The 52,523-nt window shown below is 61.3% G+C and carries 50 protein-coding genes; 18 read left to right on the top strand and 32 right to left on the bottom strand.

What is annotated here, in order from left to right; translation table 11 throughout:
- Positions 1 to 318 precede the first annotated feature (318 nt).
- Positions 319 to 621 (bottom strand): MerR family DNA-binding protein, encoded by a 303-nt coding sequence (locus R3F72_RS15585; RefSeq protein ID WP_332780141.1) that lies wholly within the window; start codon positions 619 to 621, stop codon positions 319 to 321.
- A 111-nt stretch (positions 622 to 732) separates the two neighbouring features.
- Between R3F72_RS15585 and R3F72_RS15590 the strand changes: the two genes are divergently transcribed.
- A complete protein-coding gene (locus R3F72_RS15590; protein ID WP_087720850.1) occupies positions 733 to 1,044 on the top strand; it encodes a BrnT family toxin in 312 nt (103 codons plus the stop codon).
- The gene (locus tag R3F72_RS15595) at positions 1,019 to 1,291 is read left to right on the top strand and encodes a BrnA antitoxin family protein (protein WP_087720848.1); all 273 of its coding nucleotides are present in this window, start codon (positions 1,019 to 1,021) and stop codon (positions 1,289 to 1,291) included. The genes R3F72_RS15590 and R3F72_RS15595 overlap by 26 nt, the downstream gene beginning before the upstream one ends.
- Before the next feature lie 27 nt (positions 1,292 to 1,318).
- Here the strand turns inward: R3F72_RS15595 and R3F72_RS15600 are convergent, their stop codons facing one another.
- The 3 genes from R3F72_RS15600 to pdxY form a co-directional block, all read right to left on the bottom strand.
- The gene (locus R3F72_RS15600; protein ID WP_087720846.1) at positions 1,319 to 1,720 is read right to left on the bottom strand and encodes a MerR family transcriptional regulator; all 402 of its coding nucleotides are present in this window, start codon (positions 1,718 to 1,720) and stop codon (positions 1,319 to 1,321) included.
- 172 nt (positions 1,721 to 1,892) lie between these two features.
- The gene (locus R3F72_RS15605; RefSeq protein WP_332780123.1) at positions 1,893 to 2,762 is read right to left on the bottom strand and encodes a DUF72 domain-containing protein; all 870 of its coding nucleotides are present in this window, start codon (positions 2,760 to 2,762) and stop codon (positions 1,893 to 1,895) included.
- Between the two features lie 167 nt (positions 2,763 to 2,929).
- Positions 2,930 to 3,802, bottom strand: coding sequence for a pyridoxal kinase PdxY (gene pdxY, locus R3F72_RS15610; RefSeq protein ID WP_332780124.1), 873 nt, complete (start codon positions 3,800 to 3,802; stop codon positions 2,930 to 2,932).
- 182 nt (positions 3,803 to 3,984) lie between these two features.
- Here pdxY and mltA point away from each other — a divergent pair, with 182 nt between their 5' ends.
- Positions 3,985 to 5,115, top strand: a complete 1,131-nt coding sequence (gene mltA, locus R3F72_RS15615) for a murein transglycosylase A (protein WP_087720840.1) — start codon at positions 3,985 to 3,987, stop codon at positions 5,113 to 5,115.
- Between the two features lie 145 nt (positions 5,116 to 5,260).
- On the opposite strand, the gene R3F72_RS15620 is transcribed toward mltA, so the two are convergent.
- The 3 genes from R3F72_RS15620 to R3F72_RS15630 form a co-directional block, all read right to left on the bottom strand.
- Positions 5,261 to 6,430 carry a DUF3618 domain-containing protein gene (locus R3F72_RS15620; protein ID WP_332780125.1) on the bottom strand — a complete coding sequence of 390 codons (1,170 nt, stop codon included), beginning with the start codon at positions 6,428 to 6,430 and terminating at the stop codon, positions 5,261 to 5,263.
- Positions 6,427 to 6,855 (bottom strand): phage holin family protein, encoded by a 429-nt coding sequence (locus tag R3F72_RS15625; protein ID WP_071230522.1) that lies wholly within the window; start codon positions 6,853 to 6,855, stop codon positions 6,427 to 6,429. The genes R3F72_RS15620 and R3F72_RS15625 overlap by 4 nt, the downstream gene beginning before the upstream one ends.
- A 261-nt stretch (positions 6,856 to 7,116) precedes the next feature.
- Complete coding sequence (locus R3F72_RS15630) at positions 7,117 to 7,692, bottom strand: hypothetical protein (RefSeq protein WP_303853928.1); 576 nt, start codon at positions 7,690 to 7,692, stop codon at positions 7,117 to 7,119.
- Between the two features lie 422 nt (positions 7,693 to 8,114).
- On the opposite strand from R3F72_RS15630, the gene R3F72_RS15635 reads away from it, so the two are divergent.
- A complete protein-coding gene (locus R3F72_RS15635) occupies positions 8,115 to 9,050 on the top strand; it encodes an oxidoreductase (protein ID WP_332780126.1) in 936 nt (311 codons plus the stop codon).
- A gap of 126 nt (positions 9,051 to 9,176) precedes the next feature.
- Here the strand turns inward: R3F72_RS15635 and glmS are convergent, their stop codons facing one another.
- Positions 9,177 to 11,066 carry a glutamine--fructose-6-phosphate transaminase (isomerizing) gene (gene glmS, locus R3F72_RS15640; protein ID WP_332780127.1) on the bottom strand — a complete coding sequence of 630 codons (1,890 nt, stop codon included), beginning with the start codon at positions 11,064 to 11,066 and terminating at the stop codon, positions 9,177 to 9,179.
- 29 nt (positions 11,067 to 11,095) lie between these two features.
- On the bottom strand, positions 11,096 to 11,872 hold the full coding sequence (locus tag R3F72_RS15645) for a DeoR/GlpR family DNA-binding transcription regulator (RefSeq protein ID WP_087720443.1): 777 nt from the start codon (positions 11,870 to 11,872) through the stop codon (positions 11,096 to 11,098).
- Positions 11,873 to 12,049: 177 nt separating this feature from the next.
- Here R3F72_RS15645 and argE point away from each other — a divergent pair, with 177 nt between their 5' ends.
- Positions 12,050 to 13,198 (top strand): acetylornithine deacetylase, encoded by a 1,149-nt coding sequence (gene argE / locus R3F72_RS15650; RefSeq protein ID WP_087720442.1) that lies wholly within the window; start codon positions 12,050 to 12,052, stop codon positions 13,196 to 13,198.
- A complete protein-coding gene (locus R3F72_RS15655) occupies positions 13,195 to 14,307 on the top strand; it encodes a DUF1615 domain-containing protein (RefSeq protein ID WP_303853934.1) in 1,113 nt (370 codons plus the stop codon). Before argE ends, R3F72_RS15655 begins: the two co-directional genes overlap by 4 nt.
- 480 nt (positions 14,308 to 14,787) lie before the next feature.
- Here R3F72_RS15655 and glmU read toward each other — a convergent pair whose 3' ends face one another.
- From glmU to erpA, 18 genes are all read right to left on the bottom strand, one after another.
- The gene (glmU, locus tag R3F72_RS15660) at positions 14,788 to 16,176 is read right to left on the bottom strand and encodes a bifunctional UDP-N-acetylglucosamine diphosphorylase/glucosamine-1-phosphate N-acetyltransferase GlmU (RefSeq protein ID WP_303853936.1); all 1,389 of its coding nucleotides are present in this window, start codon (positions 16,174 to 16,176) and stop codon (positions 14,788 to 14,790) included.
- 180 nt (positions 16,177 to 16,356) lie between these two features.
- The gene (locus R3F72_RS15665) at positions 16,357 to 16,782 is read right to left on the bottom strand and encodes a F0F1 ATP synthase subunit epsilon (protein ID WP_087720439.1); all 426 of its coding nucleotides are present in this window, start codon (positions 16,780 to 16,782) and stop codon (positions 16,357 to 16,359) included.
- Positions 16,783 to 16,809: 27 nt separating this feature from the next.
- Positions 16,810 to 18,183: a F0F1 ATP synthase subunit beta gene (atpD, locus tag R3F72_RS15670; RefSeq protein WP_087720438.1), complete on the bottom strand. Its 1,374-nt coding sequence runs from the start codon at positions 18,181 to 18,183 to the stop codon at positions 16,810 to 16,812.
- Positions 18,184 to 18,264: 81 nt separating this feature from the next.
- Positions 18,265 to 19,152 carry a F0F1 ATP synthase subunit gamma gene (gene atpG, locus R3F72_RS15675; protein ID WP_303853940.1) on the bottom strand — a complete coding sequence of 296 codons (888 nt, stop codon included), beginning with the start codon at positions 19,150 to 19,152 and terminating at the stop codon, positions 18,265 to 18,267.
- Positions 19,153 to 19,229: 77 nt separating this feature from the next.
- Complete coding sequence (gene atpA / locus R3F72_RS15680) at positions 19,230 to 20,774, bottom strand: F0F1 ATP synthase subunit alpha (RefSeq protein ID WP_087720436.1); 1,545 nt, start codon at positions 20,772 to 20,774, stop codon at positions 19,230 to 19,232.
- Between the two features lie 16 nt (positions 20,775 to 20,790).
- Positions 20,791 to 21,333: a F0F1 ATP synthase subunit delta gene (locus R3F72_RS15685; protein WP_087720435.1), complete on the bottom strand. Its 543-nt coding sequence runs from the start codon at positions 21,331 to 21,333 to the stop codon at positions 20,791 to 20,793.
- Positions 21,334 to 21,344: 11 nt separating this feature from the next.
- Entirely contained in the window at positions 21,345 to 21,815 is a 471-nt protein-coding gene (locus R3F72_RS15690; protein WP_087720434.1) for a F0F1 ATP synthase subunit B, read from the bottom strand.
- 70 nt (positions 21,816 to 21,885) lie between these two features.
- Complete coding sequence (atpE, locus tag R3F72_RS15695) at positions 21,886 to 22,134, bottom strand: F0F1 ATP synthase subunit C (RefSeq protein ID WP_011508579.1); 249 nt, start codon at positions 22,132 to 22,134, stop codon at positions 21,886 to 21,888.
- Between the two features lie 74 nt (positions 22,135 to 22,208).
- Positions 22,209 to 23,075, bottom strand: a complete 867-nt coding sequence (gene atpB / locus R3F72_RS15700) for a F0F1 ATP synthase subunit A (RefSeq protein WP_087720433.1) — start codon at positions 23,073 to 23,075, stop codon at positions 22,209 to 22,211.
- A gap of 3 nt (positions 23,076 to 23,078) precedes the next feature.
- On the bottom strand, positions 23,079 to 23,489 hold the full coding sequence (locus R3F72_RS15705) for a F0F1 ATP synthase subunit I (RefSeq protein ID WP_087720432.1): 411 nt from the start codon (positions 23,487 to 23,489) through the stop codon (positions 23,079 to 23,081).
- Positions 23,490 to 23,721: 232 nt separating this feature from the next.
- A complete protein-coding gene (locus R3F72_RS15710) occupies positions 23,722 to 24,633 on the bottom strand; it encodes a ParB/RepB/Spo0J family partition protein (RefSeq protein WP_332780128.1) in 912 nt (303 codons plus the stop codon).
- Between the two features lie 28 nt (positions 24,634 to 24,661).
- The gene (locus R3F72_RS15715) at positions 24,662 to 25,429 is read right to left on the bottom strand and encodes a ParA family protein (protein ID WP_332780129.1); all 768 of its coding nucleotides are present in this window, start codon (positions 25,427 to 25,429) and stop codon (positions 24,662 to 24,664) included.
- Between the two features lie 128 nt (positions 25,430 to 25,557).
- Complete coding sequence (rsmG, locus tag R3F72_RS15720; protein ID WP_332780130.1) at positions 25,558 to 26,205, bottom strand: 16S rRNA (guanine(527)-N(7))-methyltransferase RsmG; 648 nt, start codon at positions 26,203 to 26,205, stop codon at positions 25,558 to 25,560.
- Positions 26,202 to 28,097, bottom strand: coding sequence for a tRNA uridine-5-carboxymethylaminomethyl(34) synthesis enzyme MnmG (mnmG, locus tag R3F72_RS15725; protein ID WP_332780131.1), 1,896 nt, complete (start codon positions 28,095 to 28,097; stop codon positions 26,202 to 26,204). Before mnmG ends, rsmG begins: the two co-directional genes overlap by 4 nt.
- Positions 28,098 to 28,859: 762 nt before the next feature.
- Positions 28,860 to 29,651 carry an amino acid ABC transporter ATP-binding protein gene (locus tag R3F72_RS15730; protein ID WP_332780132.1) on the bottom strand — a complete coding sequence of 264 codons (792 nt, stop codon included), beginning with the start codon at positions 29,649 to 29,651 and terminating at the stop codon, positions 28,860 to 28,862.
- Complete coding sequence (locus R3F72_RS15735) at positions 29,648 to 30,316, bottom strand: amino acid ABC transporter permease (protein WP_071232466.1); 669 nt, start codon at positions 30,314 to 30,316, stop codon at positions 29,648 to 29,650. Before R3F72_RS15735 ends, R3F72_RS15730 begins: the two co-directional genes overlap by 4 nt.
- Before the next feature lie 155 nt (positions 30,317 to 30,471).
- Positions 30,472 to 31,245 (bottom strand): transporter substrate-binding domain-containing protein, encoded by a 774-nt coding sequence (locus R3F72_RS15740; RefSeq protein WP_332780133.1) that lies wholly within the window; start codon positions 31,243 to 31,245, stop codon positions 30,472 to 30,474.
- A gap of 164 nt (positions 31,246 to 31,409) precedes the next feature.
- Positions 31,410 to 31,763 carry an iron-sulfur cluster insertion protein ErpA gene (gene erpA / locus R3F72_RS15745; protein WP_087720425.1) on the bottom strand — a complete coding sequence of 118 codons (354 nt, stop codon included), beginning with the start codon at positions 31,761 to 31,763 and terminating at the stop codon, positions 31,410 to 31,412.
- Positions 31,764 to 32,015: 252 nt separating this feature from the next.
- On the opposite strand from erpA, the gene R3F72_RS15750 reads away from it, so the two are divergent.
- From R3F72_RS15750 to R3F72_RS15770, 5 genes are read left to right on the top strand one after another with little or no spacing between them, the layout of a single operon-like run.
- Entirely contained in the window at positions 32,016 to 33,782 is a 1,767-nt protein-coding gene (locus tag R3F72_RS15750; RefSeq protein ID WP_332780134.1) for a chloride channel protein, read from the top strand.
- Positions 33,783 to 33,814: 32 nt separating this feature from the next.
- On the top strand, positions 33,815 to 34,642 hold the full coding sequence (gene thiD, locus R3F72_RS15755) for a bifunctional hydroxymethylpyrimidine kinase/phosphomethylpyrimidine kinase (RefSeq protein ID WP_087720423.1): 828 nt from the start codon (positions 33,815 to 33,817) through the stop codon (positions 34,640 to 34,642).
- Positions 34,643 to 34,644: 2 nt separating this feature from the next.
- Complete coding sequence (thiE, locus tag R3F72_RS15760) at positions 34,645 to 35,355, top strand: thiamine phosphate synthase (protein WP_087720422.1); 711 nt, start codon at positions 34,645 to 34,647, stop codon at positions 35,353 to 35,355.
- Positions 35,356 to 35,376: 21 nt separating this feature from the next.
- The gene (gene hemL / locus R3F72_RS15765) at positions 35,377 to 36,666 is read left to right on the top strand and encodes a glutamate-1-semialdehyde 2,1-aminomutase (protein ID WP_087720421.1); all 1,290 of its coding nucleotides are present in this window, start codon (positions 35,377 to 35,379) and stop codon (positions 36,664 to 36,666) included.
- Between the two features lie 31 nt (positions 36,667 to 36,697).
- On the top strand, positions 36,698 to 38,260 hold the full coding sequence (locus tag R3F72_RS15770; protein WP_332780135.1) for a bifunctional aminoglycoside phosphotransferase/ATP-binding protein: 1,563 nt from the start codon (positions 36,698 to 36,700) through the stop codon (positions 38,258 to 38,260).
- Between the two features lie 76 nt (positions 38,261 to 38,336).
- Here the strand turns inward: R3F72_RS15770 and R3F72_RS15775 are convergent, their stop codons facing one another.
- Positions 38,337 to 39,014 carry a LuxR C-terminal-related transcriptional regulator gene (locus R3F72_RS15775; protein ID WP_332780136.1) on the bottom strand — a complete coding sequence of 226 codons (678 nt, stop codon included), beginning with the start codon at positions 39,012 to 39,014 and terminating at the stop codon, positions 38,337 to 38,339.
- Between the two features lie 444 nt (positions 39,015 to 39,458).
- Between R3F72_RS15775 and rdgB the strand changes: the two genes are divergently transcribed.
- The 4 genes from rdgB to R3F72_RS15795 all read left to right on the top strand — a co-directional run bounded on the left by rdgB (position 39,459) and on the right by R3F72_RS15795 (position 42,990).
- Complete coding sequence (rdgB, locus tag R3F72_RS15780; protein WP_442978358.1) at positions 39,459 to 40,085, top strand: RdgB/HAM1 family non-canonical purine NTP pyrophosphatase; 627 nt, start codon at positions 39,459 to 39,461, stop codon at positions 40,083 to 40,085.
- Positions 40,082 to 41,293, top strand: coding sequence for a radical SAM family heme chaperone HemW (gene hemW, locus R3F72_RS15785; protein WP_442978359.1), 1,212 nt, complete (start codon positions 40,082 to 40,084; stop codon positions 41,291 to 41,293). The genes rdgB and hemW overlap by 4 nt, the downstream gene beginning before the upstream one ends.
- A 77-nt stretch (positions 41,294 to 41,370) precedes the next feature.
- The gene (locus R3F72_RS15790) at positions 41,371 to 42,048 is read left to right on the top strand and encodes an OmpA family protein (RefSeq protein WP_303853987.1); all 678 of its coding nucleotides are present in this window, start codon (positions 41,371 to 41,373) and stop codon (positions 42,046 to 42,048) included.
- A gap of 87 nt (positions 42,049 to 42,135) precedes the next feature.
- Positions 42,136 to 42,990, top strand: coding sequence for a 23S rRNA (adenine(2030)-N(6))-methyltransferase RlmJ (locus R3F72_RS15795; protein ID WP_332780138.1), 855 nt, complete (start codon positions 42,136 to 42,138; stop codon positions 42,988 to 42,990).
- A gap of 161 nt (positions 42,991 to 43,151) precedes the next feature.
- On the opposite strand, the gene ggpS is transcribed toward R3F72_RS15795, so the two are convergent.
- The 3 genes from ggpS to R3F72_RS15810 all read right to left on the bottom strand — a co-directional run bounded on the left by ggpS (position 43,152) and on the right by R3F72_RS15810 (position 48,112).
- Complete coding sequence (ggpS, locus tag R3F72_RS15800; protein WP_332780139.1) at positions 43,152 to 45,434, bottom strand: glucosylglycerol-phosphate synthase; 2,283 nt, start codon at positions 45,432 to 45,434, stop codon at positions 43,152 to 43,154.
- A 93-nt stretch (positions 45,435 to 45,527) separates the two neighbouring features.
- The gene (locus tag R3F72_RS15805) at positions 45,528 to 46,907 is read right to left on the bottom strand and encodes an MFS transporter (RefSeq protein WP_332780142.1); all 1,380 of its coding nucleotides are present in this window, start codon (positions 46,905 to 46,907) and stop codon (positions 45,528 to 45,530) included.
- A 125-nt stretch (positions 46,908 to 47,032) separates the two neighbouring features.
- A complete protein-coding gene (locus tag R3F72_RS15810; RefSeq protein ID WP_087720934.1) occupies positions 47,033 to 48,112 on the bottom strand; it encodes a lipoate--protein ligase family protein in 1,080 nt (359 codons plus the stop codon).
- A 566-nt stretch (positions 48,113 to 48,678) separates the two neighbouring features.
- Here R3F72_RS15810 and R3F72_RS15815 point away from each other — a divergent pair.
- Positions 48,679 to 48,972, top strand: coding sequence for a type II toxin-antitoxin system RelE/ParE family toxin (locus R3F72_RS15815; RefSeq protein ID WP_044628576.1), 294 nt, complete (start codon positions 48,679 to 48,681; stop codon positions 48,970 to 48,972).
- Between the two features lie 14 nt (positions 48,973 to 48,986).
- A complete protein-coding gene (locus tag R3F72_RS15820) occupies positions 48,987 to 49,310 on the top strand; it encodes a HigA family addiction module antitoxin (RefSeq protein WP_054641672.1) in 324 nt (107 codons plus the stop codon).
- 43 nt (positions 49,311 to 49,353) lie between these two features.
- On the opposite strand, the gene R3F72_RS15825 is transcribed toward R3F72_RS15820, so the two are convergent.
- Positions 49,354 to 51,663, bottom strand: a complete 2,310-nt coding sequence (locus R3F72_RS15825; protein ID WP_442978360.1) for a TOTE conflict system archaeo-eukaryotic primase domain-containing protein — start codon at positions 51,661 to 51,663, stop codon at positions 49,354 to 49,356.
- Between the two features lie 446 nt (positions 51,664 to 52,109).
- On the opposite strand from R3F72_RS15825, the gene R3F72_RS15830 reads away from it, so the two are divergent.
- The gene (locus R3F72_RS15830) at positions 52,110 to 52,412 is read left to right on the top strand and encodes a hypothetical protein (protein WP_442978361.1); all 303 of its coding nucleotides are present in this window, start codon (positions 52,110 to 52,112) and stop codon (positions 52,410 to 52,412) included.
- The last annotated feature ends 111 nt before the right edge of the window (positions 52,413 to 52,523 follow it).

Here is a 52,523-nt window from a genome sequence, read left to right on the forward strand (position 1 = left end):
GCGGGGAAATTTCAGCGTTTTGGCATTACTCAACAGCTATTCGCGCTGAAGAAGCCGATCCTGATAAGCGATGCCACCAGTCAGTACCTTCAGACCGCTCAATCAGCACCCTCGTGAATGAGGCGGGCTAACGGTCAAACAGGCACGCTACCGCCCGCCATGCAGCATGATGCGGGTTCGCATCATCTCCGCGGGCAGTTTCTGAGCCTTTTTGACCAGGTAACCCATCTGTTGTGACGTCTCATTCACAGTAACCAACCGTTACATGGCAGGCAACGCCAACGAAAGCATCAGCCAGGCAGTTGTGCCTTAAAGGTTCTATCTCGTAGGGGTCGGCAGATGAAGGCTGTGTCGGGCCGGACGCGGTGCGCACCATGCTGAGAACCGCGTTTCCGCCGCCTTCAACTCTCCCAACGCGCCCTTGCACCGCTCTTCGACCTGGTCGAGTTCACGCTGCATGATGCGGATGTCTTCCAGTTGGCGTTCGAGGTTGGCGCGTTTGTCGGCGAGGATCTCGAGCAGGCGCTCAAGTTGGCGGACGCTGCCGTCATGGCGGGTGGCGTAGAGGCCGAGCACTTCACGGATCTCGATCAGCGAGAAACCCAGCCGTTTGCCGCGCAGGGCTAGCTTGAGGCGAACGCGGTCCTTCTCGTGGTAGACGCGGGTCTTTTTGCTGCTCCGTTAAAGGGAACGCCACTTGCGTGAGATGTATATTATGGCAATATACAAAATATGATCGATTTGGCGCAGATAACCGGTTTCGACTGGGACAAGGGCAATGCCCGCAAAAGTGCGGATAAGCACGGCGTGCGCCAATCCGAGGCCGAACAGGTGTTTTTTAATCAGCCACTGCTGCTGATCGAAGACATTAAGCACAGCCAGGATGAACCTCGATATCATGCCCTCGGCATCGCGGACGATCATCGGCAGCTACACATCACGTTCACCTTACGCGCGGCCGGTACGTTGATCCGAGTTATCTCGGCCCGAGACATGCACCGTAAGGAGCGGAGGATTTATGAGCAAAACCAAGACGACGCCTGAATTCAAGAGTGAAGCGGAAGAGCGCGCGTTCTGGGAAAGCCATGACTCCACGGACTATGTGGACTGGAACCAGGCCAAGCGTGCCGCGCTCCCCAATCTGAAGCCATCGACCAAGACGATCTCGCTGAGGTTGCCGGAATCGTTGCTGGATCGCATCAAGATCGAAGCCAACAAGCGGGATATGCCGTATCAGTCGCTGATCAAGGCCTGGTTGGCTGACGATGTCGAGGAAAATCGACGGTCTTGATGGTGAGATTTCAGGTGTAAGCCGTGCTCAAGAGCGCTTTTCAGCCGCCTTCAACTCTCCCAGCGCACCCTTGCACCGCTCTTCGACCTGGTCGAGTTCGCGCTGCATGATGCGGATGTCTTCGAGCTGGCGTTCGAGGTTGGCGCGTTTGTCGGCGAGGATCTCGAGCAGGCGCTCAAGTTGGCGAACACTGCCGTCGTGGCGGGTGTCATAGAGATCGAGCACTTCACGGATTTCGATCAGCGAGAAGCCGAGACGCTTGCCGCGCAGGGCGAGCTTGAGGCGGACGCGGTCCTTCTCGTGGTAGACGCGGGTCTTGCCGCGCCGCTCGGGGGAGAGCAGGCCTTCCTGCTCGTAGAAGCGGATGGTGCGGGTGGTCACATCGAAGTGTTGCGCAAGTTCGCCAATGGCGTAAGTCTGGCCGGACACGGCATTATTCTCTTTTCTGATTTTCCCCACCCTAGCGCTATTTGACCTTTACGTGAAGATCAACTTTATTCGCGGTTTTTGGCGGTCGTGAAGATTGGCGACGGCGCGTGTCGAGATCCGGTTGGGAGCGAAACATACCGAACGGTTTATCAACAGCCTGTTTCAGATTTGGCTAAAACAGCGATTCCTGTCGCTCACCGGGAAACTCCGCCAACGGCGGCAATTCGATCCGTTCGGCGATCCGGTTGTAGAAGTTTCGTGCCAGTTCCGGCGCCTGTCGGTTATCCGGTGTATGCACAAAGAGAAAAGGGGTTTTCCCCTGTTTTATCCACAGGATGAGGCGTTCTATCCACGGTTCGAAACGGGCGTGATTAATGGCTTCGTCGAAGTGTCCGATAAAGCGAATAACGGGATTGACCGCCGTGCAGAGCACGTGTAATGGGACTTTGGGCTTTTCGCCCTGCGCCTTGGCGAGCCGGTTGTCAAGTCCTGGGGGTGTGGCAAAGAGGGCACGCACGTCGAGCATTACACGATTGGCGTCTTGACTTATCAACAAGCGGTTGAATGCCTGTTCCGGTGCCCCTTTGTGGAAAAAATCACTGTGCCGGACCTCGACTGCGCGGGGTATCTCCCGTGGCCAGTGAGTGAGCAATCGCTCCAGCGCGGGCAGCTCTGCCTGGCCGAAATCCCGCGGTAGCTGAATCATGATCGGGCCGAGCCGATTCTTCAGGGGCGAGAGCCGTTCGATGAAGCGTTCGAACTCCTCAATGATATCGCGCAGGCGCTTGGCGTGGGTCAACTGGCTGGGCAGCTTGAAGCAGAAGCGGAACGTTTCCGGCGCCTGTTCGGCCCAGGCGGCGACGGTTTCCGCCTTGGGAATGCCGCTGTAGAAGGTGGTGTTGCCCTCCACGGCGTTGAACACGCTGGCGTAGTCGCGCAGCTCCACATCGCCATGAGCGGGCAGCAGGGAGCCTTGCCAGTCGGCGTTGGCCCACATTGCCATGCCCAGGTAGAGCGACGGTGCAGACTCATCAATCAACATAGTTTTGCTTCCATGCAGTCATAGACTCCGAAAAGTCGGCGAGCGATGGTCAGACAAGGCAAAAATCGGCGAAAACGGACCGGGCTGGCGTACCAGTTTACGCGGTGCAAATGAGTACTTTGAGCCGATTTTTAACGCCGTATGACTGAGCACAGCCAGTTTTCGGTTTAGCGGAGGCGTTCGGCATGCAAGGTCACCGTCGGCGAAACAATATCCTGCTGCGCGGAGATCACGGCCAGTTCGCGGGTGCCGGCGCGGCGGGTGTGTTCGAACAGCATCTGCACGGCGGCGGCGGTCTGCTCCAGGGCGCGGGCGGGGCCTTCTTCGGTGAGGCCGGCGCGCAGGCTGTGGGCGAGAAACATGGCGGCAGTGAAGTCGCCGGCGCCGTTGGGCGGAATGGCGAAATCGACCTTGGGGGTGGCGATCCGCCAGCTGCCGCTGGGGGCGTCGACCAGCATGCCGATATGGCCCTCGTCGTCCCCGGCGACCTCCAGCGAGGTGATCAACACGACCTTGGGGCCCTTGGCGCGCAGGGCGGCGGCGGCATCGAGCGCGTCTTCCAGCGTGTCGATCTGGCGCCCGGCGAGGAAGGCGAGCTCGAACTGGTTGGGGGTGACGATATCGGCACGAGCGATGGCGTGGTCGCGCATCCATTCGGGAATGCCTTCGCGGACGAAGAAACCGCGGCCGATATCGCCCATCACCGGGTCGCAGCAGTAGAGCGCTTCCGGGTTGGCCTGCTTGACGCGGTCGACGCTATCCAGCACGGCGCGGCCGATGCCTTCGTCACCCATGTAGCCGGAAAGCACGGCATCGACGCCATCGAGCCCGACCAGCGATGCGACGCCGTCCAGCACGTTCCTGAGGTGATCGGGGCTGAAGACATCGCCGGTGAAGGCGCCGTAGCCGGTGTGGTTGGAGAACTGGACGGTGTTGATGGCGGTGACTTCCAGCCCCAGCCGCTGCAGCGGGAACACTGCGGCACGATTGCCGACGTAGCCATAGGCGACGTGGCTCTGAATGGAGATGACGTGGGTCATGGGACGATCCTGCGGCGAAGGCAAAGGGCACAGTGTAATGCGCCGGCGAGCGAACTTGCAGGGATTTGGCGGATCGAACCGCCGACTCGACGCCATCGAGCGGCGGCGATATGCTCGCTTCAGTTTTCACTCGACGGTTTGTCACTCTTTCCGACTGCATCGTGTTCAAGGATCGAATCTGCATGCTCTCCAGCGTTCCGCGCCCGTTCGCGTCATCACGCCACTTCCCTTCGCTGCTGGCCTGTCTCTTTTTCGCCGTGCTCGTGGCCGGCTGTTCCAGCGGCCCGGTGGTAACCACCGCCCCGAGCGGCAGCCCGGAGGCGCGAGTGGAACAGCCGGCGCGCAAGACCAACTGGCACAACCTGCCGGGCTGGAGCCGTGACCAGCCGATGGCGGCGTGGAGCGCATTCCGGGAGAGCTGCAAGCGGCTCGAGCGCAAGCCGGTGTGGGCGGGCGTATGCCGCGATTCGCAATCGGTGGATCCGCTCAACGCCCAGGCGATTCAGAACTTCTTCGAATCCCGCTTCGTGCCCTACCGGGTGACCAACAGCGACGGCAGCGCCACCGGGCTGATCACCGGCTACTACGAGCCGATCCTGCGCGGTTCCCGCGTGCGTGGCGGGCCGTACCAGACGCCGCTCTATCAGTATCCGAAGTACTGGAAGAAGCACACCCACGTCGGCCCCACCCGCGCCGAGCTGATGCGCAGCGGCGATCTCGACGGCACGGAGCTGGTGTGGGTCGACGATCCGGTGGAGGCGGCCTACCTGCAGATCCAGGGCTCCGGCCGCGTGGAGCTGACCGATGGCACCACCATGCGCGTGGCCTATGCCGGCACCAACAACCAGCCGTTCAAGTCTTTCGCCAGACGTCTGATCGACCGAGGCGAGATCACCCCGGCCCAGGCCACGCTGCCCGGCGTGCGTGACTGGGCGCGCCGGCATCCGGGCGAGGTCGAGGCGATGCTCAACGTCAACCCGCGCATGGTGTTCTTCCGCGAACTCAAGGGCGACGAGGCGCTGGCCGATACCAGCGGTCCGGTGGGGGCGCTGGGCGTGCCGCTGACCTCCGAGCGCAGCATCGCGGTCGATCCCGACGAGATTCCGCTGGGCGCGCCGGTGTTCCTCTCCACGACTCAGCCGCTCTCCAACCAGCCGCTACAACGCCTGATGGTGGCGCAGGACACCGGCAGCGCGGTAAAGGGCGCGGTCAGGGCGGACTTCTACTGGGGCCACGGCGATGCCGCCGGGGAAGCCGCCAGCCGGATGAAGCAGCGCGGCGAAATGTGGGTATTGATGCCGAAAACGGACTGAGCCCGGCGGGATTTGCCGGCCTCGAGATCGCAAAAAAACCGGGAGCCAACGGGCTCCCGGTTCTGGTTCTGCCAGCGAATTTGCGATTCACCGCCTCGATTCAGGCACGAAGGCGCACCCTATCGAGACGTGTCGAACTCGTGCATCAACGGTCGTTGCCGTCCGAACGCGGATCGTCGCTGTGCATTCCGCCGCCCTTGAGGGGCGTGGGGCGAGGATTCGAATCGGTGGCTTCTTTCGCGGAGCCGGGCGTCGTGGCCGTGGGCGGCACGGCGGTCTGCCCCTTGTCGATCTCCTCCGCGGTGACGCCGGGCATGCCGGTCGCCGCCGAACCCAGGGTGCCGCGGGATCCGGACGTCTCGTGCGAGCCCGCTTCATGAGAGTTCGATCCGGGCGAACCCGCTCCGTGCGAGGCCGCTCCGTGCGGGCCCGTTCCGCGTGAACCTGTTTCGTGTGAATCCGTCTCGTGCGAGCCCGTGCCACCCTGGCGCGAATCCTGGCCGGCGCCGCTCTGGTGCTCGGTCTTCTCGTGGATCTTGCCACGCGCTTCGTCGGCGTAACGCTCGCCCTCTCGCGAGGCGCGGTCGATGGCCTTGTCGCGCAGCCCGCCGAGGCGCTGATCCTCGGTACGGGTCGACGGGAGAATCCCGCCCAGCGCGGCGCCAATGGCGATGCCGATCGCACCGGCCATCACCGGATGATCCCTGACGAACTCCGCAGTCTGGTGACTGAAGCTCTGCGCGCGGTCGGAAGCGCCATGCATGGCGTTACGGGAGCCGTGGCCGAAGCGCGAGGCCTGGTCGTGCAGCCCGTGGGACATGGCGTGGGTTCGATCCTTCACGCTATCCGACATATGGCGCGCCTTTCCGCCAGCGCCAGCGGTGTGCCCCGAGGTGTGGGGCTGGGTATGGGCGTAAGACTGATCGGTGCCCTGGGTACCGTTCGGCATGCCGGATGTCAGGTCGTCGGCCGCCATCGCTTCGCCGGCCGTCGACGTCGCATAGGGATCGTAACGGCGGTTGGGCATGTTCAATGACGAGGCGTGCTGGCCGCCGTTGCGCTGGGACCAGAAGAGCCAGCCGAGCCCGATGCTGGTGACGAGAAACGGCGTCGGGTTGTTCTTGATCGTGCTGCTCAGGTTGGACGCGAACTCGTTGGCGCCGCCGTGGCGAACGTAGTCGAAGGCGCTGTTGACCAGCTTCTCGGGGGAGAAACGCTCTTCCATCTGCCCCAGCGTATCGTCGAGACGTTCACGATGCTGCTTGATGTCGGATTCGATCTCTTCGGGTTTGCGCTGTTCGTGTTGGTCGCTCATTTCAACTCCTCCTTGACCTGACCTTCATGCTTCTTCGCCATGTCCTGATCCTTCCTGAAACTGGCCATGGTGCGGTTGGGTGCCAGATTGGCGCTCTTCAGCTTCTTCTTGGCGCTCTGCAGCATGATGAAGCCGATGACGACCACGATGGCACCGACGATCAGCGCGGAAAGCCAGGGCCGTTGCAGGAAGGTATCCAGCCCGAACACGGCCGCGGCCAGCAGGACGAGAAAGCCGCTCAGCAATACGCCGCCCGCTACCGCCATCGAGGTGACGCTCGTCGTTACCTGCGACACCTTCTCCCGCATTTCCGCCTTGGCGAGTTCGACCTCATCGCGGACGAGCGCCGTCACTTCGTGCGTCAGGCTGGAAATCAGCGAGCCGAACGAGCCGCTTTCTCCCGAATTACGATTATCAGTATCCATACTTAGCCTCCCTGGCTTTTGAAGGAATCAAGGCGTGTCGAATTGATCTGCGTGCGCTCATTCAAGGAGCGCATCCAATGGATCACTTTCAATGAGCGCTTCCAAATGAAGCACTTCCAACAGCCGCTTCCTGCGAATCACGCTCGATGGTTATCCATCAGTGAAAACCGCTGGCGAGAAATATCGGCTGCCCGCCAACTTCAGGATTACTTTCGGTTGCGTTAAAAGACGCTGCAATGAGTCGAAGTATCCATTCGATAATCAATAAAGCCCTTTGTCGGCACGATCGCTCGAATGTCTCGAGTCGGTCGTGGAGGACATGCTCGCCGACGTGGTGTTTCCGCTGCCTTGCGGCGATGGCGTCTCGTCACGCTTCTGGGAGCTGTTCAGAAACCGCGCCAGCACGAACCCCGCCGCGACCGCGCCCCCCATGAAGAGTGCCGGCTGCTGGCGGCTGTAGTCCCGCACCTGCCCCATCAACCCGTTCATGTCCTGGTCTCGCAAGCGCTCGGAGGCGGTATCGGTACAGTCGGCCATGCGCTTGGCGTAACCGGACAGATAGCCCTGATTCTGATCGTCCAGCTCCTGCGCCATCTTGCGGAAGGCTGAAGACAGGCTCTTCGCCTGATCGGCGGCGACACCCTTCTGCTGGTCGAAGACGCCCTCGGCCTTGTGCTGCGCCGTCTGCCGGATCTCGTCAGCCGTTTCGCGACCTTTGTCGCGCATGTCATCCTGCGGCGAACGATCGGCGGAACCCGTCGTGGCACCCGGCTCGCTGCCCGACAAGGACACACCGGATGCCGTGCGAGGGTTCGTCTGCTCTTCTGAATTGGCCATGACAGGTGACTCCCTGATTTGATCAAAGTTAAATAACATTTTAACCTTTGACGCATTGGAAACGCGTATTCTCAAAGTAGCCCCCACCGACTCGACGTCAATTAAATTATTAATGTCGAATGTAACCCGATTGAAGATAAAGCCGCATAGACTATATATATAAAAGTAAAAACCACGATTGGTGATAATATTTAATTTCAATTAATAATCTGGCTGTCTTGTCTTTATCCGCTATCCTGGGTGGACCGCTTCGATGAACAGCTTCTCTTCATCGCGATCCGCCGCCGGCAGTTGCCCTGGCCAGCCGAGGCAGACGGGGGACGGGAATAAGAGTCATGAGAAGACCGATGAGAGGCCTGGGTGAAGAGCTTGATGACAAGCTTGATGAAAGGCTTGGTGAGCAAACGTTGATGAGAGGTTCCATGAGTGACGCTGAATCGCCGCCGCTGGCCATTGTCACTGGCGCCACCGCCGGCCTCGGCCTGGAAACCGCCAAGGGTCTGGCAAGCGCGGGATATCGGGTCGTCATCGCCGGCCGCCACCCCGACAAGGGCAAGCTCGCCTGTCACGCGGTTCGCCAGCATCGGTCCGGTGCCGCCGTTCGCTTCGAGCTGCTCGATCTCGATAGTCTCGAGTCCGTGCGTCAGTTCGCGGCCCGTCTATGGAAAAGCGAAACCACGCTGGAACGGCTGATCAACAATGCCGGCATCATGGCGCCGCCGAAGCTGGAGCGTACCGAAGACGGCTTCGAGCGCCAGTTCGGCGTCAACTATCTCGGCCACTTTCTGCTGACGAGCCTGCTGCTGCCGCTGCTGGTGGCCTCTTCCCGCCACGGTCGAGCGCCACGCGTCGTCCAGCTTTCCAGCCTCGCCCATCGCAGCGGCAGGATCGATTTCGACGATCTCGGTTCTGACTCCAAAGCCGACACGCACTACGACCCGTGGCGCGCCTATCGGCAGTCCAAGCTCGCCATGCTGCTGTTTGCCCAGGCGCTGCAGAAGCAGAGCGACCGCCACGGCTGGGGGCTGTCGAGCCTCGCCGCGCATCCGGGGCTTTCACGCACCGCGCTGTTCGATGCCGGCGTGAAGAGCCGCGCACTGGCCGGCCAGGTCTTCAAGCTGGTAATGCCGCTGCTCAGCCAATCCGCCACCGAAGGCGCCAAACCCACCCTTCATGCGGCGCTCGCCGACGGCGTCAATGGCGGCGATTACTTCGGCCCCGACGGCTTCAGCGAAACCCGCGGCGAACCCAAGCGCGCCCATCGCAGCAAGACGGCCAAGGATCAGGCAGTGGAAGACCGGCTGTGGACAGTATCGTGTGAGTTGACCGGCGCGGTGTGGTCGGCGGCGGCCGGTTGAACGACCGATACAACCGATACGGCTAACGCCTTGCCGGATGAAGACCGCCGCTCTTGGCGGGTCTTCATCGCTCGCGGCATTCCATCACCACGCGTTATTCGCAACGCATTCTTCCACCGTGACTTGCTATTCCACCGTGACGCTTTTGGCCAGGTTGCGCGGCTGGTCGACGTCGGTGCCCTTGAGCACGGCGACGTGATAGGAGAGCAGCTGCAGCGGGAGGGTGTAGACGATGGGGGCGAGCAATTCATCCACAGGCGGTACGTGGAGCACGCGCAGGTTGTCGGCGGCGGTCAACGCGACGCCTTCGTCGGCGAATACGAACAGCTCGCCGCCCCGGGCGCGAACTTCCTGCAGGTTGGATTTGAGCTTCTCCAGCAGTTCGTCGTTGGGGGCGACGGCGACCACCGGCATGTCGGCGTCGACCAGCGCCAGCGGGCCGTGCTTGAGCTCGCCTGCGGGGTACGCCTCGGCGTGGATGTAGGAGATTTCCTTCAACTTGAGCGCGCCTTCCAGGGCAATCGGGAACTGGGTGCCGCGACCCAGGAACAGCGCATGGTGCTTCTCGGCGAACGCTTCCGACAGCTCGGCAATCGGCCCGTCCATGGCCAGCGCGCTGTCGAGAACCGCCGGCAGGCCGCGCAGCGCCTGGACCAGCGCCGTTTCCCGTTCGTCACCCCGCTGTTTACGCAGCGAGAGCGTCAACAGCATCAGCCCGACGAGCTGGGTGGTGAAGGCCTTGGTGGAGGCGACGCCGATCTCGGGCCCGGCCTGGGTCATCAGCGACAGGTCGGATTCCCGGGTCAGCGAGCTGCCGGGCACGTTGCAGATCGCCAGCGAGCCGAGATAACCCTGGCCGCCGTGCTCGTCGAGACTGTCGGCGCGGCTCTTCGCGTAGCGCAGTGCCGCCAGCGTGTCGGCGGTCTCGCCGGACTGGGAGAGCGTGACGAACAGGGTGTTTTCCGGCACGACGACTTCGCGGTAGCGATACTCGGAGGCGACCTCGACTTGGGTCGGCAGGCCCGCCAGCTTCTCGAGCCAGTAGCGTGCCACCATGCCGGCATGGTAACTGGTACCACAGGCGACGATATGCACCTGCTTGACCTGGTCGAACAGCGCCCTGGCGCCGACGCCGAAGCTGCTTTCGAGCACGTGGGAACCGCTCAACCGGCCCTCCAGCGTGGCGGCGATCACGGCGGGCTGCTCGTGAATCTCCTTGAGCATGAAGTGACGATACTCGCCACGACTGGCGGCACTGTCGCCATGTTCGTAGGTATGCACCGGGCGTTCGGCCGGCTGACCATCGGCGGCGAAGATCTCGATGCCGTTGACATCAGACAGGCGCACCACGTCGCCTTCCTGCAGATAGATGAAGCGGTCGGTGACCTGCAGCAGCGCCAGCGCATCGGAGGCCAGGAAGTTCTCGTCGATGCCGACGCCGACCACCAACGGGCTACCCTTGCGGGCGCCGACGATCTCCCGCGGTGCATCGGCATGCATCACCGCCAGCGCATAGGCGCCGTCGATCCTGTCGAGCGTCGCCCGGACTGCCGCCAGCAGGTCGCTGGTCTCGCCACCGTCCTGATTGGCGCTGTCCCGATGTCGAAAGGCGCGGTCGATCAGGTGGGCGACGACTTCGGTATCGGTCTCCGATTCGAACACCACGCCGTCAGCTTCCAGTTCGCGCTTGAGCGGCTCGAAGTTTTCGATGATGCCGTTGTGGACGATCGCCAGCCGCTCGCGTGCCAAGTGTGGGTGAGCGTTCACTTCGGACGGTTTGCCGTGGGTCGCCCAGCGAGTGTGCGCGATGCCGATCCTGCCCGTCAGTGCACCCTGTTCGAGCTTCTCCTCGAGCGCGGCGACCTTGCCCTTGGCACGCTGGCGGGCCAGCTCGCCGTCGGCGTTCAGCACGGCCATGCCGGCGCTATCGTAGCCGCGATATTCGAGTCGCTTCAGCCCTTCCAGCAGGATGCCCTGTACGTTGCGCGCAGCCAGCGCGGCGACGATTCCACACATAGTCGATTCCTTTCTGAGTCCGTTTTGTCTTACCGCTCGGCGGGCGATTCGGCGACCACCAGCGTCACGTCCTGGCGTTCGATGGCCGCCGCCGCGTCATCGCCGATTCGCCAGTCGGTGACCAGCGTGTCGATGCGCGCCCAGGGCAGTTCCAGATTGGGGATACGGCGGCCGATCTTGTCGGCCTCCACCATCACCACCACCTCGCGGGCGACCTCGGCCATGACGCGGGTCAGGCCGAACAGTTCGTTGTAGGTGGTGGTGCCGCGTTCGAGATCGATGCCGTCGGCCCCGACGAAGAGTTGGTCGAAGTCGTAGGCTCGCAGTACCTGTTCGGCGACCTGGCCCTGGAAGGATTCCGAATGCGGGTCCCAGGTGCCGCCGGTCATCAGCAGCGCGGGTTCCGACTCCAGCTCGCGCAGCGCACCGGCCACGGCGAGCGAGTTAGTCATCACTACCAGCCCGCGCAGGCCGCCCAGCTCGCCGATCAGCGCGGCGGTGGTGGTGCCGCTGTCGACGATGATTCGGTTGTGCTCGCGAATGCGCGCTCGCGCCGCCTGGGCGATAGCCTGCTTGTACGGTGACAGCATCTGCGCCGGCTCGCTCAGCATCTCCTGGGGCAGTGGCGCCGCGCCGCCGTAGCGCCGTAGCAGCAGGCCGCTGCGCTCGAGCGTGTTGAGATCCTTGCGGACGGTGACTTCGGAGATCGCGAAGCGGCTCGCCAACGTCTCGACCGGGGTTTCCCCATGTTCGTTGACGTAGGCAAGAATGGCATGACGGCGCTGGGCAGTATCGCGTTTGGGCATGATTCAGGTTTCGAGACTCGGCCTTTATCTTTCGATTCGAAAGTTAACAGGTTCGAATCAAAGCTTATTGAGGCAAACTCGTCAAGTCCTGCGATACTCGGGATGACGAGGTAGCCACCATTGGGCAGGCTCGGCATCATGGTCGCCATCGGAAACAACCATAAAAGGCCTCCAGACATGACCAGTCAGGAACTCCTCGGGAAACTCATCGGCTTCGATACCGTCAGCCGCGAGTCCAACCTCGCGCTGATCGAATTCGTGCGTGATTATCTCGCCCAAAACGGCGTCGATAGCGAGCTGATTCACAACGACGATGGCAGCAAGGCCAACCTGTGGGCGACGATCGGCCCGACCGATCGCGGCGGCGTGGTGCTTTCCGGCCATACCGACGTGGTACCGGTGGATGGCCAGCCGTGGACGGTGCCGGCGTTCGAGATGACCGAGCACGACGGCAAGCTCTACGGCCGTGGCACCGCCGATATGAAAGGCTATCTCGCCTGCGTGCTGGCGGCCGTACCAAGCCTCAAAGCGACCGAGCTGAAGACGCCGATCCATCTGGCGTTTTCGTATGACGAAGAAGTGGGCTGTCTCGGCGTGCGTTCGATCATTTCGATGCTGGAAGGCAGACCGCACAAGCCGCTGGCCTGCATCATCGGCGAGCCCACCGAGCTCAGGCCGGTGCTGGGCCATAAGGGCAAGCTCGGCGTGCGCTGTCGGGTGCATGGCGCGCCCTGCCACTCCGCCTACGCGCCGGAAGGCGTCAACGCCATCGAGTACGCCGCCAGGATGATTACTCGGCTCAACCAGATTGGCGAGCGGCTGGCCGATCCGGCGCGTCACGACAACCGCTTCTACCCGCCTTTTTCCACCATTCAGACCGGCGTGATCGAGGGTGGCCGCGCGCTCAACATCGTGCCGTCGGAATGCCGCTTCGACTGGGAAGTGCGCTCGCTGCCGGGCTTCGATGCCGGCGAGGTGGAGCGCGAGATGCGCAGCTACGCCGATAACGAGCTGCTCCCCCGGATGCGTGCGGTCGAGCCGAACACCGATATCGTGTTCGAACCGCTGCAGGCCTACCCGGGGCTGACCACCGAGGCCTCGAGCGAGGTGGCGCGCTTGATCGCCGCCCTGTCGGGCCGCGATGACTTCGGCACCGTCGCCTACGGCACCGAGGGCGGGCTGTTCCACGAAGCCGGCATTCCCACCGTGGTCTGCGGCCCCGGTTGCATGGATCAGGGCCACAAGCCGGACGAGTTCATCGCTATCGAGCAGCTCGATCGCTGCGATGCGATGATGCAGAGACTGAAGGAGCATTTGAGCGCATGAAGGGATTCACACGCCTTTCCAGGCTTCGCTGGGCGCCGGCGTTTGCTCTGACCCTGCTGGCCGGCTGTAGCACCCAGGCGCCTCAGCCCGGCTTCGAGCAGCGCCCGGCGAGCGTGAAGAACGAACTGGTCTCGCTGATTCCCGCCTCCGCCGAGGATCGCGATGGCTGGGCGACGGACATTACCGCCGCGTTCTCGGCTCAGAATCTGCCCGCGACCCGGGACAATCTCTGCTCGGTGCTGGCGGTGATCGAGCAGGAGTCGACCTATACGGCCGACCCCAGCGTGCCCAATCTTTCGACCATCGCCCGGGAAGAGATCGAGCGTCGCGCCAGCGCGCTGCACATTCCCGGCTTTCTGGTCGAGGCGGGCCTGAATCTCGAGTCGCCCACCGGCGAGACCTACAGCGAGCGGCTCGACCACATCACCACCGAGCGGGAGATGAGCGAGATCTTCGAGGATTTCATCGGCATGGCGCCGCTGGGCCGCCAGCTCTTCGGTAGCCTCAACCCGGTGCATACCGGCGGCCCGATGCAGGTCAGCGTCGATTTCGCCGAGGACTATCTCAAAAACGACGCCGAGCACTACCCGTACCCGATCGACGACTCGATTCGTCACGAGGTGTTCACGCGGCGCGGCGGGCTCTATTTCGGGATTGCCCACCTGCTCGACTATCCCGCGAATTACGACGAGCCGATCTATCATTTCGCCGACTTCAACGCCGGCTGGTACGCCAGCCGCAACGCCGCATTCCAGGCCGCGGTGAGCCAGCTTTCCGGCATTCCGCTGGCGCTCGACGGCGACCTGATCATTCCCGGCTCCCGCCAGGCCGGGCAGACCGAACTGGCGGTTCGCACGCTGAAACGCCAGCTGGAGATGGACGACGGCGAGATCCGCGACGCGCTCGAGCAGGAGAACTCCCTCGAATTCGAGCAGACCGAGCTCTATGAAAAGGTCTATTCGCTGGCGGCCCGACAGGAAAACCAGCCGATCCCCTACGCACGGCTACCGGGTATCAAGCTCGAAAGCCCCAAGATCACCCGCAACCTGACCACGGCATGGTTCGCCAATCGGGTCGACGACCGCTGGCAGCAGTGCATGAGGCGGTGATGTCCAATATTGAAGGCTGAACAGCAAGTTTCCCCAGTTGCTGGAAAGAAACCGCCCTATAGCGCCTTCCAGGCTCAGCCCGAGCGACCTTCGGCGAGCCGGGTCTAGCGACATGGGTGAGGCGAACCAGATATCTGAGTGATGTCTGGTTCGCCGAACGGGTTGGCCATGGATGGCCAACCCCGGCCCTGCAAGCGGGACAGGATGTTTTAGCGAAGCAGGACGCTAGAGGCGCGCCGGGACAGAGCAGAAAATAGCTCCTGCATTTTCTGCATTTCCGCCATCCATGGCGGTCAGATGTCCTTACGCGCCGACCCGAAGCACAGACGAAGATCGACTCGGGGTTTCCTGAGCCTGTGGCGCGAAAAAGGGGAGCGCGAGGGGCTTGCCCCTCGCAATAACGACGACGACAGTCGTAAAGCTCTCGTCAGTAGTGATCTCGTTTGAATTGAATAAGTCCCGAGCGAGGACCCGAACATATCAAGTCTTCGGCGTCTTCACCGGCCGCTGCCAGCCAGGCTTGGCCACCTGACGGCTGCGGGCCAGCGCCAGTTCGCCCTGCGCCACCTCGCGGGTGATGGTGGAGCCGGCGGCGATGGTGGCGTCGTCGGCGATCGCCAGCGGCGCGACCAGGGCAGTGTTGGAGCCGACGAAGACCCGCTCGCCGATCCGGGTGAGGTGCTTGTTGGCGCCGTCGTAGTTGCAGGTGATGGTACCGGCGCCAATGTTGGTGTCGCGGCCGATCTCGGCGTCGCCCAGGTAGCTCAGGTGCCCGGCCTTGACGCCGTCGCCCAGCGTGGCGTTCTTGGTCTCGACGAAGTTACCCACATGCGCCTTGGCGCCGAGACGAGTGCCGGGGCGCAGCCGGGCGAACGGGCCGCAGTCGCTGCCTTCGCCCATTTCGGCGCCTTCCAGATGGCTGTTGGCCTTCACCACCGCGCCGCGCCGCAGGATGCTGTCCTTGATCACGCAGTTGGGACCGATGACCACGTCGTCTTCCAGCGTCACCTGACCTTCCAGGATCACGTTGACGTCGATCCGGATATCCCGGCCGATGGTGACCTCTCCCCGCAGATCGAAACGCTGCGGGTCCGCGAGACTGACTCCTGCCGCCATCAGGCGATCCGCCTGGCGACGCTGATAGGCGCGCTCCAGTGCCGCCAGCTGACGGCGATCGTTGATACCCTCGACTTCGACCGGCGAGCTCGGCTGGGTCGCCTTGACCTCGACGCCATCCGCCGCGGCCATGGCGATCACGTCGGTCAGGTAGTACTCGCCCTGGGCGTTCTCGGCGGAGAGCTGCGGCAGCCAGCGACGCAGCTGTGCGCTGGTCATCGCCATGATGCCGGTGTTGCACTCACGGATGGCGCGCTGGCCGGCATCGGCATCCTTGTGTTCGACGATGGCGACGACCGCGTCCTTGTCGTTGCGCACGATCCGGCCATAGCCGGCGGGATCGTCGAGCGTCACCGTCAACAGCGCCATGTGCTGCTCGTCGACGCCGTCGAGCAGGCTTTCGAGGGTCCTGGCCTGGATCAGCGGCACGTCACCGTAGAGCACCAGCACCTTGCCATCGCCGAGGCCATCCAGCGCCTGGGCTACCGCATGCCCGGTGCCCTTCTGCTCGGCCTGCTCGCAGAAGGCGAGTTCGCGATCGTCGGGTGTCGGCCCGGCTTTCGACAGCGCCTCGCGCACCGCCTTGCCACCGTGGCCGACCACTACATGCAGCCTGGCGCTCTCCAGCCCCGCGGCGGTATCGACGACGTGCTGAACCAGGGGACGGCCCGCCAGCTCGTGCAGCACCTTGGGTGTCTTCGAGCGCATGCGGGTACCTTGGCCGGCGGCCAGAATCACGACGTCGAGGGTCATGGCGTTAGTCCTTCGCTGTTCAATGGAAACCGGGCGTCATTCTAGCGTTTAAGACGCGCCCTGACAGAGGATCCGGGAAGAACCGTGCGGCCACGAAAAAGGCGACTCCGGGGAGTCGCCTTCAGGTACCGCACTAGCGTGTACTGCACGGGTACTTGCGCCGGTGCACGGCGATTGCCGTCAGCCGCGACCACCCTTGCGACGCAGCTGTTGCAGCGTGCGCAGCTGAGCGGTGGCTTCCGCCAGCTCGGCAGCGGCACGCGCGTAGTCGAGCTCGGTCTGCTTCTCGTTGAGCGAGGCCAGCGCATGCTGACGCGCCTGCTCGGCTTCCGCTTCATCGAGATCGCTGGCTCGGGTGGCGGTATCCGCCAGTACCGAAACCACGTTCGGCTGCACTTCGAGGAAGCCGCCGGTGACGTAGTAGAGCTCTTCTTCACCGCTTTCCTGAATCACGCGCACCGGACCGGGCTTGAGCTCGGTCAGCAGCGGCGCGTGACCGCGCAGGATACCCAGATCGCCGGCCACGCCGGCAGCGATGAGCTGCTCGACGTTGCCCGAGAAGATCTCCTTCTCGGCACTGACGATGTCACACTGAAATGTGGCCATAGCGATATCTCCCGGGAGTCTGCAGGCTTACTTCATGCTCTTGGCTTTCTCGACGGCTTCGTCGATGGTGCCGACCATGTAGAACGCCTGTTCCGGCATGTCGTCGTAGTCGCCGTTGAGGATGCCCTGGAAGCCACGAATGGTTTCCTGCAGCGACACGTACTTGCCGGGCGCACCGGTGAAGACCTCGGCGACGAAGAACGGCTGCGACAGGAAGCGCTGGATCTTACGCGCCCGTGCCACGGCCAGCTTGTCTTCGTCGGACAGCTCGTCCATCCCCAGGATGGCGATGATGTCCTTGAGCTCCTTGTAGCGCTGAAGCACGTTCTGCACACCGCGAGCGGTGTTGTAGTGCTCTTCGCCGACGACCAGCGGATCGAGCTGGCGCGAGGTGGAGTCGAGCGGATCGACGGCCGGATAGATACCCAGCTCGGCGATGGAGCGCGACAGGGTCACGGTCGAATCCAGGTGGGCGAAGGTGGTTGCCGGAGACGGGTCGGTCAAGTCGTCCGCCGGCACGTAGACGGCCTGGACGGAGGTGATCGAGCCGGTCTTGGTCGAGGTGATACGCTCCTGCAGGGCGCCCATCTCTTCGGCCAGAGTCGGCTGGTAACCCACCGCCGACGGCATACGACCCAGCAGTGCCGACACTTCGGTACCGGCCAGGGTGTAGCGGTAGATGTTGTCGACGAACAGCAGGACGTCGCGACCTTCGTCACGGAAGTTCTCGGCGATGGTCAGGCCGGTCAGGGCGACACGCAGACGGTTGCCCGGCGGCTCGTTCATCTGGCCGTAGACCAGGGCGACCTTGTCGAGAACGTTGGATTCCTGCATCTCGTGATAGAAGTCGTTACCTTCACGAGTACGCTCGCCGACACCGGCGAACACGGAATAACCGCTGTGCTCGGTGGCGATGTTACGGATCAGCTCCATCATGTTGACGGTCTTGCCGACACCGGCGCCGCCGAACAGGCCGACCTTGCCGCCCTTGGCGAACGGGCATACCAGGTCGATGACCTTGATGCCGGTTTCCAGCAGGTCGCTGGATGCGGCCTGATCCGCATAGCCGGGTGCCTGACGGTGGATCGGCATGCGCTCGGCATCGATCTCGCCGGCTTCGTCGATCGGCTCGCCCAGCACGTTCATGATGCGGCCCAGCGTCTGCTTACCGACCGGCACCGAAATCGGCGCACCGGTGTTGACTACCTCGATGCCCCGCTGGAGACCTTCACTGGAGCCCATGACGATAGCGCGAACCACGCCGTCGCCGAGCTGCTGTTGCACTTCGAGAACGGCCTCTTTACCCGAGACCGTCAGCGCGTCGTAGACCTTGGGAACGTCGTCCCGCGGAAACTCTACGTCAATCACCGCGCCGATGATTTGTACGATACGTCCGCTCATAGTGGTTCCTCGTAAACCTGCAAATGAAACCTGTTAGGCCAAGCCGTACTCGAGATCGCCGCCTCGCAGGCGACGATACCGTCATACCGCCGCGGCACCGCCGACGATTTCCGAAATCTCCTGGGTAATGGCCGCCTGACGCGCCTTGTTGTACACCAGTTGAAGATCGTCAATCAGATTGCCGGCGTTGTCGGTCGCGTTCTTCATCGCGATCATGCGCGCAGCCTGTTCGCAGGCCACGTTCTCGACCACGGCCTGATACACCTGGGATTCGACATAGCGAACCAGCAGGTGATCGAGCAGGGTCTTGGCATCCGGCTCATACAGGTAGTCCCAGTTCTGTGTCGCACCGGGACCGGTTTGTTCTTCCCCGTCCTCGCCCTCGTCGAACGCCGCCAGTGGCAGCAACTGACGAACCACGGGTTTCTGGCTCATGGTGTTGACGAATTCGTTGTACACCACATAGAGCCGATCCAGACTGCCTTCGTCGAAGGCATCGAGCATCACCTTGACGCTACCGACCAGATCCTGGGCTTCCGGGGCATCGCCGAGGCCTTTCTTGGCCGCCAGCAGGTTGCCGCCGCGCTTGCGGAAGAAGCCGCCGGCCTTGCTGCCGATAGCCGCGAAATCCGCGCCAACGCCTTTCTGGTCCCAGCTACGGGCATGGTTGACCACCGCCTTGAACAGGTTGACGTTCAAGCCACCGGCCAGACCGCGGTCACTGGAAACGACGATATAACCGACGCGCTTGACCTCGCGCTCGACCATGTACTCGTGCCGGTATTCCGGATTGGCCTCGGCGACGTGGCCGACCACCCGGCGGATCAGTTTGGCATAGGGCTGGCTGGCCGCCATGCGTTCCTGAGCCCGACGCATCTTCGACGCAGCGACCATTTCCATGGCGCTGGTGATTTTCTGCGTGTTCTTGATGCTCCCGATCTGGGATTTGATCTCTTTTGCAGCTGCCATCGCGGATCACCTGATTCATGCCGCTCAGCCGGGCAAGCCGGCTCGCTCACATCACGCGATGGAGCGAGCCGCGCCGCTTACCAGGTCTGAGTGGACTTGAACGACTCGAGACCCGACTTGAGACCTTGCTGGATCTCGTCGTCGTATCCGCCGCTCTGGTTGATCTTGTCGAGCAGATCGGCATGCTCGGACTTCATGTAGTCGTGCAGGGCACGTTCGAAGTCCAGCACCTTGTCGACCGCGACGTCGTCCAGAAAGCCTTCGTTGGCGGCGTACAGCGTGACGCCCATCTCGGCCACGGACAACGGCGAGTACTGCTTCTGCTTCATCAGTTCGGTGACACGCTGACCGTGCTCGAGCTGCTTGCGGGTCGCCTCGTCCAGATCGGAAGCGAACTGCGAGAACGCCGCCAGCTCGCGATACTGCGCGAGTGCCAGACGCACGCCGCCGCCGAGCTTCTTGATGATCTTGGTCTGGGCCGAACCACCGACACGCGATACCGAGAGACCGGCGTTGATCGCCGGACGGATACCGGAGTTGAACAGGCCGGTCTCGAGGAAGATCTGGCCGTCGGTGATCGAGATCACGTTGGTCGGTACGAACGCGGAGACGTCGCCGCCCTGGGTCTCGATGATCGGCAGTGCGGTCAGCGAACCGGTCTTGCCTTTCACTTCACCGTTGGTGAACTTCTCGACGTAGTCGGTGTTGACGCGGGCTGCACGCTCGAGCAGACGCGAGTGGAGATAGAAGACGTCACCCGGATAGGCTTCACGGCCCGGCGGACGACGCAGCAGCAGCGAGATCTGACGATAGGCGACGGCCTGCTTGGAGAGGTCGTCGTAGACGATCAGGGCGTCCTGACCGCGATCGCGGAAGTATTCGCCCATGGTGCAACCGGCATACGGCGCCAGATACTGCATGGCTGCCGGATCGGCAGCGCCGGCCGCGACCACGATGGTGTGGTCCATGGCACCATGCTCTTCGAGCTTGCGCACCACGTTGGCGATGGTCGACTGCTTCTGGCCAATGGCGACGTAGATACAGGTGACGCCCTTGCCCTTCTGGTTGATGATCGCGTCGAGCGCTACCGCCGATTTACCAATCTGACGGTCGCCGATGATCAACTCACGCTGACCGCGGCCGATCGGCACCATGGCGTCGATCGATTTGAGGCCGGTCTGGATCGGCTCGTCGACGGACTGACGCGTGATGACGCCCGGCGCGACCTTCTCGATCGCGTCGGTCATCTTGGCGTCGATGTCGCCCTTGCCATCGATCGGGTTGCCCAGCGCATCGACCACGCGGCCGACCAGTTCCGGACCTACCGGCACTTCGAGAATACGACCGGTACACTGCGCGGTCATGCCCTCTTCGAGTTCCAAGTAGTCGCCCAGGACCACGGCACCGACACTGTCGCGCTCAAGGTTGAGCGCCATGCCGAAGATGCCACCGGGGAATTCGATCATTTCGCCCAGCATCGCATCGGCCAGGCCGTGGATGCGAACGATGCCGTCAGCGACGCTGACGACGGTGCCCTGATTACGGGCTTCGGACGCGACATCCAGCTTTTCGATACGCTGTTTGATGATGTCGCTGATCTCGGAAGGATTCAGTTGCTGCATGCCATGTCCCTCGAACTCAGGCGGTGAGCGCTTCGCGCAGACGTTGCAATCGACCGCGTACCGAACCGTCGATGACGGTATCGCCGGTACGCAGGATCACGCCGCCTAGCAGCTCGCGGTCCACCTGAGTGGTAATGGAGATTTCACGATTCAGGCGCTTCTTCAGAGCCTCGGCGAGCACGGACTGCTGCGCGTCATCCAGCTCGAAGGCGGAGACGATGGTGACATCGACCCGCTTTTCCTGCTGGGCGCGCAGCGCCTCGAACTCGGCGTGGATGTCGGGCAACGCAGCCAGACGCCCCTTTTCACCGACGAGGTGCAGGAAGTTGCCTACACTTTCGTCGAGAGGTTCGTCACCGCAGACTTCCAGCAGCAGACGCGTCTTGTCGTCAGCGGTCAGCCGCGGGTTGCCGAGAATGCGTTCACGGACATCGGAATCACCGGCCGCCTGAGCGACCAGTGACAGACTCTGGGACCACGCTTGGAGCGCCTTGTTATCGCGCGCGAACTCGAACGCCGCCTTGGCGTAGGGTCGAGCGACGGTAGACGATTCAGCCATGGTGCGCCTCCTTAGAGCTCGGCAGCGAGCTTGTCGACGAGCTCACGATGCTTGGCTTCGTCGATGGAGGACTCCAGGATGCGCTCTGCACCGGCTACGGCCAGCAGCGATACCTGGGCACGCAGCTCTTCCTTCGCGCGATTGATCTCCTGATCGATTTCGCTGCGAGCGCCTGCAATGATGCGCTCGCCTTCGGCCCGCGCGTTGTCGCGGGCTTCTTCGACGATCTGATTGGCCCGCTTGTTGGCCTGTTCCAGGATCTGCTGCGCCTGTTCCTTGCTTTCCCGCAGAGTCTCGTCGGCCTTTTCCTGAGCCAGTTCGAGATCACGGGTCGCACGGCTGGCTGCATCCAGTCCATCGGCAATCTTCTTCTGTCGCTCCTGCAGGGCCTGCATGACCGGGGGCCATACATACTTCATGCAGAACCAGACGAAGACTGCAAAGGCAATGGCCTGACCAATCAGTGTAAGGTTCAGATTCACGCCAGCACCTCTCGCGTCACGGGTTTGGGGTTAGGGTCACCGGAGGCCTCGTGGGCCACGAACGGTGCCGTTAACCGACAAACGGATTGGCGAAGGTGAAGAACAGGGCGATACCGACACCGATCATGGTCACGGCGTCGAGCAGGCCGGCGACGATGAACATCTTGACCTGCAGTTGCGGAATCATTTCCGGCTGACGCGCGGCGCCTTCCAGGAATTTGCCACCGAGGATGCCGAAGCCGATGGCGGTGCCGAGGGCACCCAGGCCGATCAACAGAGAAACGGCAATTGCGGTCATGCCCAGAACTTGTGCTTCCATGGTTCTCTCCAGTTTCAGTCGAGTCTTGCTCAGTCGAGTTTTACTAAGGGTCAGGGGTTAACGGGAAACGCTACTCAATGCTGCTCTTCCGTCGCCATGCTCAGATAGACGATGGTAAGCATCATGAAGATGAAGGCCTGCAGCGTGATGATCAGGATGTGGAAGACCGCCCACGGGAAGTGCAGCGGAAGCTGCCACAGTCCGACCATGGCTATCAGGATGAAGATCAGTTCACCGGCGTAGAGGTTACCGAACAGTCGCAGCGCCAGTGAAACCGGTTTGGCCAACAAGGTAACGATTTCAAGCAGGAAGTTGACCGGAATCAACAAGATCTGGGCAAGTTTGTTGGGCGTGTTGAACGGGTGCAGCGTCAATTCTGCGACGAAACCGGACAGCCCTTTGGAACGAATGGAATAGAAAATGATCAGCGCGAAGACCGAAAGCGACATGCCGAGCGTGGCATTGACGTCGGTCGTGGGTACGACCTTGAAATAGACGTGCGCCGGGTCGGCACCGAACCAGGCACCCACCTTCTGGGCCAGCATCGGCAGGAAGTCCACCGGCACCAGGTCCATGATATTCATCAGGAAGATCCAGCAGAAGATCGTCAGCGACAGCGGCGCGATCAGCCGGCTCTTGCCGTGGAACGTCTCTCGTACGGAACCATCGACGAATTCGACCATCATCTCGACGAAATTCTGCAGCCCGGTCGGCACGCCCGTGGAAGCGCGCTTGGCGACCAGGCGGAACAGGTAGAGAAACAGTACCCCGAGTCCGATCGACCACAGCATGGTATCGACATGAATGGCCCAGAACCCCATTGCCTTGGCGTCGGCAGCGGAATGAGCCATGGACCAGCCGTTTTCCGGATGCAGACCAAACGTCATGTTCTGCAAATGGTGCTGGATGTACTCCGTACTCGTCATGTTGTTGCCAGCCATGGTTCAGCCTCGAGATTGAATGTGTGACGGTCGGCGCAGGAGCCAGGGCCCCAACCAATGCGCCAGCAGCGTCACCACATAAGCGCCAAAGAAGAAAGCGGGGTTTGAGGGGGGCACTGCCACGAACACCAGCGTGAACAGTGCCGCCGTCAAACCGAACTTGCCGGCCTCGGCGTGGTAGAAACTCTTGACGATGTATCTTGCCTGCGCTGCGCCCTGATAGCGAAAGGCACGCCAGGCAAAAAAGGCGTTGGGGATGGCAGCAACGAGGCCACCGCTCAAGGCGGAAACCGCCGTTCCGCGATCCCAGCCCCCCCAGGCAATGAGAGCCAGCCCCATCACCACGCCGCACTGTAGCAGGATCAACGCCGCGATTCGCGGTCTTGGAAGCTTGGCCGGTGCCGCTGGTTGCATGGCGTCGGTCTCGCCTTGAATCCTGGAATGGTCTTGTTTCTATGTTCGATGTCTGCGTCGGCATCAGCCTGGCAAATCTCGGCGGATTATAGAGAAGCGGCAATGCCGCTTCAACCGAACCTGCACCGATCTGAGGCGTCTTTTGGAGAAAACGATCACGAAAAGTGCGCAATTTCCGTTAACGCGCTAAACGTTTTTTCAATCTCTGAAAGCGTTGACGATTCATCACTCTTCAGCGGATGTGGCCGAGTATGCCATCCAGTTCGTCGAGGCTGGTGTAACGAATGGTGACTCGCCCCTTCCCGGAACTGTTGTGATGAATCTTGACCGGTGCACCCAGCAGGTCGGCCAGGCGATTCTCGAGCCGCCCGACATCCGCCGGTGGCCGCTTGTCCTCGGCCTTTTTCTGGCCGCTGGCGATCTGTTTCACCAAGGCTTCGGTCTGGCGCACGGTAAGCTCCCGCGCCACGACTTCGTGCGCGGCGTGCCGCTGCTTGGCGGCCGGCAGGCTGAGCAGGGCGCGGGCGTGTCCCATGTCCAGATCGCCACGTTCGAGCAGCGTCAACACCTGCGGTTCCAGCGCCAGCAGACGCAGCAAGTTGGCGACCTGGGCACGGGAGCGCCCTACCGCATCGGCGACCTGCTGCTGGGTCAGTTCGAACTCGTCGAGCAGACGCTTGAGCGCCATCGACTCCTCGACCGGGTTGAGGTTCTCGCGCTGAATGTTCTCGATCAGCGCCAGCGCCAGCGCGACCTCGTCGCTGACTTCGCGAATGACTGCCGGAATGGTATCGAGCTCGGCCAGTTGAGAAGCCCGCCAGCGACGTTCGCCGGCGATGATCTCGTAGCGCTCTGCGCCAATTTGTCGCACCACGATCGGCTGCATGACGCCTTGTGCACGGATCGAATCCGCCAGTTCTTCCAGGGCTTCGGGCTGGATGTCACGTCGTGGCTGATACTTGCCTCGGGTCAACTGGCGCAGCGGCAACCGCTCGAGTCTTTCTTCGACAGACTGGGATTCCGGCGGCGCCTGTGCGGGTGACGGCGTATCCGAATCGGCCTGCGACAAACCGTCGCGGCGGCGGGCGCTGGATCCGATCAGGGCGTCGAGACCGCGACCCAGGGGGCGTTTTCGCGTCGTCATGGGGTATTCCTCGCAGCAGTCATCGTCATTACAGCGCCAGCCGGCGAATCAGTTCCTTGGCCAGGACCCGGTGGGCCTGGCTGCCACGCGACAGCCGCGCATATTTGGTGACCGGCACGCCATGACTGGGCGCTTCCGCCACGCGGACGTTGCGCGGAATCGTGGCCTTGAGCAGGGAATCGCCGAAATACTGGCCGAGCTGCTTGCTGACGTCTCGAGTCAGGCTGTTGCGGGGGTCGTACATGGTTCGCACGATGCCGAATATCTCGAGCGCGGGGTTCACACTCTCCTGGATCTGTTCGACGGTATCGAGCAGCGCCGAAAGGCCTTCTAACGCGTAGAATTCGCACTGCACCGGAATCAGCACGCCGTGGGCGGCGGTAAGGGCGTTGACCGTCAGCATGTTGAGCGATGGCGGGCAGTCGATCATCACCACGTCGTAATCTTCGGCGACGCTCTCGATGGCCGTTTGCAGCACCCGCTCGCGGCCATCGCGGTCGAGTAGATCGACCTCGGCAGCGGTCAGGTCGCCGTTGCCCGGCAGCAGCGCATAACCGGCCACGGCACAGTCGACAATCACCTCGGCGGCGCTCTTGTCGCCTAGCAGCACCTCGAGGACGCTGCCGTCGAGATCGTGCTTGTCGACCCCGCTGCCCATGGTGGCGTGACCCTGGGGATCCAGATCGATCAACAACACACGACGATCGAGTGCCGCCAGGCAAGCCGCCAGATTGACCGCGGTCGTGGTCTTGCCGACACCGCCCTTCTGATTGGTCAATGCGATGATTCTGGTCACTGGCGACTCCCTTCGTCGAAACTGATCCTGTGGATCGCTTGCGATCCGCTAACGCTAAATCGGCATTGGCGTCGAGGCCGCTGTCCCCATGCCCGGCTCATGACGCGTCCATCGATCTCAAGAGACGCTTATCGACGATGGCCTGCATCATCGACCCGCCCGAGACGAAGCAGTTGCCGTTCGGCGTCGTCGACACCGGGCACCGACAGGGCGAGACGCTCGTGCACCGCGACATGGGCCGGCACGGATTCGAGCTCTTGGGGTTCGAGCCCCCCTTTCATCGCCAGCCATTCTCCGCCTTCGGCCAGCAAGGGCTCGGTGAGCCCGATGAAATCGCCCAGCGAGGCGAAAGCGCGCGAGATGACCTGGTCGAACGTGGCGTCGAAGGCTTCGACCCGAACCTGCTCGCAGCGCACGTTATCGAGCCCGAGTTCCATCACCGCCTGACGCTGGAAGCGCACTTTCTTGCCGTTGCTGTCCAGCAGCGTGACTTGAAGTCCGGGATCCAGGATGGCCAGTACCAGTCCCGGGAACCCGGGCCCGGAACCCACGTCCAGCAAGGTGGGGCCGCTCACGGCAAAGGCCACGCTGGCGCTGTCCAGCAGATGGCGGCTGACCATCGCCTCGGGCGAGCGCACTGCGGTGAGGTTATAGGCGCGATTCCACTTGTGCAACAACGCGAGCAGCGTTAGCAACCGCTCGCGCTGTCGGTGGTCGATCTCAACATTCAGTGCCGCCAGACCCTCGTCCAGCAGTCGTTCACACGCTGGCGTCATGCGCTCAATGCCCGGCTGTCGTCGATCAGTCGACGCTTCTTGAGATGGATCAGCAGAATCGAGACGGCGGCCGGGGTCACGCCGGAAATGCGACCGGCGTGGCCCAGCGTCTGCGGCCGCGCCTGCTCGAGTTTCTGGCGAATCTCGTTGGAGAGACCCTCGACCTTGGCGTAGTCCAGCGATTCCGGCAGCGGTGTCGCTTCGTGACGCCGCATCCGATCGATCTCGTCCTGCTGGCGCGCGATATAGCCTTCGTATTTGGCCTCGATCTGCACCTGCTCAGCGACGGGCTCCTCGCTGACGGCCTCGCCCTTGAGCGAGGCCACGTCGGCGTAGGTGAGCTCGGGCCGCTTGAGCAGATCCATCAGGCTGTATTCACGCGCCAACGGTTGCCCGAGTTTCTCTGCCACGCGCTCGGCCGCCGGCGTTTTCGGCTGGACCCAGGTCGAACGCAGCCGGGCGCTCTCCTGCTCGATCCGGTCACGCTTGGTGGCGAACGCCGACCAGCGATGATCGTCGACCAGGCCCAGCTCCCGTCCGACCGGCGTCAGCCGCAGGTCGGCATTGTCTTCGCGCAGCAGCAGCCGGTATTCGGCGCGCGACGTGAACATCCGATAGGGCTCTTGCGTGCCCATGGTGATCAGATCGTCGACCAGCACGCCGAGATAGGCCTCGTCGCGCCGCGGCCACCAGGCGGATTCCCCCTGGGCACGGCGAGCGGCGTTGATGCCCGCCAGCAGCCCCTGGGCGCCGGCTTCCTCGTAACCCGTCGTACCGTTGATCTGACCGGCGAAGAACAGGTTGTGGATAAATTTGGTTTCCAGCGAGTGCTTGAGATCACGCGGATCGAAGAAATCGTACTCGATGGCGTAGCCGGGCCGGGTGATATGCGCGTTTTCGAGTCCGGTGATCGAGCGCACGACCTGCAGTTGCACGTCGAACGGCAGAGACGTGGAGATCCCGTTCGGATAGAGCTCGTGGGTATCCAGACCTTCGGGTTCGATGAACACCTGGTGGCTGGACTTGTCGGCGAAGCGGTGGACCTTGTCCTCGATCGACGGGCAGTAGCGCGGCCCCACGCCTTCGATCACGCCGGAATACATCGGCGAACGGTCGAGATTGGCGAAGATGATCTCGTGGGTTCGCTCGTTGGTATGCGCGATATGACAATCGACCTGGCGCGGATGCTGTTCGCGGCTGCCCAGATACGACATTACCGGCAACGGCGTGTCGCCGGGCTGTGGTTCGAGCCTGGAGAAATCGACGCTCTTGGCATCGATCCGCGGTGGTGTCCCGGTTTTCAGCCGATCGACCCGGAACGGCAGCGCGCGCAGACGTTCCGCCAACGCGTTGGCCGGCGGATCGCCGGCGCGACCGCCGGCATGATGATCCAGCCCGATGTGAATCACGCCACCCAGGAAAGTACCGGTACACAGCACCACGGTATCTGCCATGAAGCGGATACCGGTCTGGGTCTGGACACCGACGACGGTGTCGTTTTCCACAATCAGATCGTCGACACCCTGCTGGAACAGCGTGAGATTCGCCTGGTTCTCCAGGATGCCGCGAATGGCGGCCTTGTAGCGCACGCGATCGGCCTGGGCTCGGGTGGCGCGAACCGCCGGCCCCTTGCGGGAATTGAGCACGCGAAACTGGATGCCGGCCAGGTCGGTTGCCTGTGCCATGGCACCACCCAGGGCATCGATCTCCTTGACCAGATGGCTCTTGCCAATCCCGCCGATGGCGGGATTGCAGGACATCTGGCCCAGCGTCTCGATGTTGTGCGTCAGCAGCAGGGTGCGGGCACCGCCACGTGCCGCTGCCAGAGCGGCTTCGGTACCGGCATGGCCACCGCCGATCACGATGACCTGAAAACGGTCGGGATACTCCACGGTTTACCTCACGAGGTGCTGAAAACGAGTAGCTCGAACAGGCACCCGACAGTGAATGAATCTCGAAAAGCCGCCCAGTATAAACCTCCTGTGGGTAACCGTCAGGGGTTTTCCACACCCGATTGTCTTCAGCCCACCAGCCAGCAGAGTCATTACTAAATAAAGAGAAATATATAAAGAAGTTCTGTTGTGGTAGTAACTAATGGTGTGGATGTTTTCAGTGGATAAGTCGAATTACCCTATGGGTGATAACCACTTGCATTGTTATTCGATTGTTTGAAAAGCACTGGGGAGGCTGCTGACAACGGCGTTGTTTCCTGTGGACAGAAGATCGCTTTGTACACATCGCCATCCGCACACGGGTTGTCCACCGGCGCATACGCCAACTGTTACCGCGGTGGTCAACAAACCACGGATTCTCCACCAGCGCCGGATGAATCAGGGTTACAGCCAGATAGGCAAAAAAACTATCCACAGGCGGAAAAACGCGCCTGGGATAACCATGAATGACGAAATCGGCCTTGGTCGACCCGATTTTTCGATTCTGAGGCGAACCGATGGCTCGGCCGTTTATCGCTCGAGTCAAGAGACGAAATGGTAAGACGCGGCGAAGAGGACAGGCGGAATTACGATGGGAATGAAGAAGTGCGGTGCAGGAAGGGCTGAGCGTACTGAGGAGGGTAGAGCGTACCTCGAGGAAGGCGGACACCGGTAATGACTCCAGTGCCCGCGGTTTTCGGAACGCTCAAACCCGCGTCCGGGCTAGTGCTTGAGCACCCGTGAAAGGAACGCTTGCGTACGTTCGTGGCGGGGATGATCGAAGAGCTGTTCTGGCGGGCCCTGCTCGACAATCTGGCCGCCGTGGACGAAGACCACACGATCGGCGACCTCGCGCGCGAAGCCCATCTCGTGAGTGACGATCATCATGGTCATGCCGTCGTTGGCCAGTTCGCGCATGGCGTCGAGCACCTCGCCGATCATCTCCGGATCCAGGGCGGAGGTGGGCTCGTCGAACAGCATCAGCCGCGGTTCCATGGCCAGCGCCCGGGCGAGCGCCACGCGTTGCTGCTGGCCGCCGGAGAGCTGGGTCGGATACTTGTCGGCCTGATCGGCAATGCCGACCCGTTCAAGCAGTCTGTCGGCGATGGCGTTGGCCTGCTCGCGTGTCACGCCGCGGACCTTGCGTGGCGCCAGCGTGACGTTGTCGCGGATCGACAGATGCGGGAACAGGTTGAACTGCTGGAACACCATGCCGACTTCGGTGCGTACTGCCTGCAGGGACTTGCCGCTGGCGCCGTTGGGCATCAGGGTCTTGCCGTCGACTTCGATACGCCCGGACTGGAACGGTTCGAGCCCGTTGACGCAGCGAATCAGGGTCGATTTTCCCGAGCCGCTGGCGCCGATGATCACCACGACTTCGCCGTGGGCCACGCTGAGATCGATCTCCTGCATCACGTGCAGTTTACCGAAGTGCTTGTCGACCTTGTCGAGCCGTACGATCGGCGACGCATCCGCCGTCCGGTCGGCGTCTTGACTGGTTACGCTATCGTTCATCCCACCAACCCCTTGCGTTCGAGCAGACTCAGAGCCAACGACAGACTCAGGGTGATCGCCAGGTAGAGCAGGGCGATCATGAAATAGACCTCCAGCGCGGTGAAGGTATTGGCGATATAGACCTGACCCTGGCGCACCAGCTCGCCGACACCGATGACCGAGAACAGCGAGGTGTCCTTGATGCTGACGATGCCCTGATTGCCCAGCGCCGGGATCATGCGGCGCAGTGCCTGAGGCCAGATCACGTAGCGGAAGGTCTGGGGTGGCGACAGCCCTAGCGACAGCCCGGCTTCGCGCTGGCCTCGCTCGATCGATTGCACGCCGCCGCGCACGATCTCCGAGATGTAGGCACCGGCGTTGAGCGCAATGGCAGCGATACCGGCGGTCAGCGCGTTGATGGGGCCGCCTAGCAGCGTGGGCAAGCCATAGAAGATGAACAGCACCTGGACCAGTACTGGCGTGCCGCGGAACACCTCGACATAGACCACGGCGGGCCAGCGGAGCCAGCGCGTGGGGCCGATTCGCATCAACCCGAAGAGGATCCCGATAAGAAAGCCGATAGCCAGACCGGCGAAGGAAATGAGCAGGGTGTAGGGGAGACCCTTGAGTAGAAACGGCAGAGAAGCGATTGCCGCCTGCCAGTCGAACTGAAAATTGAACTCCACGGAGCGTCTCCATCGGCAACGAGAGAAGACCCCACCGCCGGGCGGCGAGGTCTTTCAGGACCGTTTCTCTTTTTTTTGGGATGGGTAGAAAGCGAGTCCTGGCAACGATCGGGGGCCGACGCCCAAGGCGACGGCCCCCGGTCAGGGTTGGTCGATCATTTGGCGTCCGGTGCCGCGCCGAACCACTTCTCGTGGATCTCGTCGTAAGTGCCGTCTTCATGCATGGCTTTCAGCGCCTTGTTGGCGGGCTCGACCCACTGGCTGCCCTTGGCGAAAGCGATGCCGTACTGCTGGCCTTCGTAGAGCGGGCCGGCGGTCTTGACCTTGCCCTTGCCCTTGGTCTGGGCGAAATAGCCGACATTGGGCGCGTCATAGAAGACGGCGTCGGCACTGCCGCCCATGAGCGCCATGTACATGTCGGAACTGCCCGGATAGGGCGTGATCTCGGCATCGTCGCCGAGGTTTTCCTGCAGGTAGTCATAGCTGGTGGAGCCGATCTTGGTAGCAACCCGCTTGCCTTCCAGGTCGTCCAGTGAGTCGATGTCGCTGCCGTCGGATACCAGGATTCGCAGGCCGGAATCATAGTACGGGTCGCTGAAATCGACGATCTCCTGGCGTTCGTCGGTAATGGTGATGCCGGCGATGGCCAGATCGACGTTGCCGGTCTGCACGGCGGGGATGATGCCGTTGAAGTCCATGGTATTGAGATCGACCTTGAAGCCGGCGCGGTCGGCGATCTCGTGGAGGATATCCATATCGAAGCCGACCATCTCGCCGCTGTCCTGATCCATCATCTCGAACGGCACGAAGCTGGGGTCGGTGACGGCCTTGAGCGTGGTGTCCTGAGCCGAGGCCAGGTTGGAGGCACCTAGGGAGAGGGCGAAGGCGGGAACGGCGAGCCAGTGGCCCAGAGTGATGTTGTTTTTCATGGTTTCCTCAAGGTAGTTATCGATTGGAGCAATCGATAACTACCTTGAGGAAGGTTGTTACTAAACGTCAAGTCGACCTAGGTAACCTCGGCGCAGATATTCGCACTCGACCAAGCGGGAAAACACCGGCTTCCGGTGCAGATCCGGTGCTTCCTCTTGGTCTGCTAGACCGAGAACGAGGCACCGCAGCCGCAGGTGGACTGGGCGTTGGGGTTCTTGATGATGAAGCGGGCGCCGGCCAGGCCTTCCTCGAAATCCACCGTCGAGCCGACCAGGTACTGGTAGGAAAGGGCATCCACCACCAGGCTGACACCATCGTTGTCGATCACGGTGTCGTCCTCGGCGGTCTGGTCGCCGAGATCGAAGCCGTATTGAAACCCCGAGCAGCCGCCGCCGGTCACGTAGACCCGCAGTTTCAGGGCTGGATTGTTCTCTTCGGCGATCAGCGCCTTGACCCGCTTGGCAGCGGCATCGGTGAAGAACATCGGGGTTGGAGCGAAAGACTCCACTGTGCTCATCGTCACGCTCCCGTGCGTGCCGGTCATGGGCCGAGACCGGCTTATCGAAAATGACGTGGGGCGGAATTCGCCCGATTGGCGTCCATTATCGTTAATACCGAGTAAAAGGGTCAACTATAGTGGCGTCGATGTTCTCTCGGCTCGGGGCCGATAGGTGTATGATGTCATTCCCGTTAACCGCTCGCACGGCGTGGCTGTCGGCCTGGACAGGTATCGCGCACGAAAGTCGAGCGATCCGGATCGGGCAAGGAGATGAGTTTGTCACGCGTGCCGCGGTTCGTCCCACGCCTCAATCTCGAGCGTTTTCGGCGCCAGCTGGCAAGCGTCGATGCCATGCCGCAACTCTGCCTGCTGGGGACGCTCGCCGGTATTCTGACCGGTACCGTCATGGTCGTGTTCCGGCTGTTGCTGGAATTCGGCGCGCTGTTCTTCATACCCGGCGACGACCCGGAAGCCTTCGAAACCCTGTCACCCGCATTCCGTGCCGCCTTGCCGCTGATCGCTGTCGCCCTGATCGGCGTCTGGCTGTGGCCGCAGCCCAATCGGGCGCTGAAGATGGGGATCGGGCACGTCATCGAGCGCCTCGCCTACCATCAGGGCAAGATGCCGCTGCGCAACTGGATCAATCAGTGGTGGGTCGGTGTCATTTCGGTCATCGGCGGGCTGTCGGCCGGCCGTGAAGGTCCGGCGATCCATCTCGGTTCCGCAGCCTCGAGCTGGATCGGCTCGCGGCTGCGCCTGCCTCACAACAGCCTTCGCGTGCTGGTGGCGTGCGGCACGGCGGCGGGGATTTCCGCCTCGTTCAACACGCCAATTGCCGGCGTCATCTTCGCCATGGAAGTGGTGATGATGGAGTACACCATCGCCGGTTTCATGCCGGTGATCCTCGCCGCCACCATGGGCGCGCTGGTCTCCTGGACGGTCTACGGCGCCGAACCGGCGTTCAGCGTGCCGGCGTTGCAGCTCAATTCGCTGCTGGATCTGCCCTGGATCGTACTGACGGCGCTGGTCGTGGGCGTACTGGCAGGCGGCTTCGTGCGTCTGGCGCAGGGGCACGCGTCGATTGCCCGAATCCCGTTTGCCCTGCGTCTGGCCATCGTCGGTCTGCTGACCGGCGCCGTGGCGTGGTGGTATCCCCAGGTTCAGGGGATCGGCTACGACAGCCTGGAACAGATGCTCAACGGGCCGATGGCGCTGGATGTGCTGCTGGTGCTGGCGGTGATCAAGCTGGCATTGACGGGCATCTGCCTGGCGGGCGGCGTGCCGGTGGGCGTGATCGGGCCGATGCTGGTGTCCGGCGCTGCCGTGGGCGCGGTAATGGGGATGATCGGCGGTACCCTGTTGCCGAGCGTGGTCACGACGCCGACGCTTTATGCCGTTCTCGGCATGGCGGCGATGATGGCGGCGGCGCTGCAGGCCCCGCTGGCCGCCTTGCTGGCACTGCTGGAGCTGACCCGCAATTCGGCGATCATGCTGCCCGGCATGCTGGCGGTGGTGGTGGCGGTGCTCACGGCGCGCCAGCTCTGCCGCTGCCAGGGATTCTTCCTGTCCAGTCTCAACCAGCAGGGGCTTCACCCGCTGCAGCAGCCGTTGATGCAGGCGCTGTCGCGGGTCGCCGTGCCGGCCGTAATGGAGCGTAACCTGGTGCGCACGCCTCGGATCATCGATCACGACCGGGCCAAGGCGCTGCTCGATTCCAAGCCGACCTGGCTGGTGATCATGCAGGAGGACAGGGACAAGCCACCCCTGGCGATGAAGGCCGCCCATCTGGCGCGGGTGCTGCACGATGAGGCATGGCTCGCGGAGCATGAGCAGATCGATCTCGAGGAAGTGCCCGGTCAGCGTCTCGATCTGGCGCCGGTGCATCTGGAAGCGACGCTGTCCGAGGCCTACGACACGCTCAACGAATCCGGCGTCGATGCACTCTATGTCGAGCACACCACGGCGCCGATGATCCGCAAGATTTCCGGTATCATCACTCGCGAGGCGATCGAGAACTATTATCGACGTAAACGCTGACGTAGCGGGACGGAGGTCCCGAGGAGGGCATCATGATTCGCTACGACGATAAACCTGTGGTGATGATTCTGGCGGGCCACGATCCCAGCGGCGGCGCAGGGTTGGTCGCGGATGCAGAAGCCGTGAGAGGCTGCGGTGGCTGGCCGGTGACCGTGCCCACGGCGATGACCGTACAGTCGACCCGTGACGTGATCAGCGTCGAGCCCTGCAGCGGCGATTTCATTCGTCGTGCAGCGCGCGCCCTGTTCGACGACTTTCGTATTGCGGCCATCAAGGTGGGGCTGATTCCCAATCTCGAGGTGCTGGAAGCGGTAATCGATGTCGCCAGGATGAGCCCCGGCACGCCGCTGATCGTCGATCCCGTCATTCGCAGCGGCGGCGGTTCCGAGTTATCCACACCCGATCTGCTCGAACCGATTCGTCACCGGCTACTACCCCTTGTGGATATCTTGACACCCAACCGGCGGGAGCTGACGCTGCTCTCCGCCATCGCCGCTGCCGACGAAGTGGCGCGGGTGGTGGAGGTGATGTCGCTGGGCTGCGCCGCCGTGCTCGTGACCGGCACCGACTCGCTGGACGGGGAATCGACGGCGGGCAACGTGGTGCATACCTTGCACACCCCAGAGCTCAACCGTCAATGGCAGTGGCCCCGTCTGCCGGCCGACTATCACGGGTCGGGATGTACGCTGGCCTCGGCACTGGCGACCCGGCTGGCCGCCGGCGAGGGGCTGGCCGCGGCCTGTGCCCAGGCCCAGCGGTTCACCTGGGATACACTGGACAATGGCCTGGCGCTGGGCCAGGGCCAGTATCTGCCGGACCGGGTCTGGCGCGCACCCGACTTCGATGCCACGCTGGAATGATGATGCCGACACGCTCGAATCCATCGGCCCTGAACGGGCTCTACGCGATCACCGACAGCCATCTGCTGCCGGATGATCGAACCCTGCTCGCTGGCTGCGAAGCGGCACTGGAAGCCGGTATCGTGCTGTTGCAGTATCGCGACAAGTCCGCCGACACCCATCGCCGCCAGCGCCAGGGCGATGCGCTGGCGGCACTCTGCGAACACCATGCGGTGCCGCTGATCATCAACGACGACCTCGAGTTGGCGTTGCGATTACAGCAGCGCTGGGGAGACGTCGTCGGCCTGCACGTCGGTCAGGAGGACGTCTCGCTGGCGGCTGCCAGGCAGCGGTTGGGTGAGTGCGCCATCATCGGTGCGACTTGCCACGATTCGCCGGCGCTGGCGAGTACGGCAGCCGATGCCGGCGCCAGCTATCTGGCCTTCGGGCGGTTCTTCGCTTCCCGGACCAAGCCGGAAGCGGCGCCAGCGCCGCTGTCGATACTCGACGAGGTCGCGCCTCTGGGGTTGCCACGAGTGGCGATCGGCGGTATCGATGCGGGTACTGCGAGTCGGGCCCGTGCGGCGGGCGCCGAGATGCTGGCGGTGGTCCATGCTATTTTCGGTGCGCCGGATATCGCCCGCGCGGTGCGTGAACTCAATGCCACTATCGCCGACGCGTCCTTACCGAATTCCGTCATCGATGGAAAGCCTGACATCGATCGATGTCGGTAGAACTTTGCTAGAGAGAACACCATGACGACATCCGCCGAACTGTTCGAACGCGCCTGCCGGCATATCCCCGGCGGCGTCAATTCCCCGGTCCGTGCCTTCAAGGGCATGTCGCAGCCGCCGGTCTTCGTCGAGCGCGCCCAGGGCGCCTATCTGTTCGACGTCGAGGGCAAGCGTTACATCGATTACGTGGGCTCCTGGGGGCCGATGATCACGGGCCATGCCGATCCGGATGTGTTGAATGCGGTTCGCGAACGCCTGGACAACGGCCTTTCCTTCGGGACGCCGACGGCGATCGAGACCACCATGGCCGATCTGATCTGCGAGATCATTCCCTCCATCGACATGGTGCGAATGGTCAACTCCGGCACCGAAGCGACGATGTCGGCGATCCGCTTGGCGCGGGGCTACACCGGGCGCGACAAGATCGTCAAGTTCGAGGGCAACTATCACGGCCATTCGGATTCGCTGCTGGTGAAGGCGGGATCCGGTGCGCTGACCCACGGCGAGCCCAGCTCTCCGGGCGTGCCGGCATCGCTGGCAGAGCATACGATCACGCTGGCCTACAACGATATCGAAGCCGTGCACGAGTGCTTCGAGGCCATGGGCGAGCAGATCGCCGGGATCATCGTCGAGCCGGTGGCCGGCAACATGAACTGCATCCCGCCGCAGCCCGGCTTCCTGGAGGCGCTGCGCGAGGTGTGCAACAACCACGGCAGCGTGCTGATCTTCGACGAGGTCATGACCGGGTTCCGCGTGGCGCTGGGCGGCGCTCAGGCCCATTACGGCATCACTCCGGATCTGACCTGTCTGGGCAAGATCGTCGGCGGCGGCATGCCGGTCGGTGCCTTCGGCGGCAAGCGCGACATCATGGAGCAGATCTCCCCGCTGGGGCCGGTGTATCAGGCCGGCACGCTGTCGGGCAACCCGCTGGCGATGGCCGCCGGTATCACCCTGCTCGGCAAGGTGCGTCAGCCCGGCTTCCACGAGGCGCTTTCCACGCGCGTGGAAACCTTGTGTGAAGGTCTCGAGGCGCGTGCCCGCGATGCCGGTATCGATCTGATCACGCAGCGCGCCGGGGGCATGTTCGGGTTATTCTTCACGGCGCAACAGCGGGTCGACAACTTCGGCCAGACCATGGCTTGCGATGCGCAGGCCTTTCGCGACTTCTTCGCGCACATGCTGGAATCCGGCGTTTATCTGGCTCCTTCCGCGTTCGAGGCCGGATTCATGTCGAGCGCGCACACGCACGACGATATTCAGACGACCTTATTGGCCAGCGAGCGGGCGTTCGCCGCCATGCGTCAGCCATGAGACACGAACGCGACTGACAGGGAGACGACGCATGAGCCGAACGCTGATACAGGCGCTCAAGGAGAGTGATTGTTTCGATCATCCGATCGGCGCCGTCGAAGTGTTCGAAACCCCCATCTCCTGGGTGGTATCGACGGGCGATTACGCCTACAAGATCAAGAAATCGCTGGATTACGGCAGTTTTCTCGATTTCTCGACCTTGGAGAAGCGGCGTCGCCTCTGCGAGCAGGAAGTCACGCTGAATCGTCGCGTGGCGCCTGCGCTCTATATCGGCTGCGTCGCGATCTCAGGTTCCGAGACGTCGCCGCGGGTCAACGACAACAGCGCGCCGATCGAGTACGCGGTCAAGATGCGCCAGTTCAGCAGTCGCCATCTGTTGAGCTCGCTGCAGGCCAGTGGCGAACTGTCGGCGGAACTGGTCGACGACCTGATCGATCAGCTCGTGGCGTTGCACGAGTCGGCGCCCAGCGTGTCCGGCGATAACCCGCTGGGCTCGCCGCCGAGCATTCACGACATGCTGGTCAACGAGTTCGAGACGATCGAGCCGCTTCTGGAATCGTCTCGGGATCGGGAGCAACTGGCCAGGGTCAGGACATTGACGCTGGAGAGTTTCGCCCGGCTCGAGCCCATTCTCGAGTCACGCTGGAAAGGCGGTTTCATTCGCGAGAGCCACGGTGATATTCACCTGGGCAACGCGGTGCGTTTCGAGGGCAAGGCGATCCTGTTCAATGGCATCGAGTTCAACGATCGCCTGCGCTGGTGCGACGTCGCCTGCGAACTCGCCTTTCTGATCATGGATCTGGAAGCCCGCGGCGAGTACGAGTTCGCGCACTATGCGCTCAATCGGTATCTCGAGCTGTCCGGGGATTATCAGGCGGTCCGCCTGCTCAACTTCTACAAGCGCTACCGGGCGCTGTTGCGGGCACGGATCGAGCTGGTCAGGGATCACGATGCCGGCATGATCGACGATCTGCCTGGGGGCGAGCCCATAGAGGTCTTCCGCCGTTATCTGACCATGGCTCAGGAGTACAGCGAGTTCCGCTTCCCTTATCTGATCCTGGCGGTCGGTGTCTCGGGCAGCGGCAAGAGCCGGTTCACCGAGGAGATCGTGAGGCGTCTGGGCGGGGTACGGATCCGGTCCGATGTCGAGCGCAAGCGTCTATTCGACTTTACGGCGGCGCCCGACGATGCCGACGCAGTCTATAGCGAGCAGGCCACCGATCAGACCTATCGGCGTCTCGCCGAATTGACGGGCACGGTACTCGAAGCCGGTTTGCCGGCGTGTATCGATGCCACCTGCCTGCTGCTGGAGCAGCGCAAGCGGCTTCGGTTCGAGGCCGAAAAGCGCGGGCTTCCCGTCTTGATCGTCAGTTTCGAAGCGGACCGGGCGACACTGCGAGCCCGCATCGTCAAGCGTGCCAGGCGTAGCGGGGAACCTTCGGAAAGCAGCCTTGCGATTCTGGAGCAGCAGCTGGAACGCTTCGAGCCGTTTGCCAGGAACGAGACGACCCATCTCGTACACCTCGACACGACGGCGCCGGATGCCAATCTGACGCTGGCTTCGTTGATCCAGGAACGCATGCGGCTGAACTGAAAAATCCACAGGGAAGCCGGTGGGGTTTCCCTGTGGATTGAAATCGGGTTATTGCTATTGCTATTGCTACTTGCGTTCAGCGGCGTCCGTTGGCGTAACGTGAGGCCATGACCGGAATCGTGCCCAGATTCTGTCGCGCCCAGTTGGTGGCCTGGATGCGGTTGTGAACGTTGATCTTGCGGAACAAGTTGTAGAGATGCGACTTGACCGTGTGTTCGCTCACGAACAGTTTTTCTGCGATTTCCGTATTGCTGGCACCCGATACCAGCAGGGTAACGATCTCCAGCTCACGTCGCGTCAGGCCACATACCGGTCGATAGGTATTGACCTGCTGGCGACGGTAAAAGTCTATCAACATCGCGGAGAGCGGCCGAGAAATCCACAGCTCGCCTTCCATTAGTTTGACAATACCTTTACAAATAAGCTCAAGATTGTCCTGCCGGTAGAACACGCCACGCAGGTGGATACCGATCAACAGTTCCATGACCTGCTTGTCATCGCGAACATTGAAGGCCGACAGAATGATCGCGTTATTTTCTTCGGCTCTGGTATTCCAGGCCAGTAAGTCCTTTTCCTGAACGTGATCTCCATCCAACAGGACGAGGACGTGGCGCCCCTCGGCCACCGGAAAACGCTCCTGAGGGCTGAGTGCCGAGACGCGGCACCCGGTTTTCTGGTGGATGTAGTCCAAAAATAGTACAGATTGAGAGTTACAATCCGTAACAAGTACGATATCGGTATTTTCTGTGTTCATGGTCTGATCCCTTCGAAGGATTTTAATTAGTCTTTTACACTTTTCGTTGTGATCCCTGGCTAGGTAATCGACTGCCTTCCGCGATTGTTGGAGCCCAATAGTGTTAATAAAACCCATGCGTTGTAAATATAGGGCATCTAACTTTTCAAACCGTGACACCTCAGGGACAATTAAGGACCCTGTAATTTTTTGATATTTCCTCTGAAAATCATGGATTTATGGATAGGTTAACGGTGTTTTGTTAAAAAACATTGTTTCCATTCCCAGAAAAAGCACGCTTTCCTCTCTACAAAACAGGAATGACCAGCAGGCAAATTTTTGAGTTTTCTCATCACCGGCGGTAGTGGGAACTTCAATGGCAATAATAAGGGGCGCTATGCCCCGATCGCCGCGCCCCGTAGAATGACCGTTTTTGGCAGGAGACTCTGACAGGAGCCTATGAGCGTGCAGATTGATAACCTGGTCGTAGCCAGTGGCAACCGTGGAAAACTGGCTGAATTCCAGCAGCTACTAGGCCCGCTTGGTCTGCGTGTCCAGCCGCAGTCGGATTTCGGCGTGACCGATGTGGAAGAGACCGGGCTGACATTCGTCGAGAATGCCATCCTCAAGGCGCGAGCCGCCGCCCGTGCCAGCGGGTTGCCGGCGTTGGCCGACGATTCCGGGCTGGCAGTCGATGCGCTGGCCGGGGCACCGGGGATCTACTCGGCCCGCTATGCAGGGGAGTCGAACGACGGCGAATCCAAGGACAAGGCCAACAACGCCAAGCTGCTGGCGGCACTCAAGGATGTCCCCGAAGGGAAGCGCACGGCGCGTTACTGGTGCGTACTGGTCTACCTGCAGCATGCCGACGATCCCGTGCCGCTGATCGTCCAGTGCGACTGGAAAGGCGATATTCTGGCGTATCCGCGTGGCGACGGTGGTTTCGGTTACGATCCGCTTTTCTGGGTACCTGAATGCGGCATGAGCGTCGCCGAGCTCAGTGCCGAAGAGAAGAACCGCTTGAGCCATCGAGGGCGTGCACTGCAATCGCTCATCACGCAGCTCAAGGATTCGGGACAGGTCACGGAATGATGGCGTTGCCGCCGCTGGCGCTCTACATCCACGTACCCTGGTGCGTGCGCAAGTGTCCGTACTGCGATTTCAATTCGCATGGTGTCGGCCACGGCGCGGAGCTGCCGGAGTCCCGTTACGTCGAAGCGCTGCTGGCGGATCTCGATCATGACCTGTCGGCGGTTCGGGGCCGCGAGATCGTCAGTATCTTCATCGGTGGCGGTACGCCGAGCCTGTTCTCTCCGGCGGCCTACCAGCGTCTCTTCGATGGCCTGCGTGCACGTCTGGCCTTCGCTCCGGATATCGAGATCACTCTGGAAGCCAATCCTGGCACGGTGGAGCAGAGCCGCTTCGAGGGCTATCGCCGGGCGGGGATCAATCGGTTATCCATCGGTGTGCAGAGTTTCGCCGCCGCACAGCTCGAAGCGCTGGGCCGCATCCACAGTGGTGACGAGGCGGCGCGGGCAATGCGCAGCGCTCGGGATGCCGGGTTCGACAACGTCAACCTGGACCTGATGCATGGCCTCCCCGGTCAGACGCTGGAGACGGCGCTGCGGGATATCGAGACGGCGCTGTCACTCGAGCCCACTCACCTGTCGTGGTATCAGCTGACGCTGGAGCCTAATACCGAATTCTTCTCCCATCCGCCGACGCTGCCCGATGAAGAACGGCTGTGGGATATCCAGGATGACGGTCACGAACGGATCGAGGCAGCCGGCTTCTCGCGCTACGAGATATCCGCCTACGCGCTGCCCGGGCGGCAGGCGCGCCACAACCTCAATTACTGGCGTTTCGGCGACTATCTCGGCATCGGCGCCGGTGCGCACGGCAAACTTTCCCGGATCGACTCGAAGGGGAAATGGCGTATCGAACGTTACTGGAAAACGCGCCAGCCCGAAGCCTACCTGCGCCGTCTCGAAGACCCGCGCGGCTTCGTGGCCGGTGGTCAGGAAGTGGACGACCAGGCATTGCCGCTCGAGTTTCTGATGAACGCCTTGCGCCTGACCGAAGGCGTGAGCGCCGAGGATTGGATAAACCATACCGGTCGGGCATTGTTTGAACTGACGCCTCGCCTGGAGCCGGCGCGACAGAAAGGACTGTTGATGGAGACGCCGTCGCGTCTGCAAGCGACCCCGCAAGGCCTGTTATTCTTGAACGACCTGCTCGCGCTGTTCGATGAAGCGCATTCGACCAACGGCGTCGATCCTCGAACGAGGGCCGAGCAGTGATGGATTCGTCGTCACGTTTCTGGCGACAGGTAAGACGTGATGATTTGCCAGCAAGGAGCTCCTCAAGCATGAAGATGATGAAAAAGACGTTCTGGTTGTCCATTCCGCTCGCCATGGCGGTTGGTGTGACCGGCTGTGCTTCCACCGGTACCGATGGCCAGCAGCAGAGCAGCGGCAACACCAAGACCTGGAGCGGTGCCGGCATTGGGGCGGTCGCCGGGGCGGTTGCAGGCGCGCTGACCGGCGATGGCGGCAGCAGTACCCGGGATCGCGCCTTGATCGGTGCCGCGGCCGGTGCGGCGATCGGTGGCGGAGTCGGTGCCTATATGGACTCCCAGGAGAAGGAATTGCGCAATCGCCTCGATGGCACGGATATCGGTGTCGAGCGTAACGGCAACGACCTGATCCTCAACATGCCGAGCAGCGTGACCTTCGACGTCGATGCCAGTGACCTCAAGACGGCGGCACGTCAGGCGCTCAACGACGTCAATGCGGTGCTGCGCTCCTATCCGGAAACGCGCATCAACGTGGTCGGCTATACCGACAGCACCGGTTCGAACAGCTACAACCAGACGCTTTCCGAACGGCGTGCGCAGTCGGTGGCGACCTACCTCGAACAGGGTGGCGTCGATGGCGGGCGAATCAATGCCGTCGGCTACGGCGAGTCGAACCCGGTCGCCAGCAACGACTCCGAGGCGGGCCGTGCTGAGAATCGTCGCGTCGAGATCACGCTGACGCCGACACAGCAGTCCTGAGACCCAAGGCCGTCCCGAGACGGCCGATGATCGGTCTCGAATCCGGGCGCGGCCAAGAGCCGCGCCCTTTTTGATGGATGGATCCCCATGCTTGCCTACCAGCACGCCTATCACGCCGGCAATTTCGCCGATGTTCACAAGCACCTTGGCTTGCGGCAACTCGTCCAGGCCATGATGAAGAAATCTTCCGCCATCAGCTTCGTCGATACCCATGCCGGCCGGGGGCTCTATCCGCTGGCCGCACCGGAGACGCAGAAACTGGGCGAATATCGCCAGGGCGTCGAACGGCTATGGCAGCGGCGTCGCGGTATACCTGCCGATTCGCCGGTGGGTGAATGGCTGGCGGCGCTGGCGACGTTGCAGCCTGGTGCCGAGCTGAGCCGATACCCCGGTTCGCCCTGGTGGCTGGGTTCGGCGCTACGTGCGCAGGATCGGCTGACGCTGTTCGAGCTGCATCCTGGCGAACACCAGCATCTGGCCGAGCAGGCCCTGTCGACCGACAGCGCCGTGCAGCGGCGGCAGGCGGATGGTCTCAAGGGGCTAGTGAAAGGATTGCCGGTCTCCACGCCGCGACTCTGCGTGCTGATCGACCCCAGCTACGAACGCAAGGCAGAGTATGACGAGGTCGCCGAGACGTTGCGCCAGGTGGTACGCAAGGTACGTCATGCGGTGGTACTGGTGTGGTATCCGCTATTGCCGGCGGGGCGCCACCAGACGATGCTGGCAACGCTGCGAGAAGCCGGTATTCCCAAACTATGGCGTAGCGAACTGCAGATCCGGGAACCGATCGCCGACCGCGGCATGTACGGCAGTGGCGTGTTGATGCTCAATCCGCCGTGGCAGCTGGATCGGGAGCTCGATCACGCCTTTGCCAACCTGGCCCCGATGCTCGCCGATGGTGCCAGACATCATGGCGAGTGGTGGACGACCGAAAATCCCTAGCTACGGGCTACGGGCTACGGGCTACGGGCTACGGGCTACGGGCTACGGGCTACGGGCTACGGGCTACGGGCTACGGGCTACGGGCTACGGGCTACGGGCTACGGGCGCCACTTGCATTGGCAGCAAGTGGCGATCGTCGTGGTTTGCCGGCTCGCGGCGCGTCAGACCAGACCGGTGGCCGTGGGGTTGACCGGGCTTTCGGTGCCCGCCGGCTCTTCGCCCTTGATGGCAGCGATGAATTCGTTGCCCCAGCGGCGGATATCGTTGTAGCTGACGACATCGTTCAACTGGCGTAGTCGCGCTTCCGCCTCCGCGCGAGGCAGGTTGAGGCCCAGATAACAGGTCCGGGCCAGATCGTGGAGGTCGTGCGGATTGGTCAGAATGGCGCCTTTCAATTCAGCGGCCGCGCCGGCGAATTCCGACAGCACCAACACGCCACAGCCCTGGGTCAGCCCCTGGGTCGCCGCGAACTCCTTGGCTACCAGGTTGAGACCGTCACGCAACGGGGTGATCCACATCACGTCGGCCATGGCGTACCAGGCGACCACCTCCTCGAAGGGGAAGCCGCGGAAATAGAACTGCACCGGCGTCCAGCCCACGTCGGCGAAGCGACCGTTGATATGACCGATGGTCTGCTCGATCTGGGTCTGCAACTCGTTGTAGATGGTCATCTCGCGTGCGGCGGGCACGCAGATGCTGACCAGGGTGACCTTGCCGCGCAGCTCGGGATTCTCGTCGAGCAGGAGTTCGTAGGCCTGGAGCTTTTCGAGAATGCCCTTGGTGTAATCGAGCCGTTCGACCGACAGGATCAGCTTGACGCCCTCGAACTCCTGCCGCAGTTCGGCCATGCGCGAGCTGGCGCCTTCCTGGTTCAGCGCATTCTTGATCCGATCGATATCCAGCCCGACCGGATGCGCGCCCAGGCGGACGACGCGGGAGCCGGTATCCACGGCCGTGGTCATGGTCTCGAGACCGACGGCGCAGCCGTAGGTCAGAAACCGCGGCGCACAGCTCTGTCGGGACAGCGTGGTCAGCGGGACGACACCGCGGGCGACATCGACGAAGTTCTCCACTTGGCGCGGAATATGGAACGCGACATAGTCGCACTGCAGCAGGCTGCCAATGATCTCGCGGCGCCACGGCAGCACGTTGAAGACGTCCGCCGAGGGAAAGTAGGTATGGTGGAAGAAGGCGATGCGCAGATCGGGACGCATCTCGCGCAGATAAGCCGGCACCATCCACAGGTTGTAGTCGTGGATCCAGATCAGCGCGCCCTCGGCGGCCTCCTCGGCGGTGCGTTCGGCGAAGGCGCGGTTGACCTCGCAGTAGACTTCCCAATCGTCCTCGCGGAAATGCGCACGCTCCCAGAAGGTATGCAAGGTCGGCCAGAAGGCCTCCTTGGAGAAGCGCTTGTAGAAGGTGTCGACCTGGACCTTGGTCAGCGGGACGCGGGCAGCCGTCAGCAGCGGGTACTGCTTGGCATCGACGCTGGTGTGGGTGACGAACTTCTCCTCGTCCTCCTCCTCGTGGATCGACCATGCGATCCACGAGCCCCGCTGGTCGGCGAAGAAGCTCAGCAGCGTCGGAATGATGCCATTGGGGGAAGTCGGACGACGGCGCTGGATCTTGCCATCGACTCGATACTCTTCGTAAGGCAGCCGGTGATAGACCATCACCAGTTCGGCCTTGCCGGTCTGCGTCTCGTCGCGACGATTCTCCGCCGCCATGCCGTGAGCCCCGAGGAAACCGAAATGGGCGAACGCTTCGATGATGCCGGCGCAGCCAGTGTTCTCGGCGTGCATCACCCGCGTCTGGTTCTGGGTCCGTTCGAGCAGCTTGGGTTCGGATCCGCCGACGCAGACGGACTTGAAACCGGCGGTGAGCATGGCGAGATCGTTCATGGTATCGCCGGCCACCAGCACTTCCTCTTCGTCGATCCCGAGCCATTCGACCAGCTTGCGCAGGCTGCTGCCCTTGTTGACGCCTTTCGGCAGGAAATCGAGATAGCGCTCGGCCGAATAGAGCATCTCGCAGTCCAGTTCCCGGGCCAGGGCGGCCAGGGCCTCGTCCGTGGCCCGCTCTGGCGGGCAGTAATAGGAGCAGCGCCGCAGCTGCGGTTCGTCCTGGCGCACCACGTCGGGAAAGCGTTGCATCGCGCTGGCGATCCGGGATTCGCCGGGCCAGCGGGAGTCGATCTCGTTCTGCAGCGGCTGGATCGGTTGCAGGCTGTCACCGAAGTAAAGGCTGGCACCCACGTCGGCGACGATATAGTCCGGCTGCGGCAGCGTGGGGTCGGACAACAGCGGCAGAATCGCCTCCAGACTGCGGCCGCTGATATAGGCCAGCTTGATATCCGGGTGCGCGGCGATGGTCTGGTAGAGACTCAGGCGGGCTTCAGAGTTGCCGCCAAGAAAGGTGCCGTCGAGATCGGTTGCAAGTAGCATGTTTTTCCTCCTGCCCAGCCTTCGGGGCCGGGGCGATTTTCCCTGTGCGAGCGGCTTGCGCGTTTGTCGAATGATTTTGGCTCAGATTCAGGATCAGGCCTTGCCGGCCATCTCGACGATTCGCTGGCGTTCGTGCTCTTCGTAGAAACTGGGGTCGGCGAACAGATCCTTCTGAATGTCGTCGTACATCATCTCCAGGGCCTGGCTACTGGTCGGTGTCATGGGTTCGAAATGGGCCGTATCGCCGCTGACCAGCACCGAGACACGACGTCGGCGATAGATGGCGTAGCCCGCGAGCATCGCCATGACGGCGGCGATATAGAGCGGCAATCCCTGATTGCCGACGTTATGCATGATCACCCCGGCCAGAATCGGCGCGACGGCACTGCCGGCACCTTGTACCACCAGCATATCAGCTGAACCGGCGACGATTTCGTCGGGATGCAGCTGATCGATCAACTGGGCCACGGCGATCGGGTAGATCGAGAACGACAGCCCGCCCCAGATGAAATATAGCCCGAGTAGCGCCATCTGGTTGGGGGCGAAGGGCATGGCGGCAGCGGCGATCGCAGCCAGGATCACCACACAGGTCATGACCCGGGGGCGATCATGGGTATCGGAGAACCGGCCGATCGGTATCTGCAGCAGGGCGCCGCCGACGATGGCGCAGCTCATCACCACGCCGACACCGGTGACGTCGAACCCGACACTGCGGGCGTAGACCGGCGTCAGCGTCCAGAACGCGCCCATGGCAAGCCCGGACATCGCCGAGGCGGCAACGGCCAGTGGGGCAAACCCCAGCAGCGCCTTGAGACTGCTCTTGGGTCGGGCGGGGATGACGGGCTGGCTGCGCTTGGTGATCGTGATCGGCAACAGCGCCCAACTGATCAGGATCGATGTGAGCGCGAACAGCAGGAAGCCATCGGGGCTGTCCAGGCGCAGGATCTGCTGGGCGATGGCCAGTGCGCCCAGGTTGACCACCATGTAGATGGCAAACACCCGCCCACGCTGATGACTGGCGGCCTGGCTGTTGAGCCAGCTCTCGATCACCGTCATCAGGGTGATGAAAGCGAGGCCGTAGACCACCCGGAGGCCCAGCCACACCCAGGGATCGATGAATATGAGGTGAAGCAGGGCGGCCGAGGCGCAGAGCCCGGCGCAGAACGCAAAGGTCCGGATGTGGCCCATGCGCTTGATCAGGCGGCCGCTGATCCAGGTGCCGCCAATGAAGCCGACGAAGTAACCGGACATGATGAGACCGATCAGGCTGGTCGAGAAGCCCTCGTCGGCGCCGCGCAGTGTCAGCAGGGTATTGATCAGGCCGTTGCCGAGCAGCAGTAACGCTACGCTACCCAGCAACGCACGAATGGGTCGTAACAACGACCACATGGCTTTCTCCTTGCGATTGCTCGAGTCCTTACATGCAGTAAGCGTGCCGGGGACGGGGGCGCTCGGGAAAATCGCTGTTGTTATAAGATGATATTATCGATTTGAGATTATAACTATAACCAGCTTTATTGGATGGTGTGCACCTGGATGGTGCGTTCTAGCTGACCCGATTCAGCTTAGCAGCCTGACGCCGTGCTGACCGCGACGAATCAAGGCACGCGACGTATCCACGCCTCGCTGGCGAACTTGTTCTTCGCCAAGGTGTGCGCCGTATCCAGCTCATCCTGCGTGAGCGATTCCGACATCAGCGTGAAACGGGCGGCGAACGAGTCGATCATGCGCCGAATGATCTCCTCTCGCTCGAGACCGGTCTGGCGCTTGAGCGGATCGACGCGCTTGCCAGCGCTGGTAGTGCCCTTGTCGGAGAGCTTTTCGCGGCCGATCCGCAGGACGCGGGTAAGTTTGTCGGCGTCGATGTCGTAGGCCATGGTGACGTGGTGCAGTACTGCACCGTTGATTCGCTTCTGGGCGGCCCCGGCGATCTTGCCGCCCGGCGAGGTGATGTCGTTGATCGGCACGTACCAGGCATTGATACCCATGTCGCCCAGCGCCTGAATCACCCAGTCGTCGAGAAAGGCGTAGCTTTCGACGAAGGTGAGCCCCTGGACCAACGTTTCCGGCACGATCAGCGACCAGGTGATCGTATTACCGGGCTCGACGAACATGGCGCCGCCGCCGCTGATACGGCGAACGATCTCGATACCGGCCTCTCGGGCGGCATCGAGATCGACTTCGTTTGCCAGCGACTGGAATACGCCGATGATGATCGCCGCCCGGTCCCATTCCCACACGCGCAGTGTCGGACCGCGGCGTCCCGCCGCCACTTCGCGCGTCAGCACTTCGTCCAGGGCCATGTGGAGAAGCGGTGATTCCGGTTCGCGGTGAATCAGGCCGAAGCGGTGGTCTCGCCAATCCGAGGTTCGCGAGAGCGCACGACGGATCACGGTGGCGATGGCCGGCACGGACAGCCCGATCATCTCGGTCTGCGGCGGCAGCGCGGGCTGGATTCGCGCGATCAGGGCGCTGGCATCGGCGTCGATCGACGCACCCTCGAGGGCTTGGTCGATCGCCTCCAGCGCCTCGTCGGGCTCGAGGAAAAAATCGCCGGATAACTGCACCGAGGCCAGCCGCCCATCGCGGACGGTGACGTCCGCCACCAGCAATTTACCGCCCGGTACCTTGTATTCACCGTGAAGGATTGCTTCGCGATCATTATCCGACTGCGCCATTCCGTCTCCTGGGCCAGACTGTTAACGACAGTATAGCCATAAGGTATCTAGCGCCTGCCGTGATCGGCGCTCATCGTCAGAAGGATGGTGGATCTCACGTTGGGCCCGGGTGACGGGTCGATGCTCTGGGAGGAGGGCGGGGAGCGTTCGAGACGATGCCCGGTCAGGCGGATCGGCCGACTTCCCGCCAGCTCCGAGCTGTATTCGACCAACCTGCGGCTCTATTTACCGATACAGAATGTATAAAATACTTTAAAAACATAAGTTTATGAAACTCGTGGAGCACTATTGGAGTGCTGAAATTTGCGAAAAAAAGTGTAAATATTGGCAAATTTCCTCTGCGTCGGCTCCTGACGACCCATTTTAAACTGGGATAAGTGGGAAACTGGGAGCCTTGTATACGCTTTTATCTCTATGAAATCAGTGCCTTGAGATCGCTCTTTCAGCCCCTTCTGCCAAACAAAATTATAGTAACATCGTTTTCTAAACGGATCCGTTCTCATTTTGAACGGACTTGACGCACAACGTTGTTGTGCATAAAATGACTAAAAAGCGATCAGGTAACTATGGCGGTTGAATTCAGGGATATATGGCTGGAGGCTTTCTACGACGAAGACCAAAGCCACAAGAAAATACCCAGCACTATTGAAGGCGCTCTGTTCAGAAAGATTCAGATTCTGGATGCCGCGACGCAGGAGTCAGACTTGAGGATTCCGCCGGGTAACCGTTTTGAACATTTGCAGGGAAACCTTTCTGGATGGTGTTCCATTCGGGTTAACAAACAGTATCGCCTGATTTTTCGCTGGGAAGATGGCACCGCCCAAGATACATATCTAGACCCGCATGTTTACAAGGGCTAGAGGAGGTTATGGTAATGAGGAATACAAAACGTCGTCCAGTGACAGTTGGCGAAATGCTGGTCAGCGAGTTTCTGGAGCCGATGAAAATAGAAATCAGTGAACTGGCCGAAGCAATGGGTGTGCACAGAAATACACTCAGTCGGATTGCGCATGACAAAGGCACGCTGACAGCACCCATGGCAATCAAACTCGCAGCGGCTTTGGGGAATACGCCGGAGTTCTGGCTGAATATTCAGCACGCGGTTGAGTTATGGGATGTTCGTCATCGTGCCTATGAACAAGAAGCTAAGAACGTGAGACGCGTAAAGCCCCACGAGTTACCTCTGAAGCAGGCCTGAAGCACATTTCGTTTCAGCCATGTTTCCCCTTTCGTTGGAAAGTTTACAGTAGCCGTGTTTGCGGCTCGGATTGGGCAAACTGGTATCCCATCGCCTTGTAACCTTTCTCGCGCTTTCGGAACATGCGTTCAAGCATTGGCAGGCTGTTGTCCAGGTAGTCGTAGACAGTAACTTCCTGCTTACCGTCGGCATCCCGGTGAATCCTGCCAGCATACTGCGACAGTGTTCCTTTCCAGGCGATGGGCAGAGCCAGAAACAAAGTGTCCAGCCGAGGCAAGTCAAAACCTTCACCAATGTATTTCCCGGTTGCAACAATAACTTGAGTTTCATGCAACTGCGATTCGGCAGCCCGGCGTTCCTTGACGCGCATCCCGCCGCGCAAAACAACCGACGATATAGACTCAGCTTCCAACAATGTTGCCAGCGTCTCAGCATGCTCTCTTCGTTCGGTCAGCAAAAGACAGTTGGCCTCGTTTTGAACGCAGCGCACGACATCCCGAACTATATCCTGATTCCGGGTAGTGCTATGGGAGAGCCAACGGTAGACGGATGCAATGTGTGGTCGTTCACCGTTATTCTGAAAGATGTCCGTTGGTGGCGTTTCATGACGTTCTCGAACGATGACACGCTGGACAAACTTAGACCCATGTTCAGCCCTGACTTTGTGACGAACGGGTCCTGCGACCATAAACATGATTTTTTGGTGGCCATCCTGACGGTCAGGCGTTGCGGTAAGGCCTACAACATATCGGGCGCTGACTTCGTTAAGCAGCATTTCATAACGGGGAGCTGAAATGTGATGGCATTCATCGATGATGACCTGCCCGTATTCCCGGACTTTACTTGAGACCGTATTATCTTTCTTGTTGATCAGGCTTTGATAGGTAGCAACGTCGATCTGACCAGTAGGTTTCTTTTTGCCACCGCCAATCACACCTACGGAGGCACCCTCAATAAAGGTCTCCAGGCGCTCCTTCCATTGATCCAGTAACTGACGACTGTGAGTGAGGATCAGCGTGTTTACCTGCCGCTTGGCGACAATGCCAATAGCGGTTACGGTTTTGCCGAAAGCGGTCGGAGCATGAAGTATTCCGGTATCGTGATCGGCAAGCGCCGTCACAGCCTTTTCCTGATTACGACGCAGCGTTGCTTTCAGGCTCACTTCCGGCAGCAACTGGCCGGGCATTCTGCGGTCATCGATTTCTACCGTTATTCCCTGTTCGTGTAACAGTGCCTGGAGATCATCAAAACAGCCTCTCGGTACCGAGATATAACCTTGCTCAATCCGGGCACATGATATGTAACGAGGGATGCCATGAGTTGAAAATCGAAGTGCCTGGGTTTTGAAAAATACTGGATTGGCAAAGCTCGCCATGCGCTTTATTCGTGCCGCCAGTGTCCCGGGTATGTCTGACAACTTCATATAAATGTGATTGGCCAGGGTAAGCGTGATGCTCTCGGGACATCCTGAAATTATCCCTGTATCGACCGGTAAAGCTTGTTCCCACGGCAACGCAACTTCTGCTATCGCATCAGAATCAGGCTCATTTCCAACCATATCTCGAAGCTGAGCCAGCGAAACGGTCTTTTGCTGGCTAAGTAGCGCCCACTGATCCGGATACGCGGTTAGCTTATCGTCGACGAATACAGTACATCCGCGACTTCGCGCCTCATGCTGAAGCGGAAGGGCAATCAAATTGCCAAATCCACCATCGGGCATCGTATCTTGGTTGGGGAATAGCCGGTCATAAGAATCGAAGGACAGGCCCGGGTGGCGTTCCATGGCTTTGTCCAGCAGCTTGAACCCCAAAGCCCTCGCGGACCAGGCTGGAACGGCGTCCGAAAAGAAGACCCATAGGTGGGCACCCGCACCGGACCGGGAGATCTCTACAAGATAAGGGACACATTCATCACGACAAGCCTGGGCCAACGCACGAACATCTGCTCTCCAGTCCTCCTTATCAAAATCTACAGCCAGCAGATAACAGGAACTGTCCGGCAACAATGGGTATAACCCTGCTACATGCTTGCCGGACAGGTGGTCATACACTGCACTGAAATCCAGAGGCTTGAACTTTTTGTGAGGGCACTCACCGCACTTGATCCGGGGTTTCTGACAGATGCCCTGTACCCACTCATTTGCACAGGCGACAGCATAACCGGAACGTCCATTCGAGCTACTTTCCCAGCGAACCGCATAGACATCCTGTCGGCCGCGAAAGAGCCCCCGGAATAACTCAGCTTTTTGATTGGGAGTCAATTGCATTGATGTGGGTGATTGTGCAGCTCGCTGAAGCTCGTTCCTCCGGGAAAGCAAGGCTACTTTTTCCTTCTCAAGCTCAGATAACCTCAATGCAATGGCCGCAAGCTCTTCTTCTATTTGGATATATGCCTCCCAACGCTAAATCAGTCAACCACAATGATCTTTCTTTGAATATTTGACTGATCCTATCAGATATAGATTCCTAATCAGTAAAACAAATGACCGCGTTTTCTTACCAGTAAACAGCCGGAGTCAATAAGAATGGCCCCGCGACCTTGGTTTCGGGTCATCCAGAATAGCACCTGCCACCGCCGTCAGAGTAATTGCGGCGACGCTTTCCATAGGTAACCTCTGCTGATCAAAAGTGGCATTTTCTTTTATAGCCAATGATATGCATGCCCCGCCAACTTTTCGCTACGTCCGGTTTTTAACTTTGTTCTGTTAGTACAAACTATTGATTTAAAAGAATTATTTTTAGTTTTCCTCTTGCGTATTCTCAACCTCATGAGAATATTTAATAAAAGCAGGAGGACATAATGAAAAGATTAGCACCCTTAACTACAGCAATATTGGCCGCTGCCCTGGTTGGCTGCGCGGCCACCCCACGAGCTTACAATCAGGAAGAGTTTCGGGCTTTAAACCTGGCGAGAGCCGGTGGCATCTACGATATGGACTTGCGTGATTCTGGGGATGGCTCTCGCTCCTACAGTAAAGGCATGTTGGTGCCATTACTGGATCTCGCCAGCCTGGCGACTTCATTCGATGCACCGCTTCGACATCTCTCGGGTAGCCAAACGTTTCTGTTCAACGCTACTGACATCATCCCGGCTTATTCATGAGGCCGGCCCGAAAACGAAGATAGCGGATGGTATTCTCTTGAAAATTCAGTGTGTTCCGCCAAGAATCTGAACCAAGAGAGCCATCCGCTATGGGTGAAAGCCTATCCACCT

The organism is Salinicola sp. 4072 (assembly GCF_036663415.1).
In the GTDB taxonomy this organism is placed as follows: Bacteria; Pseudomonadota; Gammaproteobacteria; order Pseudomonadales; family Halomonadaceae; genus Salinicola; species Salinicola salarius_A.

Coding starts and splice junctions, on each gene's coding strand:
- R3F72_RS15705 (WP_087720432.1), bottom strand. CDS start 23,489: ATGCAACCAGCGGCACCGGCCAAGCTTCCAAGACCGCGAATCGCGGCG.
- R3F72_RS15820 (WP_054641672.1), top strand. CDS start 48,987: ATGAGGAATACAAAACGTCGTCCAGTGACAGTTGGCGAAATGCTGGTC.
- R3F72_RS15730 (WP_332780132.1), bottom strand. CDS start 29,651: ATGAACGATAGCGTAACCAGTCAAGACGCCGACCGGACGGCGGATGCG.
- R3F72_RS15635 (WP_332780126.1), top strand. CDS start 8,115: ATGAGTGACGCTGAATCGCCGCCGCTGGCCATTGTCACTGGCGCCACC.
- R3F72_RS15790 (WP_303853987.1), top strand. CDS start 41,371: ATGAAAAAGACGTTCTGGTTGTCCATTCCGCTCGCCATGGCGGTTGGT.
- R3F72_RS15665 (WP_087720439.1), bottom strand. CDS start 16,782: ATGGCCACATTTCAGTGTGACATCGTCAGTGCCGAGAAGGAGATCTTC.
- thiD (WP_087720423.1), top strand. CDS start 33,815: ATGATTCGCTACGACGATAAACCTGTGGTGATGATTCTGGCGGGCCAC.
- R3F72_RS15795 (WP_332780138.1), top strand. CDS start 42,136: ATGCTTGCCTACCAGCACGCCTATCACGCCGGCAATTTCGCCGATGTT.
- R3F72_RS15590 (WP_087720850.1), top strand. CDS start 733: ATGATCGATTTGGCGCAGATAACCGGTTTCGACTGGGACAAGGGCAAT.
- R3F72_RS15630 (WP_303853928.1), bottom strand. CDS start 7,692: ATGGCCAATTCAGAAGAGCAGACGAACCCTCGCACGGCATCCGGTGTG.
- glmU (WP_303853936.1), bottom strand. CDS start 16,176: ATGACCCTCGACGTCGTGATTCTGGCCGCCGGCCAAGGTACCCGCATG.
- R3F72_RS15740 (WP_332780133.1), bottom strand. CDS start 31,245: ATGAAAAACAACATCACTCTGGGCCACTGGCTCGCCGTTCCCGCCTTC.
- R3F72_RS15775 (WP_332780136.1), bottom strand. CDS start 39,014: ATGAACACAGAAAATACCGATATCGTACTTGTTACGGATTGTAACTCT.
- R3F72_RS15625 (WP_071230522.1), bottom strand. CDS start 6,855: ATGGATACTGATAATCGTAATTCGGGAGAAAGCGGCTCGTTCGGCTCG.
- atpD (WP_087720438.1), bottom strand. CDS start 18,183: ATGAGCGGACGTATCGTACAAATCATCGGCGCGGTGATTGACGTAGAG.
- argE (WP_087720442.1), top strand. CDS start 12,050: ATGACCAGTCAGGAACTCCTCGGGAAACTCATCGGCTTCGATACCGTC.
- hemW (WP_442978359.1), top strand. CDS start 40,082: ATGATGGCGTTGCCGCCGCTGGCGCTCTACATCCACGTACCCTGGTGC.
- glmS (WP_332780127.1), bottom strand. CDS start 11,066: ATGTGTGGAATCGTCGCCGCGCTGGCTGCGCGCAACGTACAGGGCATC.
- erpA (WP_087720425.1), bottom strand. CDS start 31,763: ATGAGCACAGTGGAGTCTTTCGCTCCAACCCCGATGTTCTTCACCGAT.
- R3F72_RS15810 (WP_087720934.1), bottom strand. CDS start 48,112: ATGGCGCAGTCGGATAATGATCGCGAAGCAATCCTTCACGGTGAATAC.
- R3F72_RS15645 (WP_087720443.1), bottom strand. CDS start 11,872: ATGCCCAAACGCGATACTGCCCAGCGCCGTCATGCCATTCTTGCCTAC.
- R3F72_RS15815 (WP_044628576.1), top strand. CDS start 48,679: ATGGCGGTTGAATTCAGGGATATATGGCTGGAGGCTTTCTACGACGAA.
- R3F72_RS15605 (WP_332780123.1), bottom strand. CDS start 2,762: ATGTTGATTGATGAGTCTGCACCGTCGCTCTACCTGGGCATGGCAATG.
- R3F72_RS15710 (WP_332780128.1), bottom strand. CDS start 24,633: ATGACGACGCGAAAACGCCCCCTGGGTCGCGGTCTCGACGCCCTGATC.
- atpG (WP_303853940.1), bottom strand. CDS start 19,152: ATGGCAGCTGCAAAAGAGATCAAATCCCAGATCGGGAGCATCAAGAAC.
- R3F72_RS15770 (WP_332780135.1), top strand. CDS start 36,698: ATGAGCCGAACGCTGATACAGGCGCTCAAGGAGAGTGATTGTTTCGAT.
- R3F72_RS15595 (WP_087720848.1), top strand. CDS start 1,019: ATGAGCAAAACCAAGACGACGCCTGAATTCAAGAGTGAAGCGGAAGAG.
- rsmG (WP_332780130.1), bottom strand. CDS start 26,205: ATGACGCCAGCGTGTGAACGACTGCTGGACGAGGGTCTGGCGGCACTG.
- ggpS (WP_332780139.1), bottom strand. CDS start 45,434: ATGCTACTTGCAACCGATCTCGACGGCACCTTTCTTGGCGGCAACTCT.
- atpA (WP_087720436.1), bottom strand. CDS start 20,774: ATGCAGCAACTGAATCCTTCCGAGATCAGCGACATCATCAAACAGCGT.
- R3F72_RS15750 (WP_332780134.1), top strand. CDS start 32,016: ATGAGTTTGTCACGCGTGCCGCGGTTCGTCCCACGCCTCAATCTCGAG.
- R3F72_RS15655 (WP_303853934.1), top strand. CDS start 13,195: ATGAAGGGATTCACACGCCTTTCCAGGCTTCGCTGGGCGCCGGCGTTT.
- R3F72_RS15620 (WP_332780125.1), bottom strand. CDS start 6,430: ATGAGCGACCAACACGAACAGCGCAAACCCGAAGAGATCGAATCCGAC.
- atpB (WP_087720433.1), bottom strand. CDS start 23,075: ATGGCTGGCAACAACATGACGAGTACGGAGTACATCCAGCACCATTTG.
- atpE (WP_011508579.1), bottom strand. CDS start 22,134: ATGGAAGCACAAGTTCTGGGCATGACCGCAATTGCCGTTTCTCTGTTG.
- R3F72_RS15830 (WP_442978361.1), top strand. CDS start 52,110: ATGAAAAGATTAGCACCCTTAACTACAGCAATATTGGCCGCTGCCCTG.
- thiE (WP_087720422.1), top strand. CDS start 34,645: ATGCCGACACGCTCGAATCCATCGGCCCTGAACGGGCTCTACGCGATC.
- R3F72_RS15685 (WP_087720435.1), bottom strand. CDS start 21,333: ATGGCTGAATCGTCTACCGTCGCTCGACCCTACGCCAAGGCGGCGTTC.
- hemL (WP_087720421.1), top strand. CDS start 35,377: ATGACGACATCCGCCGAACTGTTCGAACGCGCCTGCCGGCATATCCCC.
- mltA (WP_087720840.1), top strand. CDS start 3,985: ATGCTCTCCAGCGTTCCGCGCCCGTTCGCGTCATCACGCCACTTCCCT.
- pdxY (WP_332780124.1), bottom strand. CDS start 3,802: ATGACCCACGTCATCTCCATTCAGAGCCACGTCGCCTATGGCTACGTC.